Here is a 57671-nt window from a genome sequence, read left to right as displayed (position 1 = left end):
AAAATATCGGCTACATTGGCAACGCCGCCCGAACCCGGATTATCGCCCGCGTCACCAATAACCACACGCCCTGTGGAGGCACGCGCATAGATTTCCGACGCGATGGCATTGAATGGAGGTGCGGGGCGGGTGATTGCTTCGCGTTGTTGCCAGATTACCTCCGCCATGTCGCGATAGGCCTGTTTCATGGCTTCTTCGTCGATGCCGGTTACGAGAACCGAGCTTCCAACATCATCGGAATCCACATAGGGAAAGCCACCCATAACAACCACATCGGAAAGCCCTTCGCGGCGCTCGACTTCGTTGGAAAGTGCAACCAGACTTTTGAATGGCTCTGCATCGCTGGTCTGGGCGCTCATGGGCGCTGCTACCGGCAAGCGGAAGCGCCGTGTACACCAGCTTACAGGATCGAGTGTGAGCTGCATCAGCTTTTTGCCGCGTGCATGTGTGTCGGCATGTGGGTACAATTTGCCACCTATCACCACATCGACAATGTGCGGCAACATCGGCTCGACATTGGCGTGAAAGTCGAGCGGGATGGCGATGCGGACATGAGGGCCAACAATTGCGCGTACTTTTCGGGCAAGATCGGTCTCAGGTGTGGCGACGCCATCAACCACCAACGCTCCGTGCAATAAAAGCGCTACAACGTTTACGGGGCCTGTAGCTGCAATGTCTTCAAGTGATCTAAGAATTTCTGCCACGAGACGGTGATAGCTTTCTGCCTCGAGCGTACCTCCCGGAAGACATCCGGTACAGACGCCGTAAGCAATCTCATAACCCGCTTCATCAAGAGCTTCCGTTACTCCACCAAGCCAGTTGCTGGTTGAGCCGAATTCGCGACGGACGTCTTCGCCCTGAAAATATTGAGCTGAGAGAAATCCATCGTAATCCGCCTTGACGGGCGTGAAGGCATTGGCTTCGTGAAAGAGCTGAATAACGGCGGCGCGGGGCATCGGCTTTCCTTGGGCTTATAATCAAACTTCGTTTCTGTCCTGCCAACGAAGGTAGGGCAGGATGAAGCGCGCCGTTCGGCTAACAATGGGGTGAAAGGCAATCTGTGGCACAGGTGTTGGACGCAATGCCAGTTGGTCGTCCGCTACGCCGCACACAGCATCGGCGACTACATCCGCCATAGCGCATGAGAGGGCGAGACCGCGCCCATTACAGCCAATCCAGCTGTAAAGACCGCCGTCGCGTTTATGCAGATGCGGTAAACGATCAACCGTCATGGCGATGCGCCCGCCCCAGAAAGTCTTTGTGGTGCCGCGCGGCAGATCAGGAAAGAGCTGACGCAATCGACCCTCAACCATTGCAGGCAAACGATACGCCGCACCGGCCTGAATGGCGAGTGCCCCGCCCGAAACCAGTCGCCCCTCGCGATCCTTGCGGAAATAACGAAGGTCAAATCGGGTGTCTGACGATGCTTCATTGCCAGGTAGAATTGTATCCGCCAGATCGCCCAGCGGCTCGGTTGCCGCTTGATAGGATGTCACCGGCACAATTGAGCGTCGAAGTTCAGGCCAAAGATTGCCGGTGTGGGCTGCGGTAGCAAGCACGACTTTTTCCGTGTGAAGTTCACCGTTGGGGGTTTTAATCCGCCAGCCTGTTGGCGTTCGCGTGAGATTGAGCGCAGGACTTTGCTCGAAGATTACAGCGCCTTCTGACACTGCTCCGCGTGCAAGACCCACCGTGAAAGCATAAGGATTTATGTGTCCACCGCCGCTATGCTCCCATCCACCATGATAAGCATTTGTGCCTAAACGAACGGCCATCTCGCTCGAAGAAATGACGGCAGTTGGCGCACCAACTTCCACCCATTGTGCGGCGAGAGCGGAAACACGCTTGAAACGACCTGTGCTATGCGCTGGTTGCAGCCAGCCAGAGCGGTTTAAATCGCAGTCAATCTGGTAACGTTCGGCTAACGCATAAAGTTTGTCGGCAGCGCCCTTTACAAGCTCGATGAAACGTTCAGCCTGGTCTCCGGGCCAAATGATCCGCAACGTCTTTGGATCATGACGTGTCAGCGCAGAGATGACTTGCCCATTGGCACGGCCGGAAGCTCCATAGCCGACCTTGGCTGCTTCAAGCACAGTGACTTTGAGCCCACGCCTCGCAAGCTCGATTGCTGAGGCAAGACCGGCAATGCCACCGCCGATGATTACAATCTCGGTCTGCGCAACACCTTCGAGAACTTCGCCTTCAAACCTCTCGCGCGAAAGCGACATCCATAAAGACGAAGGTTTATTCGATGGCCAGGATTTCATGGGCGAACCATCGTGATTTCCAATCCGCAACTCTCGCGCAAATCGAAAACAGCTTCACTGATTCCGCTGATCGTCAGACGATTTCTTCCAGTCGATATCGATATGTCCGCAACGCAGTCGCTAGATAGCACTTCAAGTTCCGAGGCGTTCGGTGTGGCAACAGATATCAGACGCTGCGCGCCGTTGGGGTGTTCTATTACGTCAGATGTCCAGAGAAGTTCAGGTGTGTGGTGCTGACAGAGCAAACATTGATAGGCTGGAGTAACGCTATCTTTGAAACGGCTTATCGAAAACCGTAACCCGCCAGTTTCGGTTTGTCGTGAAAAGTGCCTTATCGCTTCAGTCTCGATGTTCTTATCATTATAGGCTCTAACATCGGCCTCGACATCTTTGCTGCGCAGCGCAATCCCGCGCAATCCAGATCCATTTTCGAGAAGCTTGCGCCAATTAGCGTTGGCTTCTGTTTTCTCAATGATTGCAAGGATCTCGATATAGGTGTCATTGAGCATGACACATCGATTGGCCGTGCCCATGGCAGCGCTGTGTTTTGCGATCGGTGTGACATGGAAACCGACATTTTCAAATGCCGTGCCCGCATTATCGAGATCGTTTGTTAGAACAACGACATGGTCGATGGGTAAGTGAAACGTCATGCGGCCACCGTCATTTTTCTAATGCCATAGATGCGGTCGACAATGATGAGCGTCGCAACTGCCATAAGAAGTTGCAAAGTGCTGAGAGCTGCGATTGTCGGGTCGAACTGGTGTTCAAGATAGCTCAGCATTACGACCGGCAAGGTGTTCGTGCTTGCGCTCGCGAAAAAATAACTCACCGGCAAATTGTCGAACGACGTAAGAAATGAAAACAGCGACCCCGCCATGATGCCGGGGCGGATGAGGGGTAATGTGACATGCCAGAAGACCTGCAATGGATTGGCTCCCAGAATGGCGGCGGCTTCTTCATAGCTTTTGGACATGCTGCCATAAACACCTGCAACCGTGCGAACAACATAGGGAAGACAGACGATAGTATGGGTGATCAACAGGGCGCTGAATGAAATTCCCAGTCCAAGCCTGCTCATGAAGAACAGCGACGCGAAACCAATCACAATCATCGGCATCGACAAGGGCGACAGTAGAAACGCCATAACCGCGCTTGCCCAGCCTGTGCGTGAGCGCGCCAGATAAAGGCAGGCGGGGATGCCGATCAGACAGGAGAGAATGGTGGCGCCGATCCCGATCTTAAAGCTGACGATGAGGGCATCCACAAATGGTTGATAAACGAAAATATTCACAAACCATTTGAGCGACCAGCCGGGGATGGGAAAGGCCACATAGCCCGCAGACGTGAAGGACACGAGTACAACAACTAGAATGGGAGCCAGCATAAAAATAAAGAACACGACCACAAACACGGTCAATGCGATGTCTGCCCAGTCTTTTCCAAAGAGTTTCATCGATTAAACTCCCCGACGGCGCACGAGACGCAATTGCAGGAAGAGACATGCAACCGCAATCACCAGAAGGATCGAACTCATCGCACTCGCCATGCCAAAATCGCGTGTGGTGTTGAATTGCTGGTAGATCAGTAATGGGAGAGTCTGAAGACCACCGCCCAGCATAACCAGCGTAACGAAGCTTCCGTTGGCAATCATGAACACCAAAATTGCGCCGGTTCCGATGCCGTCGAGGGAGAGCGGCAAAGTCACCTCCCAGAAGGTGCGAAAACGACCGGCTCCCAGAATTTTCGCGGATTCCTCCAGCCTGCGATCTATACCCTGCAACACGGTGCCGATCGAAAGAACCATGAAGGGTACGAGTACATGCACGAGAGCGGCTACGGTGATTTCCGGCGAGTTGGTGAAGCGCAATGGCGTTGCAATGATCCCGAGTTGATCGACAAGCAGATTGTTGATCAGGCCGCGGCGGGCAAAAAGAACTTGCCAGCCGAAGGTACGCATGATGATTGACGTCAAAAGTGGGGCGATAAGCAAAAAGACGATCAAGCCAGCCCATCGGCCTGCTTTACGCACCAGAAAATAGGCGACTGGATATCCGATGATTACGCAAATCAGCGTCACACCACCTGAAAGCAGTATCGTCTCGCCGATGACACGCAGATAGAAGGGGTCGGTCAGCAGCGTGACGTAACGTGTGAAAGTCAAACGGCCGTCCGTGCCGACAAAGCTGCGTACGCTGTTGTCAAAGAGAGGCAGGACGAAAAAAGCCAGAAGGAACACCAGAGCAGGCAAGATGAGCAGCCAGCCCGGTAGAGCCAGCCCTGTTCTTGCTGTAGTGTTTGATGTTTCTGTCTGGCTCATAGTGTGCTCCGCGATCTTACTGGCCGATTTCCCGGTTCCAGCGATCCACCCATTGATTTCGGACTTGAGCAATTTGCTCATATGGCGGGAAGGCCGTTTTCTGCCACGGCGTGATGCGCGGCTTGAGCTTTTCGCTGTAAACCACGTCCTCATTGGTGACGCCGTAGTTCATAATCTCGGCAAATTGTGTCTGGTTGGCTGCGTCGAGCACTTCGTTAATATAGTTCCAGGCGAGCGGATTGGCATTTTTTGCCTTCTGGACTGCCAAACCATTGAGTGAACCGCCTTCTTCCGGGTTGATGAAGTCGATCCAGGTTGCGCCGGCATCGTAATGGTTCCAAGTGCGACCATCGAAATAAATGCCGATATCGGCTTCGCCAGAAGAAAGATGATTGAAAAAATCATTCGGTCCGGCCCAATAGATGAGATTATCCTTCATTCGTTCAACTGCCTTGAAGAACGGATCGACGTTGTCGGCACCGCCGCCAAATGCCTTGGCCATGGCCCAGATCAGCATGATTGGTGTGACGGCGTAACTGATGGAGGGGATCGAGGCGACGAACTCACCAGCGGCAACTCTGTCGACAAACTCGGCGAAAGACTTTGGAGGGTTTTTCACCCGGTCTTTATTGTAGGTTATACCCGCAACACCATAGTCGAACAGCGTACCTTTGCCTTCAACTGAATCCGTCAGTTGCTGCGGGATTTTTGCGAGGTTCGGCAGCTTTTCGACTGTAAAGTCGTCAACCAGACCTGATTTGGTTGCGGACAAAGCAAGGTCTGGCGTCATAATGAGCACATCGACTGGCGGCTTGGTGGGTGACGCTTCGACTTGCGCCAGCCATTGAGGCGGGCCACCGAGCGAGACATTGGCCTTTGCACCGGTCTTGGCTTCAAATGGTGCAACAAAGCATTTGCGAACCGCTTCTTCCCATATGCCACCAAAGGCCGTCACGGTGATTTCTTTTGCGGCCTGCGCATTGGCGATGCGTGGGAACCCGCCTACGGTAAGACCAAGACCAAGCATCGCGCCCGAGCCGAGGAGATTTCGTCTGGTAATTAGTGTCATTGCGTTACTCCGTATCTGGAACAATCAGGCGTTTTCGGAATTGGAAATTGCGACGAGTTTTTCGACAGCTGTCCGGAATGCTATACGCGCTGTATGTGCGTTCTCGGCTTCGGCCCTCGTTTTTGGAAAACCTTCGGGAAGGGTAGGCAAAACGGCGTCGAATACAGCTTTGCGCTGGCGCTGCCGTACCGATCCAGGAAGCTGCACAAGTGCACGGTTCAGGCTGTCCATCAAAGCCGGTTCAAACACTTCGTCCCAGTGCTTTCGCTCAGGACCAAATCCATCAGCGGCCTTGTTTTCTGACAGCGTTAGACGACGGGCGGCGGTGGCGTCATTAGTGATCATGCCATCATGTATTACCACGCCATAATCGGCATGAGCGGCGTCGGGTGTAATGAAGCCATCCAGAACGTCACGCAGCACCGCGTCAGGATCTCGTTCAAGTGGATTTCCCCACCCACCTGCGCCGGGGGTCAGAAAGGTCACCGTATCGCCTGCGTTGACGTTGAGTACGTCAATTTTACCAAGCTTGCGTTCATCAAGGCGTCCGCGATTGACTATCAACGCGCCGGGCAGACCTGCTTGGCCACCGTAGGAACCCCATGGGCGGAACAGCAGACGCTCCATGCCTCGACCGAGCACGTTGGTGTCATCGGTCAATGCGCGAAAGGTCAGTTCCATGCCGCACCCGCCGCGCCACTGGCCGGGACCACCGGAATCGGGACGTAGACTGTAATGCAGGATTTCAACGCCCAACTCGGCTTCGACCGTTTCGACGGGGTTGTTGGCGAGATTGGAGATGCCGCTGTCTCGACCATCAACGCCATCGCGACCAAAACGTGCGCCCGTGCCGCCGATCATCGGTTCGATGACCTGTACACGTCGGCCGCCTTTGCCATCTGGTTCCGCCATCACAACGGGTATGACCGTGCCGGATGATGCAGCAGGCATGACATCTGGCAAAGCTTTTCCGAAGGCACCATTCAACACGTCGTTCACGCGAATGGCGGCGGCATGACGGACACCCGTTGCGGCAGGTTCCTGCGGATTGACCAGACTTCCCTCAGGTGCGGTTATCCGAACCGTATCGAGAAGGCCAACATTTAGGGGTGCAGTTGGGTCAAGTGTGTTGACCAATGCGAGCACCCGGAGTGTCAGCCATGCATGGGGACGTCCGCGCGAAGGAATGTTCATGGCGGTGGCCACTTGCGGATCAGTTCCGGTGAAATCCAGATGCACTTCTCCGTCTTCGAATGTCACGGTCAGGGCGATGCGAACAGGCAGATTACCGGCTGCGTCATCATCAAGATAATCTGAAAACGTATAGGAGCCAGAGGGAACCTTTCGCAGAACGGATCGCGCCTTTTCGGCTGCATATGAAACAAGATCAGTACTGGCTACCGAAACCTCATCTGCTCCGTGCTGGGCAATCGCCTGTTCGACGCGACGACGACCGGCCGCAAGAGCTGCCAGCATGGCGCGAATATCGCCCATATTGGCTTCAGGTGTACGGCTGTTTGCCTCCAGAAACAGGCATACTTCAGGAGACATTTCTCCGCGCTTCATCAGTTTGACTGGCGGAATACGCAAACCTTCCTGAAAGATTTCGGTATTCATTGGGGAGATGCTGGATGGCACACGTCCGCCGACATCCGAGCAGTGTACGAAACACCAGCCATAAGCAACTACGCGACCCTCATGGAAATAGGGCTCGATCATATGAAGGTCGGGCAGATGTGTGGCGAGACCTTCTGAACGATAGGGATCGTTGGTCAGGATGACGTCGCCAGGTTCAAGCGCCCCCACTGCTTCAATCGTTGGCCCGCATTCAAGGCCCACAAATCCTGAAACACCAATAGAACGTGGATAGGCGAAAAAGCGTCCGTCCAGCCCGGCAAGCGCACAAGCAAAATCAGCAGTTTCCTTGACATAAAGTGTGCGGCCCGTGCGCTGCAGCGTCAGGCACATTTCTTCGCTGATAGCTGCAAGCTTGTTGCCGAGAATGGCAAGCGTGACTGGGTTGAGTTTCATTGTGCCAGCCTTTCAAGATGCAGATTTCCTGCTTTGTCGCAGTTGGCTATCCAGCCCGGTAGCAGAATAGTGGTGGTATCATCCTGCTCGATAATTGCAGGACCGCAGACCTGATCATTTGCCCGGAAACTGAGGCGGTCATAAATATCTGCATCAAGCCATGCGCCTTTGTGGAACAAGCGGCGACTGCCTTTGATCTCCGGCTTGCCGTCGCCTGTTGGAAATTCCTGCGCGGCGAGATCGGGCGTGACGCCGATAACGGCGAGACGGGCCGTTCCCAGTTCGACTTCGGCTGTGCTGTCGCGGAAACCATAGATGCGCTCATGTTCGTGGTGAAAAGCCTCAGAAATGGCATGAACGTCTGTGTCTACATCGTTCAATGCCACCCGCAGTTCATAAGCCTGTCCGACATAACGCATGTCGGCAGCCTTTTCGAAAAGGCGTCCACTGCTTTGTTCACCTTCCTGATCCAGCCAGTCATTTCCTTCGGCAGCAAGGGTTTCGAATGTTTCGGCAAGGGTCGCGGCACTCGCTTCATCAAGCTCTCTGCGCAGGCTGCGAACGAAATCGCGCCGTAAATCTGCTGCCACTGCACCCAATGCACAGAATGTTCCTGCTGCTGGAGGAACGACGATGCGGGCGATGCCCACTTCTTCGGCCAAAATGTTGGCATGTGTTGGGCCTGCGCCACCAAATGGAACGAGTGCAAACGTTGCCGGATCAAGGCCTCGAGCTGCGAGTGTTTTATAGAGTTCGGTTGCCATGCCAGCCGTGGTGACTGCAAGCGCCCCCTGGGCTGCTTCTGCAGCAGCATTCTCACCGTGAAATCCGATCCGATTGCCTATCTGGGCAAGAGCTGCAGCTGCAGGCTCGCTCTCAAGCTGCATACGTCCACCAAGGAAACCGGCTGGATCGATATAACCAAGCGTCAGATAACAATCGGTTACGGTTGGCTCTGTGCCGCCGCGACCGTAAGAGATGGGGCCGGGCATTGCGCCAGCACTGCGAGGGCCGACTTTTAGCACACCATGATCGTCGACCCATACGATTGAGCCGCCACCTGCACCGATGGCCGAGACATCCACAACCGGCAAAACCAGGGGCAAGCCGCCAATATCGGTTTTGGTGGCGAGCGCAGCAGAACCATCTTGTGCGACGGCGATGTCTGACGACGTGCCACCCATATCAAATGTGATGATTGCGCGCACGCCTGATGTTGCAGCCAAGCGCGCGGCCGCCATGACACCGGAGGCTGGTCCTGAGAGGATGGTTTCGACCGGACGCTCCTGCGCGGAGCCTATGCTCAGGGAACCGCCATTGGAGGCTGTGACGAGGATTGGAGCATAAACGCCATCGCGAGCAAGGCCAGTCGACAGCCCTTCAAAATAGCGCTGCATTAATGGCTGGATATAGGCATTCAGACAGGCGATCAGTGTGCGTTCATATTCGCGGATTTCTGGCCAGATTGCTGCGGCAGATGTAATGGAAAGCCCATTCGTCTTTTCGGATATTTTCTGCGCCAGCTCTTTTTCAATTGAAGGGTTGGTGTAGCCATTGATCAATACAAGTGCTGCCGCATCGACGTCGAGCGCGTTGAGTTGTGCCGCAATTTGTTCAAGAGCCGCATCGTCGGGGATTTGGGTTGTTGCGCCGTTTGCCGAAAGTCTTGCACCGATTTCGATGATGCGATGGCGCGGCACCAGGGGTTCTTCCTTGGTTGCATGAAAATCAAAGGAAGAGGGCATGCGGCTGCGTGCGATTTCCAGAATATCGCGATAACCTTCGCTGACGATGAGTGCGATCTTTGCACCGCGCCTCTGGATAATGGCATTGAGACCGATTGTTGTGCCATGCATAATCGTGTCGATCTGGTCTGCGCCAAGATCAGCTTTACTGAGCAGTGACTGCAAGCCCAAGATCAGCGCCTGAGACGGATCTTCCGGCGTCGATGGCTCCTTGTAATGGATCAGGCTTTTGCGGTCGGGGTCGAACAGAACAAAGTCGGTAAATGTTCCGCCCACGTCGATGCCGATACGTGCGCCATTCTTCTGCATAATCTGAGCTTTCAGTTCATTCTGATGTTACGACGACCGCATCCTGCAGGTTCCAGCCGAGCGTGATTTCCTGATTGAGATGATAGGCGAGTTCGCCAAGGCGGCTTTCCGCTTGCCGGTAGATGAATATATCCCGGCCAAGCGCCGGAATGTCGATCTGATAAGCCGCGTAGTTTCCACGGAACACCGCACCAACGACCCGGCCATCCAATAGGCCATTGCCATCTGCGACCGGCGCGATGCGCTCTGGCCTCACCGAAAGCGTAAGGGGCTGTGATGAGGGCTGGCGAGTGGCTAGGGGAAGAGCCAAGCTTCCCTGCCTTCCACCGACCAAGAGGGATGCGCCGTCTGGCGATGTCTGGCCCTCGAAAATGTTCGAGGCCCCAAGAAATTCGGCAACAAAACGGCTCTGCGGTTTGTCGTAAATCTCGCCTGGCGTTCCAAGCTGGAGAATACGCCCCTTATTCATGACAGCGACTTCGTCGGCCATGGAAAGCGCTTCTTCCTGATCGTGTGTCACAAGAAGAGTGGTAATGCCAAGGCGAGCCTGCATGGCGCGGATTTCAAACTGCATGCTTTCGCGCAAGGATTTATCGAGCGCGCTTAAAGGCTCATCAAGCAGCAAAACTTTTGGGTTCACCACCAACGAACGCGCAAGCGCCACGCGCTGCTGCTGACCGCCCGAAAGTTGGGAGGGAAAAGCATCGCCACGACCAGACAACTGGATGAGATCGAGCATCGACTTGATGCGTTCATCGCGCTCTGTTTTAGCGGTGCCCTGCATCTTTAAGCCAAAGCCGATATTTTCCGCGACTGTTCTGTGCGGAAACAAACTGTAATTCTGAAACACCATGCCAAGACGGCGCCGATGAGGCGGAAGATTGGTTACATTCGTTCCGCCGATTTGGATCGAGCCTGAATCCGCACTTTCAAATCCTGCAACCATACGCAAGGTTGTCGTCTTGCCGCATCCAGATGGACCGAGCAGTGAAACGAGTTTTCCTGCATCGATGGTTAGATCAAGACTGTCGACAGCAATATTGGAGCCGAAACGCTTCGTGACGGCTTTCAGTACGAGTGCGCTCGCTCCGTCTTGCGAATGCAAACTCATGAGCGCATCTCGCGATTTGCCCTGATGTCTGTATGAAAGATCATGTGCATTTCCAGCATTACAATATATTGTAGCGCTACAATCAACCTTGAAACCGATTTCGTCAAGGATAGGTTTTCTGCGCTTTGTTTGTTTATGAGTATATAAAACCTTGTGAAGTAACATTTATGAGAATATTTGGTGCGGTAGACCATGAATAACCTTGTTCGCAGCAAAAATGTCATAACGATGCAGTCGGTCGCACAAGCCGCTGGCGTATCGCCTATGACCGTATCCAATGCGTTCCGTTATCCCGAGCGAGTGCTAGAGGAAACGCGCTCGCGCGTGTTTCAGGTTGCGGCGGAACTTGGTTATGTTCCGAACCATTCCGCAGGCATTCTTTCCTCCGGGCAAAGTCGGGTTATTGGCGCAGTCATTCCGTCGATGAAGAACTCGAGCTTTTATAAGTATGTGCGCGGGATGCAGGATCGCGCCAGCGAGAGCGGCTATGAGTTAATACTCAAACTTGCGGAAACCAGACAGGACGAAACCGCTGCAATTCAGACATTCATCGGTCTGCGTGTCGCTGGCATTTCACTGGTCGGCAACCAGCATTCAGAGGAAGCCATTGATCTGATCAGGAAGACCGAGACACCTGTCGTCGAGGGTTGGGTCACTGACAATGTCCTCGATATGGCGGTAGGCTACTCCATGCCAGATGCAACACGGACAATGGCTGGTCTTCTCGTCGAACGAGGCTGCCGTCGTATCGGGTTTGTCGGATATGGCGGCGCATCCGCACGCCGATATAGTGATCGAATTCCTGCTTTTGAGGAGACTATGGCTGCAGCAGGTCTGGAACAACACCGGGTCTGCATTGTGGACGAGGCAGATGGTTTTGGCGCTGGTCCTAAGGCACTTGAAGCCCTGCGCCGTATCGATCCTGATGTCGATGGTGTGATTTGTCCTACGGATATCGTGGCAGCTGGTGTGATATTCGAATGCACGCGTCTAGGATGGAAAGTGCCGGAGCGTCTTGCTGTCACTGGATGGGGTGACTATGAAATCGCGTCGGAAATAACGCCGGGTCTATCGACGATCCAGCCGAACGCCTACGAAATGGGTGTGAAGAGCATGGCAATGATTGTTGACCGTGTCTCTGGCGTGAGCGCGGCTGATGCAATCGTCGATATCGGGTATGATGTAGTGAAGCGCGAGAGTGCATAAGCATTCGGCCTCAATGCACGTCTATGTGGTCTCTTTTTTCCGGAATGAAGAAGCATCGATGCCGAGCCGTTGTAGTCGGGCATAGAGACTGCGGCGCGGTAGCTGTAACAGTTCGGCAGCGTCCCCGACATCGCCATTCAGGCGTGCAAGCGTGTCTTGTAGGACTTTGGCTTCAAACTGATCTATCTGTTCCGTGAGCGGGAGAGAACTGGGTTTACCGGCTGGGTGGTAACTCAATCCCAGTACTACTTGCTTGGCGAAATTTCGCAACTCGCGCACATTACCCAGCCATTCATCGGCGTTGAGCCGGGCCTCTATGGTCGCATCGATATCCGGGCGCGGTTGGCCAAACTGATTTGCAGCCTCATCGAGAAAATAAGCGAATAAAAGCCCAATATCTTTACGGCGCTCACGTAAAGGCGGGATGCGGAGCCGCACGGTTTCAAGTCTGTAGAAAAGATCGGAGCGAAAACGTCCGGCATTTACGGCACCTTCGAGATCGCCCTTGGCGGCAGCGATAATGCGCAGATTGACGGCGCGAGGTTCGCCCATCATGGAGGGCAATTCACGCTCTTCAACGACGCGCAAGAGCTTGCCCTGCAAGCTTGCTGACATGCTGTCGATTTCATCTAAGAACAGGGTGCCGCGGTCAGCATCTGTTATACGCCCACGCTGAATCCTGTTGCCGAAAAGCACTTCATCGGCAATCGCGTCGGGTAGTGCTGCACAGTCGATTGCGACAAAGCCGCGAGCATGGCGGGCGCTCCAACGATGAAGCAGCCGCGCAACAAGTTCTTTTCCGGTGCCCGTTTCGCCTTCTATCAGTACATCTACGTCGACACTTGCGAGTTGGCGGATGGTTTCGCGTAATCGCACCATGACGGGCGTTTCGCCCAACAGTGGGAAATCCTGCTCAGCTTCCGCAGCAGCCTTGCGAAGGCGGCGGTTTTCCAAAACCAGACGGCGCATTTCCAATGCGCGTCGAACACTTGAAATCATATGATCGGCAGCGAAGGGTTTCGCGATGAAATCAAACGCACCTTTTTTGAGTGCCGCCACCGCCATGCTGATGTCGCCGTGTCCGGTCATCAGAATGACCGGTAACTCAGGGTCGCGTGTTAGCAACGCTTCCATCACCGCATGACCATCAATGCGTGGCATCCGGATATCTGTGACGACAATGCCGGGAAAGTCGGCATTCAGATTGGCTAGTGCTGATTGGCCATCACCATAGGTTTCTATATCCAGTCCAGCAATCTTGAAAGAATCCGCTAGCGCTGTGCGGAAGGCTGCGTCATCGTCGATCAACATGATGCGGAGTGGTTCAGTACCTGTCATGTTTGTTGTGCTCGTTTTGCAGTGGCAGCGAAGGCCGCGCCGCCCAGTGGGGAAGGCACGATACGCAATGTGCCTTCGAGTTCTGTCATGATGTCACGCGCAATACCCAGCCCAAGGCCCAAGCCGTCCTGTTTTCCGGTTACGAAGGGGCTAAACACTTCATCACCGAGTGCCGGATCAATACCGGGTCCATTATCGGCAACGATCAGGGACACCAATTGGTCCTCTTCCGATATGAATAAGGCGATGCGCCGTTCAGACTGTCCGGCAACGGCATCAATCGCGTTTTGCAGGAGGTTGACCAATACTTGTTCCAATCGCACGCGATTTGCGAGAACCCAAAAATTAGATCCATTGGGCATTTCAAGCGTCACGCCAGCATTGCGAAAGCGGTCGCCCATCAAAAGAAGCGTACCTTCTATCAGCTCATCAAGACGGACCGGAGCCAAATCACGGTGCCCGCGTCGTGCGAAGCGCCGCATTTCCTGTGTGATGGAACCGATACGGGAAGTGAGTTCAATGGATGTGGAAAGATTGGTTGCGACTTTGTCCAGCTTACCTTTCGCCAGATAGTGCTGTGCATTTTCTGTAAGTGTTTGAATGGTCGCGACCGGTTGGTTGATCTCGTGGACGAGACCCGCAGTGATTGACCCCAGTGAGGCGAGCCTGTTTGCTTGGCCCAGTTCCTCGCGTGCTTCCCGAAAGCGTTTATCGGCGCGCTCGCGCTCGGCCATTTCGGCACTCAGTTCGGCTGTGCGTTCTGTAACTGCGGATTCAAGGGCTGCTCGGTCTGCGGCCAAGCGTGCCGCGCGTGTTATTCGCCAATAAATCGCACCGGCAATCACCATGAGGATCAGTAACGCTGCCACAGTGATAAGTCGTGCCAGATCATGTGCTGCTCGAATTGACGGGCCTACGGCTTCAACGTGGAGAAGCCTCAATTCTGTTCCGGCAATTGGTTCGCTCACAGTGAGAAATTTTGCGCCTGAAGGTCCGCGCATCATGTTTTCAGTCTCAAGAGCATAGTGGCTTGGTTGTAAGTCTGCGACGCTGAACTGTCCGGTTTGGCTTATCTTGGTGCGCTCTGCTTCGGAGATGGGTTGAAACGAGCGTAGGTCTTCTGCCTTATCCGTGGATGCCAATATGATACCACGGGGATCAACGACGAATGTCTGGCCGGGATCGTTCGACCAAGTTTGCACAAGCCGGTGAAATTCAAATTTGACGACCACCGCACCTACGGGATTGGCATCATCGCCAATGCGCCTTGCTAGGAATAGACCGAAGCGCCCGCTGAGATCGCCTATCGCGTAATATTCAGCAGCTCCTGCGGCCATTGCGTCTTGAAAATAGGGGCGATAGTCGTAATTGCGCCCAACGAAACTTTCGGGCGTGTTAGCATTGGAAGAAGCAATGACGGTGCCATCGCGTTTGATGACATAAATTATCGGCGAGCCAATTTCATAGGCGAGGAATTCCAGCTTCTCGTTTAGTCGTGCTGTCGCTGCTCGCGCTTCACCGGCCAGGACGTCGTGAAGATCGCTATACTCTTTTAGAACAACCGGAAGCAGGCGGAACTTGGCAAGCTCGCTATCGATAAGGCGGGTTTGCTGACGCGCAACAAGTGTCGCGTCGTCGCTCAAACGATCGAGCGCGTTTGTCTCCGTCCATGACCGCGCAGCCGTCCAGAGGCCGACAGTCATTACGAAGACAATTGCAATCATCAGGATTCTGCGGAGTTTCTGCGGCCCTTCCATTTGTGCAGGATTATGCATTTATTCAAAGAATGTCACGCACAATTTTGCACAAAACTCATATTTCAAATGGGCCAAAACCTAGATTCTGCGAGTTAATTCAACAAGCTAAACTTTTTAATCTGCTCCTCTGGCGGCGGGCAGCTATGTCCCGCATTTTAGCACTACTTCGAAAATGGGAGTTTCGTAGGGAGGAACTGATCCGTGCAACCACAAGAATTTGTCTTTGTTCTCACCCAATTTCTTGAAAGAGACCTGGGTGTCGCGATGCAGGCGCAGGAAACTGAAAGCCAGCCTGACAAAGGGGCGCGGATCTAGAACCAATTATGCAATCCCATTTCCAACCCGGGTTCTTGCGTTTTTAAGCCCTTCTTGGGCGCTGTAGCGACGATCCCGAAGGCAATCAAAAACACCCGGAAATATGCGCAGCTACTGGCGCGCTCATGCCGGGTGAACCTCAAAAATCGTGAGATTTGAAGGAGTGGCCGCATGGTCTCAATAACGTCCGAACGGAGTGATGCGCTCAGCACCAATAGCCGACTGAAATCCATTATTGGTGGATCGACCGGTAATCTCGTCGAATGGTTCGACTGGTATGTGTACGCAGCTTTCACGCTCTATTTCGCACCGCATTTCTTTCCGTCGGAGAGCCAGACCGCGCAGCTTTTGAGCGCTGCTGCCGTTTTTGCCGTTGGTTTCATCATGCGCCCGATCGGCGCGTGGATCATGGGCATCTATGCTGATCGCAAGGGCCGCAAGGCGGGTCTGGCGTTGTCCGTGACGCTAATGTGCGCAGGCTCGCTTATTATTGCCCTTACACCTGGCTATGAAAGTATCGGTCTTGTCGCCCCGGCGCTTCTGGTTCTTGCACGCTTGATGCAGGGCTTGTCAGTTGGTGGCGAATATGGTGCGAGCGCGACCTACCTTTCTGAAATGGCAGGCAAGAGTCGTCGTGGCTTCTTCTCATCCTTCCAATATGTGACGCTGATCTCCGGTCAGCTTCTGGCAATTCTGCTGCTGATCGTGCTTCAGAGCACAATGGAAACTTCTGCCCTTGAATCCTGGGGCTGGCGTATTCCGTTCTTCATCGGCGCATTGCTTGCTGTTGTTGTCTTCTGGCTGCGTCGTGGCCTTGCTGAAACCGAGAGCTTCAAGAATGCGAAAACCAAAGACGCACCGAAGTCTGGCTTCTGGACGCTGATCAAGTATCATCCGAAGGAAACCGCACTGGTCATGCTTCTGACTGCTGGTGGTACACTCGCCTTCTACGCATACTCGATTTACATGCAGAAGTTTCTGGTCAACACATCTGGCTTCAGCCGCGAAGTGGCCAGTCAGATCAACGCGGTCACGCTGTTCATCTTCATGTGCCTTCAGCCTATTGCGGGTGCTCTATCTGATAAGATTGGCCGCAAACCACTGATGATTGCCTTCGGTGCGGCGGGCGTACTGTTTACCTATCCGATCTTTGCGACACTTGAGCAGACGCGTGATCCGTGGGTTGCAGGAATGTTGGTTATGGGTGCTCTGATCATTGTAACGGGTTATACCTCGATCAACGCGGTTGTGAAGGCGGAACTCTTCCCGGCTCATATCCGTGCCCTTGGTGTGGCATTGCCTTACGCTCTCGCAAATACCCTGTTTGGCGGGACAGCAGAATATGTAGCGTTGAGTTTCAAGAACGGTGGCTGGGAGCGTGGCTTCTACTGGTACGTAACCGTTATGATCGGCATTTCGCTGATCGTCTATCTGCGGATGCGCGATACCAGCAAAGACAGCATGATCAAGGAAGACTAATCGACACAAATACCGGGCTATTAGCCCGGTATTTTTTATTCCGCTTCCGCTCTTCTATTGTCAAAAGGAGAGGATTTTTCTGAAATTGTTTGGGCTGCATTTTGAATAAGCGGCCCAAAACTCTCGCTGAAACCTTCGGCTGTCCATTCCTGCAGGCTGCCTGCCACATGGATTGCGCCAACAGGAGCACCTTTCCAATCCAGTATCGGCGCGCCAATGACAACTTCATGATTGAGAAGCTGCTTGCATAACAGGGAATGTCCGCGTTCACGCGTGGCGCGAACATGTTCCATCACGCCTTCAAGATCGCGGACAGTATGCTGCGTGAAAGGTGTCATATCCGACCGATTGACGATGTCGGCAATTGTCGTGTCTGGCAGCCGCGAGAGAATGGCCACACCACCCGCCGTGCAATAGGTGGGAACGGCATTTCCGACTATGGTTGCACTGAAGACTTCGTGTTTTGAAGGCATACGCAGGGCGTAGATAACGCGAACGTCGTCAAAAAGAGACAGATCAACACGCTCGCTGACCCGGCGTCGCAGTTCCAGCATAACTGGATTTGCGCGCTGCAACATGGGGTTGAGCCGCAACAAATCATGGGTCATGTCGAGAATGCGCAAGCCGGGCAGATAACCACGATCGTCTGGGTCGCGAGCCAGCATATTCAACTTCAGAAGCGAGTGAACAATGCGCTGGGCAGCACTGCGATCAATGCCTGCTGCGGTTGCAACCTGACTGAGCGACAAAGGATGTCGTGCGCTTTGAAATGCAGACATGACTGCAACTGTTCGTGCGACAGAGCGCAGAAACAACGGGTCATCCTTGAAAGCTTCTGCTTCATCCGGATCGAAAGTGGATATGCCGCGCAGGTCTCGAAATGTGTTCATGGGAAAAGCTTTAATCCAGATTCAAGGATTGACAAGGATCAAAATTGATCCTTATCATGAAAAATCAATATAGATGTATCGCTGACAGATACACACCGCAGCCCGAGGGGGCAAATCAGGAAAATGGGAGTACGCTCGTGTCAAAACGCGTGGCAGTAGCTGGCTTTTTGCATGAAACGAACACTTTCGCTGCCGCTCCGGCAACCATGGAAGCGTTCGTTCAGGGTGGTGGATATATCCCGCTTTCGCGCGGTGACGCGATTATCGGGAATGCTCAAAACGTCAATCTCGGCATTGCTGGCGCACTCAAATTCGCACAGGAAGCGGGCTGGGAAGTCGTGCCGATCCTGTGGGCTGGCGCTATCCCATCTGCACCGGTCACCAAAGATGCTTACGAAACAATCGTTTCCGAGATTATTACGGGATTGAAGGATTGCGGCTCGCTCGATGGCATTTTCATCGACTTACATGGCGCGATGGTTGCCGAACATGTGGACGACGGCGAGGGCGAACTTCTTGAGCGCGTGCGTGCGGTTCGTGCAAATGAACCACTGTCGGTAGCGCTTGACCTGCACGGCAACATCACCCGGCGTATGTTCGAACATGCCGACGTCATGGTCGGATTCCGCACTTATCCGCATGTCGATATGGCCGAGACCGGCTATCGGTCAGCTAAAGCGTTACAGGCATTGATGGACAAGTCCGATGGTTGGCACAAGGCGATGCGGCAGGGTGATTACCTCATTCCTATCGCATGGCAATGCACGGACGAGCAGCCAGCGAAAGGCTTATACGGCATGACGGTCGATGTACCGGAAAAAGTTCTGACAGCGTCTCTTTTCATGGGCTTTCCCGCCGCCGATTTCGCGGAATGCGGTCCTTCTGTCTTTGCTTACGGATGGGATAAGCAGGCGGTTGAGAACTGTGCAGATGACATTATGGCCGCACTTTCCGCAGCTGAGTCGTCTTTCGCAGGTACCTCTTATCAGCCGGAAGAGGGAGTTGAGAGAGCAATCGAGCTGGCGCGAGATGCATCTCGTCCTATCATCATTGCTGATACCCAGGACAATCCCGGTGCTGGCGGTAGCTCTGATACGACAGGGATGCTTCGCGCGCTTATAGCCTGCGATGCAAAACGAGCCGCCATTGGTTGTATCCACGATCCCGAAGCGGCAAACATCGCGCATCAGGCAGGTGAGGGCGCGGAGGTTGAAATCTCACTTGGCGGCAAGTCGGGAATTGATGGCGATGAGCCATTCGTGGCCAAGTTTACTGTAGAAAAGCTCTCCGACGGCAAGGCACATGCGACCGGGCCTTATTACGGTGGAACCTGGTTAAATATGGGGCCATCTGCCTGCCTGCGGCTTGACGGGACACGTGTCGTTGTAACAACCAATCTCGCGCAGATGGCGGATCGCGCGCTCTATCGTATGGTTGGCATTGAACCGGAACAGCAAGCCATTCTGGTCAATAAGAGCTCTGTGCATTTCCGCGCCGACTTCGCACCTATTGCTGAAAAGCTCCTTGTTTGCACAGCGCCGGGTGCAATGCCGCTCAGCCCGGCACAATTGTCATGGAAACACTTGCGCTCAGGTATCCGGCTTGAGCCGTTGGGAGAAGAATTCAAATAAAACAATAATAACTACCTTCAGAGGAACCAAGTAGATGCAGTTTTTCAAATCACCACAGCCTGGCCCCATCCTCCGCAAACTGAAATATGGGATAGCTGTTTCCCTGATTGCGCTTGGCGCTGGTAATGCATGGGCGGAAACAACGTTCACTGCAGTCATGCATTCCGATTTGCGTATTCTCGATCCTATCATCACCACCGCGCATATCACTCGGGATCATGGATATATGATCTATGATGTGCTGATTGCTGTTGATGAAAACTTCAAGCCACAGCCGCAGATGGCGGATTGGACTGTTTCGGACGACGGTAAGACTTACACATTCACGCTACGCGATGGCCTGAAATTCCATGATGGTGCGCCGGTAACGGCTGCAGATGCGGTGGCTTCACTTGAACGCTGGGCCAAGCGCGATGCCGGTGGCCAGCTTATCATGGACATTACAGATTCCCTCAAGGCCGCTGACGACCAGACCCTCGTCTGGACACTAAAAGAGCCGTTCGCTCCCTTCCTCGATACGCTTTCCAAGCAGGCGGCTTTACCTCCATTCATTATGCCAGCGCGGATTGCGGCAACGCCCGCTGACACTGCGATTACCGAACATATCGGCTCAGGTCCGTTCAAGTTCGTACCGGCAGAGTTCCAGCCCGGTGTTGGCGTCAGCTATCTCAAGAATGAAAATTATGTCCCGCGCAACGAGCCAGCCAGCTGGATGGCAGGCGGCAAGGTCGTCAATGTTGACAAGGTGCGCTGGGTTACAATGACAGACGCCCAAACTGCCGTGAATGCGCTGACGAGTGGTGAAATCGACTATGTAGAACAGATCCCGGTTGATCTCGTGCCACTGTTTGATGGCGACGATTCCGTTGTTCTTGAACAGCGTGATCCGCTCGGTTATCAGACGATGGGACGTCTCAACTTCAAGCATCCACCTTTCGACAATCCCGACATTCGCCGTGCGGCCTTCCTAGCCATGTCGCAAGAACCAGTGCTTGCGGCGCTGATGGCTGACCCGAATTACTACAAGGTTTGTGGGGCGATTTTTGGCTGCGGTACACCCAATGCCACCAATGTCGGCGCAGACAGCATCACCGCAAAGGGCAATGCTGAAGAGGCGAAGGAACTGCTCAAGAAGGCCGGTTATGATGGCAAGCCGGTTGTGTTGATGCAGCCGACTGATGTTACTAGTCTGTCGCCTCAACCCGTTGTCGCAGCACAGCAACTCCGCGCTGTTGGCTTCACCGTCGACATGCAGCCGATGGACTGGCAGACGCTCGTCGGTCGCCGCGCATCAAAAGATGAGCCATCAAAAGGCGGTTGGAACATCTTCTTCACCAACTGGCAGATTCCAGAAATTGCCACACCGCTTAACTCCGTGATGCTGAATGGCCGTGGCGATCAGGGTTGGTTCGGCTGGCCGAAGGATGACAAGATTGAAGAGCTGAAAAAGGAATATATCGCCGCCAAGACGCCTGAAGAGCAGAAGGCCGTTGTCGAAAAGATACAGGCTCATACGTTGGAGAACGTACTTTATATTCCACTTGGCGAGTATAACCCACCACAGGCACGCCGCTCCAATGTTGTTGATATGCTCGGCTCTCCCGTTCCGGTCTTCTGGAATGTGAAAAAGAACGAGGAATAATCCGCCCGCCGCTATCGCGTTTAACGCGGTAGCGCCCAGTTCAACGCGGAGCCGGGTATACACTGGTTCCGCCTCAAGCGGGACGCGCCCATGGCTGTCTATCTGATCAAACGTATCTTTGCGCTCGTGCCGGTGTTGTTGCTGGTATCGGTATTTGTATTCCTCCTCCTCAGACTGACGCCGGGTGATCCGGCAGCAATTCTGGCGGGGGATGCCGCTACCACCGAACAGCTCGAACGCATTCGCGAGGCAATGGGTCTTAATGAGCCGATCCTCACTCAGTATTTCACCTGGATGGGCAAGATTTTACAGGGTGATCTCGGTGTTTCGCTGATTTCGGGCGTTCCAGTGCTCGATATGGTTTCACAACGTATCGGCCCGACGATTTCGATCGCTATTCTCACGATCATAATTGCAGTTCTGGCTGCAATTCCGATGGGTGTGATCGCCGCGTGGCGTCATCGTTCATGGATCGATTATCTCGTCATGAGCTTTTCGGTTCTCGGGTTTTCCGTTCCAGTCTTTCTGGTTGGCTATGTTCTGTTGCTCATTTTCTCGGTCAATCTGGGCTGGCTTCCGGTTCAGGGCTTCAAGTCGATCTCATCTGGCTTTGGCGGCTTTATGGAGCGTGCAATATTGCCCGCTCTGACACTGGCTTCGATTTACATTGCACTCATTGCCCGTATGACCCGTGCGGCAATGCTGGATGTGCTGGGCGAAGACTACATTCGCACAGCTCGTGCGAAAGGTGTCAGTGATCGCCGTCTTCTGTTTGTGCATGCGCTGAAAAATGCTGCTGTGCCGGTCGTGACCATTGTTGGCACCGGCTTCGCATTACTGATTTCTGGCGTCGTTGTGACTGAGAGCATCTTCAACATTCCGGGTATAGGTCGCCTGACTGTCGACGCTGTACTGGCACGTGATTATCCTGTTATTCAGGCCATGATCCTGCTGACGAGTGCGCTTTATGTCTTCGTCAACCTTCTGATCGACCTTTCCTATACATTGTTCGACCCAAGGATACGCTATTGATGCGCTCAGAACCGACATCGGCAGGCATGCATTGGATGCTGCGCCTGTTCTCGCTGCCGCGCGTTACACGTGTTGGTATCGGTCCATTGATTGCTGCCTTTCTTCTCGCCGCAATCCTTCTTCTAACTCTTATTTCCCCCTGGATCGCTCCCCACGATCCGTTGGCAATGAATCCGTTAATGCGGCTGAAGCCGCCTTCCGATGAATACCTGCTCGGAACCGATAATTACGGGAGGGATCTCTTCTCGCGCATGATCCTTGGTGGACGCATCTCGCTGCTGATCGGATTGTTTGCTGCTGGCGCTTCAATTGGCGTTGGCGTGTTTATCGGGTTGATTGCGGGCTTCTTCCGCACGGCTGATGCAATCATTATGCGCATGATGGATGCCTTGATGGCGATGCCATCAATCCTGATCGCTATTGCGCTGGTCGCGTTGAATGGACCTTCGATAGGCTCAGTCATCGTCGCCATCACCATCCCGGAAATCCCGCGCGTGGTGCGCCTTGTGCGCTCTGTCATCCTGACTGCGCGTGAGGAGCCTTATGTGGAAGCGGCACTGGCGCTCGGTTCAAGCACGCCGAAGATTTTGTTCAGGCATCTTCTGCCCAATACGATGGCACCACTCATCGTGCAGGGTACTTATATTGTCGCTTCTGCGATCCTCACAGAAGCGATCCTGTCGTTCCTCGGTGCTGGTATCAGCACGGAAATTCCGACCTGGGGGAACATCATGGCCGAAGGTCGTCAGTTCTTCCGCATCAAGCCATCGATTGTGCTTTGGCCGGGCCTGTTGCTGACACTTTGTGTTCTTTCCATCAATCTGCTGGGCGACGCTGCACGCGACACACTCGACCCACGTCTAAAAAAGCGGGAGGGCTGATATGGAACTGCGTAATCATGATTTCACGGCAGAACCTGTCGTGCTGGAAGTTGAAAATCTCGTCGTTGCACTTCCCGGCGGCACGCCGGTGCTTCGCAGCGTGAGCTTTGATATTCGTAAGGGCGAAACAGTCTGTCTGGTGGGTGAGTCTGGGTCGGGAAAATCCGTTACATCGCTCACTGCCATGGGACTTTTACCAAAAGATGCACTGTTGGTAAAAGCGGGTGCTATCAGGCTGGATGGCAAAGATCTTCTCCAGCTCTCGCCCGCAGATATGAAAAAGATGCGTGCTACGCGTATCTCTATGATCTTTCAGGAGCCGATGACTGCGCTGAACCCGGTTATGCGGGTGGGTGAACAGATCACAGAAGTTCTGGACGTGCACACCAACCTGTCAGCGGAAGCCAAACGCACCAAAGTCATCAACATTATGGAGCAGGTTCATCTGCCCGATGTGGAGCGTATTTATCAAAGCTATCCGCATCAACTTTCGGGCGGTCAACGTCAACGTATTATGATCGCCATGGCGCTCATTCTTGAACCTGTGGTGCTGATTGCTGACGAACCAACCACCGCGCTCGACGTGACGACGCAGAAGCAGATTCTGTCGCTGATTGCGGAGTTGCAGGAGAAACATGGCACGGCTGTGTTGTTCATCACGCACGATATGGGCGTGGTGGCGGAAATCGCCGACCGGGTCTGCGTCATGCGCAATGGCGAAATTGTAGAACGTGGAACAATTCGGGAAGTTTTGTCATCGCCACAGCAGCAATATACCAAAGATTTGCTGGGTTCTGTTCCAAGCCTCATTCCGCGTCTGTCGCGCGAGCCACAGGGGCGGGAAGCAGTGATCCGCGTTCGCGATCTTGGCATGACTTATCGCAGTGGTGGGATTTTTAGCACAAAGCCAGGTGTTAATGCCTCGCGCGAAGTGAATTTCGAGCTCCAGCCGGGACGTACACTCGGTATTGTTGGCGAGTCCGGTTCAGGCAAGACGACGGTTGCGCGTTCTATAATGCGGTTGATCGAACCGACTGAAGGCGAGATCGTCGTCGATGGGCGAGACATTGCACATCTTGGAAAACGCGAGATGAAGCCGTTCCGCAAGAAGCTTCAGGTCGTGTTTCAGGACCCGTTCCGTTCTCTGAACCCACGCTGGACGATTGAACAAAGTCTCACCGAAGGGCCGCTTAATTACGGTGTGCTTTATGAGGAGGCGGTGGCCGAAGCAAAGCGTTTGTTGAAGATCGTTTCCCTGCCAGAGGATTCACTGAAGCGATACCCACATCAGTTTTCCGGGGGGCAGCGCCAACGTATCGCCATTGCACGCGCTGTTGCGCTTCGACCGGATATTCTGGTGGCCGACGAGGCTGTGTCTGCGCTTGATGTTTCGGTGCAGGCGCAGGTTCTTGAGCTTCTGGCCGAGCTGCAGCGTGATACCGGCATCGCGATCATTTTCATTACGCACGACTTACGTGTTGCAGCGCAGATTTGTGATGAAGTGCTGGTGATGAAACGCGGGCAGGTTGTTGAGCAAGGTGACGCCGCCGACGTGCTTGGTAATCCATCGCATGAATATACGCGATCATTGATTGAAGCGGCGCCTGGTCGCTTCTGGGACTTTGCGGCTGGACGTCCTGCCGCCTGATCGAAGGGCCGCACGCTGTGGCCCCGGTTATCTTCAATGTTTCAAACAGGAATGAAATCATGCCCATCATACCGTATATTGAGGAGAAAGCCGGCGAGATGCGCGCGGTTTTCGAAGACCTTCATCGTCATCCGGAAATCGGTTTCGAGGAGCAACATGCTTCCGGTGTCGTAGCTACTTTACTGGAAAAATGGGGCTTCGATGAAGTCCATACCGGCATCGCCAAGACTGGTGTTGTCGGCATATTGAGAGGGCAAAATGCTGGTAACCGCCGTGTTGGTTTGCGAGCCGATATGGATGCGCTACCGATTGATGAGATTTCCGGTGTTCCTTATACATCGCAAAATCCAGGCCGAATGCATGCCTGCGGTCATGATGGCCATACGACTATGTTGCTGGGTGCTGCGCAGTATCTTGCAGCGACACGCAACTTCGAAGGGACTGCGGTTTTCGTCTTCCAACCAGCTGAGGAAGGTCTGGGCGGCGCGCGCGGCATGATTGCGGAGGGCCTGTTCGAGCGCTTTCCTTGCGATGAAATCTACGGGATGCACAATCAACCGCTGGGCACTCTTGGCAAAGCGGTTATCCGCAAGGGTGCCGCCATGGCAGGTGCCAGCTTCTTCGATATCAAACTTACTGGCAAAGGCAGCCACGCAGCACAGCCCCACAATGCCCGTGACGTTCTGGTGATTGGTGCGGATCTGGTCGGGCAATTGCAGACCATTGTTTCGCGTAATATTCCGGCAACGGATGCTTGTGTGGTTTCCTGTACGCAATTCCATACCGGTAGTGCCTACAATATCGTGCCGGAAGTGGCTACGATCACCGGCACGATCCGCTATTTCGAGCAGCGTGTTTGCGAACTGGCAGAAACCCGTCTTCGTGAGATTTGTGCGGGTGTTGCCTCAGGTTATGGCATCAAGGTTGATGTCGATATCCGCAATGTTTTTGATGTTTTGCGCAATGATAATGAGCTGTCTGACGCCTACATCGCTGCTGCGCGCGATGTACTGGGTGAGGAAAATGTAAGCGATGACTGCCCGGCCTTTATGGGCAGTGAGGATTTTGCGGACATGCTGGCCCGGGTGCCGGGTGCTTACATCAATGTACTGCACGGCGGGAAAGCAGCCCTGCACAATCCTGCCTTTATGCTTGAACCGGAAACGCTGCCGATTGGCTCATCGATCTATGCCCGGATTGTTGAAACTCGCCTGCCAGTGAATAAGGACTTAGCTGCATGAGTGCGTATGAATTACCCTTTGATATTGATGGCATGATTGCACGTCTGCGGCCGTGGATTGAAACGGAAAGCCCGACATTTGATGCGGCTGCCGTCAATCGTATGGTTGAAACGGCTGCCTATGATTTTGCGGCTGCGGGTGCCAGCATTGAGTTTATTCCGGGGCGTATGGGCTTTGGCGGCTCGCTGCGCGCACGGTTTCCGCATGCAAACCACGGTAAGCCCGGAATTATGGTTTCCGGACATCTCGATACGGTTCATCCGCTTGGCGTGATCGACATTAATCCTTATCGCCGTGAGAGCGGCAAGATTTATGGCCCCGGTATTCAGGATATGAAGGGTGGAAATTTTGTAGCACTCGAAGCCATGCGACAGATAGCAAGAAGCGGACTTGCAACCAAGCTGCCTGTCACCTTCCTGCTGACACCTGATGAAGAGGTCGGGACGCCTTCAACGCGTGATCTGATCGAGCAGGAAGCCCTCAAGAACAAATATGTATTGGTGCCCGAACCTGCGCGGCGTGATGGCGGTGCGGTTGTCGGACGCTATGCGATAGCGCGCTACAATCTTGAGACTATAGGCAAGCCGAGTCATGCGGGTTGGCTGTTGAAGGAAGGTCGTTCGGCAATCCGGCGCATGGCGGAAAAAATAATCGAAATCGAAGCGCTCACGACTGATGACTGCACCTTCTCGGTTGGGGTTATTCAAGCGGGACAATGGGTCAATTGTGTTTCATCGAGCTGTAATGCCGAAGCGCTCAGCATGGCCAAGACCCAGAAAGATCTGGAAGACGGTGTTGCTCGCATCATGTCTCTTGCTGGTACCAAAGACGATGTCGAGTTGATCGTTAAGCGCGGTGTGACGCGACCAGTCTGGGAGCCGGGACAGCCACAGGATATGAAGCTCTTCAACTTTGCAAACGATGTTGCCAAGGAAATCGGTTTCACCATGACCGCTCAGAGTTCGGGTGGCGGTTCTGATGGTAATTTTACCGGTGCGCTTGGTGTGCCAACGCTTGATTCCATCGGTGTACGCGGTGAGGGCCTTCATACTTTGGGCGAGCATATTTTCGAGGATAGTCTGGTGGAACGTGCCCGTCTTCACGCGGGCTTATTTCTGGGACTCGAATAAATTGTAAGAGAGCGGTTTCGGATAAAACCCAATCATCGGAGCCGCTCTGCCTGTTTGTTTTACTTATTTTCAGGAAATACCTGAGGTGCGGCTATGTCCGATTCAACAAGATTAACCGCAGCCCACGTTGCGGGTCTGCAAAACGATGTCACAATCAGTGTAGATCTATGGGGCATTGCTCATATCAGGGCAGAGAACCTCCACGATCTCTTTTTTGCGCAAGGCTGGAACGCTGCGCGTGACCGTCTTTGGCAGATCGATATCGCGCGCAAGCGTGGGCTTGGTTTGTTGGCACGTGATTTTGGCCCCGGTTATCTGGAGCAGGATAAGGCCGCACGGTTGCTTCTTTACCGCGGCGACATGGCGTCGGAATGGAAGGCATATGGCCCGGATTCAGAGGAAATCTGCACCGCTTTTGCCAAAGGTATCAACGCCTATGTGGATGCTTGCAATTTAGGCGAGATACCGCTTCCTCCTGAATTTACGCTCCTTGGACACGAGCCTGATCGCTGGAAGCCGGAAGATGTGGTGCGTGTGCGTACGCACTCGCTGACACGCAATGCATCGTCCGAACTTCTGCGTTCCAAAGTCATGGCAATCGCTGGTGTGGAACTGGGAGCGGAGCTTGATATGCTTCGTAAGGAATTATCATACGGGGTGGTGCCTGAACCGGTTGACGGTTTTGATCCCAGCGTCATGACCGACAGGGTGTTGCGCGACTTTCAGCTAGCTGTAAGTCCAGCCACTTTTTCAAAGGAACGGCTTGTCGCAACCCTGGACGAGGCAGATCAATGGACGATAATCTCATCATCAGGTGAGATCGTGCGGGCTTCTTTTGAAGAAGGCTCAAACAATTGGGCCATATCGGCAGAAAAGACCACAACAGGTCGACCTATACTGGCCCTTGATCCACATCGTACGCATGTTTTGCCCTCTATCCGGTATATCGTTCACCTAACAATGCCAGGTCTGGATTTGATCGGCGCAGGTGAACCCATGGTGCCCGGAATATCCATGGGGCATAACGGCACTGCTGCTTTCGGGCTCACCATTTTTGGCGCAGATCAGGAAGACATTTATGTCTACCAGACTGATGTAAGCGATCCTGATCAATATGCTTATCATGATGGTTGGGAGAACTTCAAAACGATCACAGAGACAATTCCGGTCAAACGACATTCTGATCAGAAGGTTGAACTGAAGTTTACGCGCCACGGGCCAGTTCTCTACGAGGATAAGGAGAATAATCGGGCATTTGGTTTAAGGACTGTCTGGATGGATGCAGGTATGGCGCCATATATGGCAAGCCTGTCCGTGATGAGGGCTGCGACTTATGCCGATTATGCAAGTGCGCTGAAAGGCTGGGGGTGTCCTTCCGTCAACCACATCTATGCTGATACAACGAACACCATTGCATGGAAGCCATCGGGTGCCACACCTGTTCGGAACAATTGGGACGGCCTTTTGCCTGTGCCCGGTGACGGGCGTTACGAATGGCATGGCTACCTGTCGCCAGAAACAGGGCCGCATGAAATCAATCCATCGCGTGGTTTTGTAGCGACGGCCAACGCCATGAATGTGCCGGATGATTGGACCGCCTCAAATCCGGCTATCGGTTATGAGTGGCTGGATAGCAGTCGTCATGACACGCTTCATAGGGAATTGTCTCGCCAGGAACTCATTTCTCTCGAAGATTGTGCACGACTGCAATGCTCAACATTTTCACCAATCGCCGCCCGCGTGTTGAAATGTCTCAGCGCGTTGCTGACTTCCGATGTTGAAGCCGCGCCTTGGAGGCTTCTTCAGAACTGGGATGGTAATCTCTCTTCAAATTCTGCAGCCGCCGTACTTTTCGAAATATGGTTGAGCAAACATCTCGGTGCGCTTGCTGCTCGAACAATGGGGGCTACTCCGGAGGTCATTCCACTGCTCATGCCGTTTGATGCGCCTAGCATTGCCTCATGGCTGGAAACTGCGGCCTCGACTGGCGAACATATTAACGCCATTCGCCAAAGCCTTGCGGATGCTTGGGCGGAATGTATTTCATTGATGGGTGAGGATATGGCGACATGGGCGTGGGGACGCATTCACACGCTCCAACTTTGCCACCCTCTTCAGTCACTGACGGACAATAACTGGTCGCTGGGCCCTATCGCGTTGGGGGGCAGTAGCTCCACACTCAACTATGCTAATTATAGGTTGAGTGATTTTTCGGTGGTCGTGGGGCCGTCAGTGCGAATGATTATCGATGTTGGGGCTTGGGACAACAGTCTGTTTGTCAATAATCCGGGCCAATCCGGATCACCAGCGTCGCCGCATTATTCCGATCTTCTCAGGAACTGGCACGAAGGAAAGCCTGTTCCACTGCTCTATTCGCAAGAGAGCATTGATGCGGCGACCGTCACGAAAATAATGTTGAGCGCGGGTTGATGATACCCGCGCCTCAACAGGATTACTTCAGTGTAATGATGACATAGGTCGGATAGACCTCGACGAAAATCAACGGCGTAGCGTTGATGATCGTTGCCTGATCGATTGGTGAAATGCGGAGATTGACGAGCATGTTCTCGAGCTTGGCGCGGTTGTCTTTGCTGCTGAAGAATTTGTCTTTTTCGTCTTCCGCATCGACTTTGCCAAACTGATGAACATTGGCGCGGTCCTGTCTGACAATGCCTGCCACTTTGGTGAGACGCTGACCGGATGAACTATAATGATCGCGCTCGCTTAAACGGGCGGAATAAGTGTCGATTGGTTTTTCAGCGGCTGTCGCCGTTCCCGTAACCGCCAGCATGATAGCTGCCATGATCGTCGAGCGCATGATATCTCCTTGTATCCACCCAACGACTAGCAGTTTCAGGCGTGTTCTTCAGTCTGTTCTTACTGTTTTACCCGCATTTTTACAGCAACGCAGCAACAACTGAGCAATCGGCAGTGGAACGGGCGGATTCGGGTCAACGTATTCCGCCCGTACTGTTCCGAATGATCAATGGGGAAGCGATTACTGATTGCTGATTTAAATCTGAAAGCTTTCCTGGCTCACTCTCTGAGAGAATCTCTATCGCCTTCTCGACCATCTGTGGGCCATCATGGACCAGTGTGGTCAGATTATAGGAGGCCCAACCAGCTTCGGCGATATTGTCATACCCGCCAACGAGAATGTCGTTGGGGACATTGATCTGAAACTCCTGACGAAGGGCATCCATCGCGCCGAGTGCGATGAGATCGTTAGCGCAGAAGATTGCGTCTGGAAGGTCTTTGGACGAGCCGATGATATCGCGAAGGTTTTTTATCGCCTGATAGCCGGATTCATAGCGAAAATTCCCTTCAAGAATAAGCGGTTGATCCAAACCAGCTTCTTCGATTGCTGAGAAAAAACCGAGCTTGCGATCGATGTTCGCTTGACTGTCCGTCGGTCCGGTGATGTAGCCAAATTTCTTTGCGCCGCGTTGGATGAAATGCTGCGCCATTGTGCGAGAGCCGCCAATATTGTCGCAGCTGATAGAATGAACCCAACCATCGGAAAACGGCGTGTTGAATGAGATCACAGGCACACGCAACTGCGATAATTGTTCGGCGGCTTCTTGCGACAGCACCGCCAACGCACTGACGATTGCATCAACACGATAACCGGCAAGCATTGGAACAATGTCATCGAATGTGTGGCCACTATTGGCGTGGACCAAAAGAACGCGCCAACCTTCATCCTGAAGCCTTTGGGAAAAAGTCTCAAGAACAGTCGAATAAAATGGATTATACAGCCCGCCAATCACCACCGCCACCAGACGCGAGCGATGGCTGAGCATGATGCCGGGAATAAAACTTGGGCGATAGCCAAGTTCTTCCGCTGCGGCCATCACCTTCTTGCGTGTCTCTGGCGACACACTGGCGCCGGGCTTGTATGTTCTGGAAACAGCGGATTGGGAAACGCCTGCCAGTCTTGCCACATCTGTGGAGGATGCGTAGGGCTTGTCACGCTTCATTCCATATCCTTCGCGTTTTTTTGTCCTGTTTTTGAACAATCATCAGTTTTTGTTTTGCCATTATGTTCAAAGGCTTTCAAGGACTTGGGAAGTCTTCCCTGGTGTCAGATCTCGTTTTCTGAAAATTTCCTATTGACGACTAAGCTTCACTTTGCATAGCTATGCAACGCAAATGACTAGCTAGTCAATGCGTGTTTTGGGAGGAAACACATGACCCTTATTCGTACAAAGCCATTCAGCAGACGCGCATTCATGAAGGGTGCAGCCGGTCTTGGCGCTCTTTCAGCTTTCAGTGGCATGTCTTCACTGCGCGCACTCGCTGAAGAGAAGCCGACGCTGGTCAACGCGATCCGTTCGCTGTCCAATCCATATCACGCAGCCTGGAACAAGGGCGGCGAAGCTTTCGCTAAGTCGCTTGGCCTTGACTATGTGACGCTTGTTACCGAAGGCGACAGCGAGAAGGGCATTGCCGATATCCGTGCAATCCTCGCACGCACTGGCGGTAATGCTATCATCAATGTTGATCCAAATGATGCAGCCGATGCGCGCCCAATCGTGGAAGCTTGCGTCGCTGCCAAGGCTCATGTGCTGACGCAGTGGAACAAGCCTGCTGATCTGCATCCATGGGATCATGATCCATATTACGTTGCTCATGTGAGCTTTGACGGTGAGCGTTATGGTGCTGAAACTGCGGAAATCCTCATCAAGTCCATTGGCGGCAAGGGCGGTATTCTGGGTCTTGGTGGCACGCTGTCCAATACCGTTGCTATCGATCGCCGCTCCGGTCTTGAGAAAGCGCTGGCTGCGCATCCTGATGTTCAGCTTCTTGATTTTCAGGTTGCTGATTGGCAATCGAGCAAGGCGTTCGATGTTGTCAGTGCATGGCTCACGCGTTTTGGCGATGACATTAAGGGCATCTGGTGCGCCAATGACGATATGGGTATTGGCGCATTGGAAGCCTTGCGCGCGGAAGGTCTTGCTGGCCAGATACCGATCACCGGCGTCGATGGTATTGGAACGGCAGTTGAAGCCGTGAAGAATGGCGAATTTGCAGCGACCGTTTCTTCCGACCCGTTCTGGCAGGGCGCGATGGGGCTTGCAATTCCTTACAGCGCACGCGCCGGGGTCTTTGATCCATCGAAAGAACCGAAAGATCACCGCGAGTTTTACGGAACGGCTGTGGTCGTGACGAAAGACAACGTCGATGATTTCTACGAAAACAACATCAAGAACACACCAAATCTTGATTTCAAGGACCTTTGGGGACGTGCAAGCGGACAGATCCGCGAGGGCTGATAAGCCCGTCGCGGTCTGAAACCTCCCGCCATACGTGGCGGAATATTGCCTGACAGGAAAGCATATGAGAGTTGCGAGCCAGGATTTCACTCCGGCTGACGCTAAGGGCGTAGCCATGTCTAAAAACGGCCTCCAAAGCAGATTACCGGAGCTTATGCGCCGGCTCGCACCGCTTATCGTGTTGCTTGTGCTCTGTGTGGGGCTGGGGTTAATCAGTCCAAACTTCTTCTCGGTCAACAACTTCATACGCATTGCATCAGCTTCCGCAATTCCGGTCGTTCTGACACTCGGGGCGACTTTCGTGATCCTGCTTGGCAGTATCGATCTTTCGATTGAAGGCGTCATGGCACTGGCGGGGGTGGTGCTGGCTTCGCTGGTGGCAGCAGACAGTTCCTGGTTTGGCAGTATTGTCGGCGTAATAGCGGCGGTTGCGGTCGGAGCTGCAATGGGAGCCTTTTCCGGGCTGCTGCATGTCATCCTGCGGATACCGTCTTTCATGGTCACGCTTGGTATGTGGTTCATCGGGCTTGGCATCGCTACCTTAATAGTCGGGGGCGGAACGATTGCCATTCGAGAAGCAGCAGTGCGGAGTTTCGCATTGGAGCGTTTCGCAGGTCTTCCTTTCACCGTGTGGATTGCACTTGCGGCGCTGTTTGTCGCCTGGGTCGTGCAAAATCACACGCGTCTTGGTCGCCACATCTATGCCCTTGGCGGCGGCGAGGACATTGCGGTTCTATCCGGCGTGTCGGTGCTGCGTACCAAGCTCTTCGTCTTTGCAATGGCTGGCGCGTTCTACGGGCTTGGTGCCGCGCTTGCAGCGGCGCAACTGGGGCAGAGCAATGCCGATATTGGCACCGGGCGTCTCTTCACCACCATTACGGCTGTTGTGGTTGGCGGAACCTCGCTTTTGGGTGGGCAAGGTGGTGTTCTGCAATCGCTGCTTGGTGTTCTCATCGTTTCTGTTTTGGCTAACGGCATGGTTTTGCTCGGTATTCCGCCTTACCTGCAACAAGCAGTTCTCGGTCTGATGATTATCGGAGCGGTCGCCTATGCCACTCGCCGCACACGCTTCAAGATTGTGAAATAAGCCATGTTAACGATCAGTGGACTGACAAAATCATTTGGCAGTGTTCATGCTCTTAAGGGCGTGGATCTGGAAATTCATCCGGGCGAAGTTGTCGGCCTTGTTGGCGAAAATGGTGCAGGTAAATCAACCCTGATGCGCATTCTCGCAGGAACTCAGCGTCCAAGTGCGGGAACGATTACCCGCAATGGCAAGCCCTTCGCCGTGAACTCGCCCCAACAGGCGAACGAGCAAGGCGTTGCTATGGTGTTTCAGGAGCAGTCGCTGTTGCTGAACCTTTCGATTGCCCAGAATATATTTCTTGGTCAGGAACAGCGTTTCATCCGCTTTGGACTTGTGAACTGGCGCAAGATGAACGAGGCCGCTGTCAGGCATTTGAAACAGGTCGGTATTCGTGCCGATCCGGCAAGTCTTGCCGGGGATCTCTCCTTTGCAGAACGTCAAATGGTAGAACTTGCCAAGGCACTGTCGCTTGCCGATCGTGTCGATGGCGATCTGATCATTCTGCTCGATGAGCCGACATCGGTTCTGGAGCAGTCGGAAATCGATATCCTCTTTGAGCGTGTTCGTTCGCTTAAATCCCGTGCGAGCTTTGTCTTTGTTTCCCATCGTCTCGATGAAGTGCTGGAAATCAGCGACCGCATTTACGTGATGAAGGACGGGCAGGGCGTTGCCACGATGGATGCGCAGGGCGTCAACGGTGCCGATCTTCACCGCATTATGGTGGGCCGCGAGATGCACACCGAATATTATCTGGAGTCGGAGCAAACCGAACCGAGCACGCAGATTGCACTGGAAGCACGTAACCTGTCTTGCGCTGGCAAGTACAACAACATCGATCTGGCACTGCGCGAAGGCGAGATACTCGGCATTGCTGGTGTTATCGGCTCTGGGCGTGAAGAGTTGATCCGCAGTTTCTTCGGTTTTGAGACACCGACATCCGGCGAGATGTTCTTGAACGGCAAGGCGGTTAAACTCGCAAATCCGACTGAGGCCGTGGCACGAGGCATTGGCTATATTCCCAGCGAGCGCAGGCTCGAAGGCCTCGTCATGATGATGCCGATTTCTTCCAACATCACGCTGGCGCGTCTTGATGTTGTGGAAGGCCCGGTCGGTATTCAGCATCATCGTGAGACGGCTCTGGCCGAAGATTGGATCAAGAAACTCTCGATCCGCACACCTGGTCCTCATGCACTTTGTCAGGCGCTGAGCGGCGGCAACCAGCAGAAGGTGGTTCTGGCCAAGTGGCTGACGGCTGGTTCGCGAATTTTGATCCTCGATCATCCAACGCGCGGTGTCGATGTGGGTGCGAAAGAGGAAATTTTCCGTCTGATGCGTCAGTTAAGCCGCGAGGGCTATGCGATCATTCTCATCGCCGACACTCTTGAAGAGACTATCGGCCTGTCGCACAACATTCTTGTCATGCGCGATGGTGAAGTCACCGCCCGCATTCCTGCTCCGACTGGCGCAAAGCCGTCGCAGGTGCAACTCGTCGAGCACATGGTGTAATCATGAACGAGAAACCCACTCTCCCCCACGTTTCCAGCGCATCGACGGCCCTATCGGCCGCACGCTTGCGCCAATATGCGCCGCTCGCCTTTCTCCTTGTCATGGTCGTGCTTATCTCAGCTTATTCACCTGGCTTCGCCAGCGTAAATACCGGGCTGATCCTGCTTGCTGACACAATAGCGTTGTTCACGCTTGCTGCTGGTTTGTCTTTTGTCATCGTTATTGGTGGTATTGATCTGAGCCTGCCTGCTGTGGCTTCGCTGGCAAGTGTTGTGACGGCGCTGCTTTTGCCCGAAGCTGGACTGCTGGCCTTTCCGCTGGCGCTCCTGTGCGGGGTTGCTGCTGGTCTTTTCAGTGGCCTGGTTCATGTGCGCCTGAAAATCCCGTCCTTCATTGCAACACTTGCAACCGGCGGTGTGGTCTCAGGCATAGCGCTTTATATTTCCAAGGCGCGTAGCATTAGTATCAGCGCGGATGATCGCCCGATGCTCAACTGGATCGCTGGCGCAACACTTGGTGTTCCAAACATCATTCTGGTCGGGCTGCTGATGTGCCTCATTGGCATATATATCCAGCGCTATACCCGGTTTGGTCGCTATTGCTATGCCATTGGTGCAGGCGAACCCGCTGCAATCGCCGCCGGCATCCATGTTGATCGCCAGAAAGTTTTAGCCTTCGCCTTGTCGGGACTTTTTGCGGCTGTTGCAGGCATTATGCTGGCTGCCCGCATGACGAGTGGCTCACCAACAGGTGCCAGCCAGTTGCTGCTACCAGCCATTGCAGCCGTTCTTGTGGGCGGGACACCAATCACTGGCGGGCTTGGCGGAGTTGGGCGCACGCTGGTTGGGGCGCTTATCGTCTCTGTTGTGCGCATTGGCATGACATTTGTTGGCATCGACATCTTCGCTCAACAGATCGTCTTTGGTGCTGTTCTCATTCTCACCGTCGCCGTCACCATGGATCGCGACAATATCCTCATCGCAAAATAGGCAGCCTTGCGGCTGTATCGCAGGAGTTTATATGGATCTGGAACTGAAGGGAAAGACGGCCGTCATCACCGGTGCGTCGGTCGGGATTGGTTTGGCTATTGCTGAGGGATTGGCTGCAGAAGGCGCGAACCTTGTGCTGGTTGCTCGCGGCAAAGAACGTGTGGAAGCAGAAGCGCTGCGCATTACCAAAAAATATGGCGTCAATGCTGTGGGCGTTGCAGCCGATGTGGCGACCGTGGAAGGTACAGATGCCATAATTTCTGCTGCGGCTAAGGCTGGTGGTGCCGATATTCTCATCAATAATGCTGGCACCGGTTCGAATGAAACCATCATGGATGCTCCGGATGAAAAATGGCAGTTTTATTGGGATCTCCATGTCATGGCCGCCGTGCGGCTTGCGCGCGGTCTGGTTCCGCAGATGAAAGCCAAGGGTGGTGGCGTTGTGCTGCACAATGCTTCAATCTGTGCAGTCCAGCCACTCTGGTATGAGCCGATCTACAATGTCACCAAGTCGGCCTTGATGATGTTCTCCAAGACGCTGTCGACTGAAGTTATTGGCGATAATATCCGTGTTAATTGCGTTAATCCCGGTCTTATCCTGACGCCAGACTGGGTGAAAACAGCCAAGCAGCTTACTGCCGACAAGGGCGGAAACTGGGAAGCCTATCTTCAGGATGTGGCGAACGAACATGCCGCTGCCAAACGTTTCGGCACACCGGAAGAATTGGCACATTTCTTTGTGTTCCTGTGCTCGTCTCGTGCAAGCTACAGCGTTGGTTCGACCTATTTTGTTGACGGCGGAATGCTGAAGTCCCTGTGACGGTTCTAGGAGGAATTTATCGTGACTGATCATCAGGGCTTTAGCGGTGCTGTCGGTCGTTCCTATGGTGGGCCAGGACGTTATGTTCAGCGTGCAGGCGAGATTGATCGCCTGCACGAGCAGATGCAGGATATTGGTAGCAATGCATTCATTCTGATCGACGGCTTTCTTTTCGATAGTTTCAGTGACCGTGTTTTGAAATCTGTGACGGCTGGCGGCATTGCAGGTCGGACTGAAAAGTTCGGTGGCGAATGCTGTACGGCGGAAATTGACCGGGTTACTGAACTGGCGCGGGCAGCCGGTGCCAATGTTGTCGTCGCTGTCGGTGGTGGTAAAACCATCGACACTGCCAAGCTTGCGGCAATTGCGAACAATGCCCGTATCGTTGTGGTGCCGACTATCGCATCAACAGATGCGCCATGTAGCGCTATTGCCGTTCGGTATAACGAGCATGGCGTCTATCAGGAATCACACCATTTGCCGCGTAATCCTGATCTCGTGATTGTTGATAGTGCGGTGGTTGTTGCGGCACCGGCGCGCTTTCTGGTGGCGGGCATGGGGGACGCGCTTTCAACCTGGTTTGAAGCCCGGTCAAATCTCGATTCCCGAAGCAGTAATTTTGTGCGCCCCGAGCTTCCTGCCCCGCTGGCCGGTATTGCTATTGCCAAGGCATGTCATGAAGTTCTCATGCGTGATGGTCTGGCTGCAAAGCTGGCGGCGGAGCGAGGTGCACTGACACAAGCCGTCGAGAATATCATTGAAGCCAATACGCTATTGAGTGGTCTGGGTTTTGAAAACTGCGCAGTTTCAGCAGCTCATGGCATTCACGATGGTCTGACGGTTCTGGATAACGTGCATGGCTTTTACCATGGCGAGAAAGTCGCCTTTGGCGTGCTTTGCCTGCTCATGCTTGAAGGTCGGCCCTTGGCTGAGATTGAGACAATTGTACGCTTTTGTCGCTCTGTCGGGCTTCCAACCCGCCTTGCGGATCTAAATCTCGCAGACGCTACGAAAGAAGACATTGCGCGGGTTGCTGAAGCGGCATTGAAGCCCGGCTCCGTCACCTATCGCGTGGCTGTGCCTGTAACGGTCGAGATCGTGCGGGATGCGATTTTGGCGCTCGACGCATTCACGTCCAGCTTGAACTAAGGATTCTCTGTCTGGAGAACAACTCGCCGGAATTGCTCCTACAATTCCGGCATTTTTTATCAGATAGGTTGCATTTTTCGCATGTCGCTCAAAAGGCGTTTCATGCGATGAATGCGATCATGTTGATCTGTCGGACGACGCATCGCAACGCTGGTGGAGAGAATATCGATGACGACCAATGCGGCGATGCGTGAAATGGTCGGCGTGTACATATTTGTATTCTCAAGCGTTTCGACGATAAGCGAAACATCGCAATAGTTGGTGAGTGGCGAATCCGAGCCGGTCATTCCAATAACGGATGCGCCGTTTTCGCGGGCAATGCGGGCGATTTCGATAATGGACCGCGTTGTGCCGGTATTGGAAATGACGAAAGCCACTGCACCAGGTTTCATCATGGAAGCGACCATGAGTTGCTGGTGCGAGTCCAGTTCTGCGCCACAAGGCACCCCGAACAGCGGGAATTTCTGCTGGGCATCACGAGCGACAATTCCGGATGCGCCGAAACCGAAAAACACAATTGAATTGCATTTTGTCAGGATATCGATCGCCTTGTGAAGAGCGTCTTTATCCAGACGCGAGCGCGCCCAGTCGAGGCTTGTCATCGTATAGTCGAAAATCTTCTCTGCAACCACTTCAGGTTCGTCGGTTTCAACCAGAACAGAGTGTGTTGCAGGCGTGCCAAGCGCAAGACTTTGAGCGAGTCTGATTTTCAGATCCTGAAAGCCCGAACAGCCGATGGCCGTCGCAAAACGTAAAACAGTTGGCTGGCTGACCTCTGCAAGCGTTGCGGTTTCGCTCACGGTTGCGTTCATGATGCGATGGGGATCGTCAAGTACGACGTCGGCTACTTTGCGATCTGACTTGCGTAGCTCGGGTCGCATATTGCGGATGACTTCAATAATATTGCGACCATTCAGGCCACGCGTCTCAACGCGCCCATCAGTATCCATTCAAGCAATCCTTCTCGCGGCTCGTGGTCCGGGTCGCATTTTCAGTATGTTATAGCATCGATCTCAAAACCGGAATCGATTTTTGGCAAACACAATGCGTAAATTCAATAGGTTAGCGCGCGGCTCACCAAAGCAATTTCATGATGTGCCCGGTGAATGCAAAGGTCGACGGTTGATTGCGCTGCGGCATCGATGGTTTCCGGTGCTTCGGTGTTGAAGTCAAATAGGCCATAATGATGGGCGACCAGATCGGTGGCGCCTATATGCTTTGTAAGTGCAATTGCTTCTGCAAGTGTGAAGTTTCCGGGTACACCATTGTCGGAAAGTTCAGGGCGGCGGCCATTCACGGGTAAAAGTGCGATATTGGGCTTGAGTGTCGCAACTTCTGCTTCCAGCCCTTCATAAGGAATACAGTCGCCTGAATGCCATATGCGCAAGGCACCGCAATTGAAAACGTAGCCGAGGAATTTGTGATTTCCCTCAGCGTCCTGTTCCAGTGTTTCATGCGCGGCGCGGGTGGCAACTATTGTGATCGGACCAATTGAATAAGTTTCTCCGGCCTCGATAAGCGCGATGCGCTCCGCTTTCACCTCTGAACGCAATAAGGCTTGTTCTTTCATTGCACGGGGCACAAGCAGCATTGCGTTTGGATTTTGCGTGAGAAGTGCGGGCAAAGTGCCCGGGTCCATGTGATCGGTATGCGCATGCGTACACGCCACCAGATCAACGAAAAGAATACCATCGGGTGAAACCGGTGGCGGCATCATGCGTGTGTGCGGACGCGCAGTAGCTTTATATTTTTTGGCTAGACTGTCGGAGAGGTAGGGATCGATAACGATCCTCTTCTCGCTTGCTTCGAGCACGAAACCTGCTTGTCCCAACCAGAAAAGACGAATACCGGGTTGCGGCGGTTCACGCAGATATTCCTTCAAGGGAAGTGTTACGGCATTTTCCTGCAAACATCCCAGCATATCATGGCCCTTAGTTTTTAAGTGCAGCAATCAGATTATCCGCAGCGATTCTGGTTGCTCTGTCCACGCTTTCCGCAGTGAAGCCACCAATGTGGCTGGTCGCAATCACGGCAGGGTGCGCAGCGAGTTCGAGTGAAAGCGGGGGCTCCTGCTCGAACACGTCTGTTGCATAATTCGACAACCGGCCACTGTTCAGTGCCTCAATAATGGCTTTGTCATCGACCAGCTTTGCGCGTGCCGTATTAACCAGAATAAGTCCCCGTTTTGCTGCTGCCAGTCGCTCTCGCGAGATCAATGTCGAGCCATCGCGCGGGGCTGGACAATGCAGCGTCAGGATATCGGCCTGAGCGATGATATCGTCTACTTCTGCAAAGCTGAACTTATCATCCGGCAGACCGAGATCAGGCTTGAGTGGGTCAAAGCCAAGCACCCTTGCGCCGACGGCTACCAGCATACGTGCAACTTCGCGACCAATGGCACCGCAACCAATAACACCCACAGTACGACCCCGAATTTCGATGCCACGCTGACGTGGCCAACCGCCAGCTTTGATGCCTGTGTCAGCTTGCGGGATCGAGCGCAGGGCACTGAAGATCAGACCGATAGCAAGTTCTGCAACGCCCAGCGAATTTGCACCCTCCGCAATCAGTACCTTGATGCCGCGCTCATTGAGCAGTTCCACTGGTAGATTGTCGGTGCCGACACCATTGCGACTGATGGCTTTCAATGAATGTGCAGCTTCAATGACGCGAGGCGATACCGGTTCGACACCGGCGAGCCAACCAGAAACATCTCCGATAAGGCGTACGAGTTCTTCTTCGTCGGGTGTTTTACCCGGCGAGGAATAGACAATTTCAAAGCCTGAATTGCGCAGGCTTTCAATATGCGGATGCGGTTCGGCTGTGAGCGAACGTGGTGTCACCAGAATACGCTGTCCCATCATCACCGTCCCGCTGCCTCGATAGCAATTTCGGAAATGCGGTCAAAAGCGCGGCCGCTCGTCGGAATATCGATATGGAAAACTTCCGCGATAACCTGCGTCCAGCCGTGAATGAAGTAGGTCCAGCCATCGACAACCTGTAGCGATTTTTCCTGTTCCTGCGCGCGCGCCTGATCAAGGAAAACCAGATTTCCACGATAATTCAGATCCCAGACGACCGATTTTTCCGGGAAGATAGCTGCGTTGGACAAAGGCGAACCGGGAGCATCCTTGCCAAGTCCGGTGGCGTTGATGATGAACGAGCCGGGCTTGAGGTTGCTCAAGACCGCGTCATTGTCTTTGGCTGTGGGAGCCAGAATATATTCCACAGGAACATCGCTTGCGACTTCCGCGTGAATGCGCTTGATTTCATCAAGACGATGCTGGCTGCGGTTGGAAACAATGATACGGCCCGGAACATTTTTACCCCGCGACTGGCGCATCAGGTGCCATGTTATGGCAATCGTCGAGCCGCCTGCACCCATCGAGAAGAGATCGGCACCGGTGAGTTCGAAATAATCGGCACCAAGGAAACCATCAATCGCGAGCCCCGATGAAATGGGGTCTTTCGCATGACAGATGAGTTTGCCGTCTTTTTTGGAGATGCAGCTTGTTTCATCCATAAGCAGCGCATGCGGATCGATCACGTCGAACATATCACGGCAGGCGTGAAAGAGGTCGATCTTGTGCGTGGTGACGAGTGCACCCATGGAGAGCGGATCGTTGCGGATAAATTCAACCGCTTCCCGATAGGCTTCCGGCTCATCATGCAGCTTGAAATCGATGCCCTTGATGACGGCGTCCTTCAGGCCAAGATATTCTGCCCATGCCGGAAAAACCTTCATGATCGAGCTCTTGCCGGTGGTCACGCCGATAAAATAAAGTGTCGGCTGGGTTGCAGGCTGATACTTGCTCATGCGCGCTTCTCCAGAGCTTCTCGGGCCACTTTCACGGCGCTGGCGGCATTTTTCCTTATGTCGTCAAAACGACCTTCACGAATGTCTTCGGTCTTGGCGATCCATGTGCCGCCAACCGCCACGACCTGTTTGATTGCAAGCCAGTCGCCGATTGTACCTTCGGTGACGCCACCTGTCGGAATGAAACGAACGCCGAGATGGGCAAACGGCGCGGCGATTCCGGACAAGGCCTTCGGGCCACCGGCAATCCCTGCCGGGAAAAATTTAGCCAGTCGCACACCCTGAGCGGTGGCAAGCGTCAGATCGGTCGGAGTCATAATACCGGGGCAGAAAGGCAGTTTGGCTTTGGATGCAGCGTCCACGATACGCGGATCATAGCCGGGTGCCAGTCCAAAACGGGCACCACTTTGAATGGCTTTATCAAGATTGGCAGTGTCGAGGATTGTTCCTGCGCCGATGCACAGTTCCGGGCGTGCATCGCGGATTGCTGCGAGAACATCGGCAGCAGCTTCGGTGCGAAATGTGATTTCAGCAACCGGCAATCCGCCTTCGAGAAGTGCGTCCGCGAGAGGTACGGCATCTTCGACGCGCTCGATAGCGATAACAGGCACGACACCAAGGCTGGCGATAAGGTCAATAGGATTGCTCATGGCAACATCCTTCAGTTTGAATTGTCAGGCGTTTGGTTTTCGTGTGCTCAGGCATATTCGCGCATGAGTGCATCAACGGTCGCGGCGTCTCGCGGCTTGTAATTGGGGTTTTCGATCAGCTCCCAGCCGCCTTCGGCTTTGGCGATCACACGATGGCGCATGCCGTTCGACTGCTCGATGATTCCATAGTCCTGTCCGCTGTCGGACGGATAAGCGAAGACCATCACGAGGTCTGTGTTGCTAACATTGATGGAGCGGTGGATCCAGAATGGTGGCACATAACAGATGGTCTGCGCGGTAATTTCCACAATGCGGGTTTCACCGGCAGGCGATTCGAGCTGCATGAGGCCTGAGCCGCTTTGACCGTAGTAAATCTCCGGGCGGTCAGCCTTGGCATGAATATGACCGCGCGTGAGGAAGAATTCATTTCCAATGCGGCCGGGATTCATGCGGGTGATGCCGTAAATCAGATCTCCGCTCCGGTTGCCGGGTTTGAAGTCTTCAACGTCGTAAACGACTGTTTCCCCATGCGTTGCGCGAAGGGCTTCAAAAGCCTTTTCATCACCATAAAGCCCGACGAGATCATTCAGGCGTTTTTCATAGCGGCCAGTATTACCGCTCATACCGCCATTTTTCGGGTCAACGACACTCGCTATAGGTTCGCGTAACATTCATTCCTCCATTTCGTAGTGAAATTACATAAAATATGATAAGAACACAATCAAGTGGATAGTATCACATAAAAATCGTTATGAATATGTCGTCAAATTTGTTGACGTGGAAATATTGTGTAATTATGCTACCTAAATACGAGATAAAATCGGTAGGAGCCGATTATTCACCAGGAGGAGAAACCCGCATGCATTCCTTGAAATCCGCCACGCTGAAATTGTCGTTGGCTATTGCCACGTCTTTTGTCGCGCTTGCTGCTGCGCAGGCCACTGATTGTAAAATCGGCATTTCCATGAAGACACTTGATGCGCCTTACTTTGCAGCACAGGAAGTTTCGGCGAAGAAGCGCGCTCAGGAGCTGGGTTGTGAAGTATTGACCGCCGATGGCCAGAACGATCTCAACAAGCAGGTCTCGGACGTTGAAGATATGGTTGCGCAGGGCATCAATGCTCTGATCATCAATCCACGTGACAGCAAGGGCCTTGTCCCTGCGGTTAACGCTGCGTCTGCCGCTGGCGTAAAGGTGTTTGTGGTTGATTCCACGCTTGATCCATCTGCAAATTTCGTAACCTTGGTCCAGTCTTCCAATGCAAATAACGGTCAGCTCGTTGGCCAGTGGCTTGCCAATCAGACCAAGGGCAAGGACCTCAAGATTGCTCTGATTTCCGGTGATAAAGGCAATGAAGTTGGCCAGGAGCGCCGCCTTGGTGTGCTTGCTGGACTGGTCGAAGGCCAGTTGCGCAATGAAGGTCGTGTGCGCTTTGAGGTGGTCGGTCAGGGCTGGGGCATGTGGAATAATGAAGGTGGCCTGAAAGCCATGGAAGATCTTCTGACTGCAAACCCGGATATCAATGTTGTTCTGGGTGAAAACGACTCGATGGTTCTTGGTGCCCGTAAGGCTCTGGAGCAGTCCAATCAGCTGGATGGGGTCATTCTTCTTGCTGCAGCAGACGGTCAGAAGGAAGCCATGGCGATGATCAAGGAAGGTCAGTACGGCGCAACCGGCCTGAATGATCCAGCACTTGTTGCGGCCACGGCTGTCGATCTCGCAAAAAAGGCGATTGATGGCACACTGCCTGCTGATACATCGAAGACGACGTATACGACCCCGGTCGCAATCACCAAAGACAATGTAGACAAGTATTACAAGCCGGACGCTGTGTTCTAAGAATATTCGCGTTCATGATGCGGCCAGTCTGGAAGTGAAGGGCTGGCTGCATTATGGGAATGTCCGAGGAGGCCGGAACAAACTGACGCCAGACGTCGGTGATGTTCACGAAGCTGGTTGTCATGCGACCATTTCGTTGGGGCTGAAATGCAATGCGGTGGAGCGTCCTGGATCGCTATGATCTGGAATGATTGAAATGGAAAATCTTGTAGAACTGACCGGCATAGCGAAGTCATTTGGCGGCGTTCATGCACTTCGTGGCGTAAATTTTGCGCTTCGTTCTGGTGAGGTTCATGCCTTGCTTGGTGAAAACGGTGCCGGCAAGTCCACACTGATGCGCGTGCTCGGTGGTGAGTTTTCGCCTACTCGCGGCGAAGTCAAAGTCACAGATGAACTACAGCATTTTCGCGGTCCCATGGATGCCATGTCCAAAGGCATCGCCGTTATCCATCAGGAAATGGCGCTGGCAACAGATTTGACCGTTGCTGAAAACATCTTCATGTGGATGCTGCCTTCAGTCATTTCCTGGCCGGAGCTTAACAAGCGCGCCAAAGAACTGATCACAAGCCTTGGTTTCTCCATTGCGCCAAACGCGATTGTCGGCGATCTACCGATCGCGCATCAGCAGGTTGTCGAGATTGCCAAGGCATTGTCGCGCAATGCGCAGGTCATGGTGTTTGACGAGCCGACCGCTGTGCTTTCCGCGCGCGATGCAAACCGTCTTCTTGATATTATTCGCAAGCTGCGCGAACGTGGCGTTGGCATTATCTATATCTCCCACAGACTTGACGAAGTATTCAGTATTGCTGATCGCATCACCATTATGAAGGATGGCGCTTCCGTCACGACGACAGAATGTGCATCCGTCACCATTGATGATGTTATCCGTCTGATGGTTGGACGCCCATTGAAAGCGCTTTTCGGTGAAGATGTGGAGCGCAAGGTTGGCGATGAAGTGCTGCGCCTTGAAGAACTCTCCGACGGTTCGCGCATCAAGGGCGTATCGCTGACAGTCAGAGCCGGTGAGATTATTGGTCTTGGCGGGCTCGTCGGGGCAGGGCGTACGGAACTGATGCGGCTGGTTTTCGGTGCAGAATGCGCGAAATCAGGGCGCATTTTCATTCATGGCAAGGAAAAGACAATCCGCAACCCGCGTGATGGCGTTAAAGCGGGCATTGGTCTTGTGCCTGAAAGCCGCAAGGATCAGGGTTTGATCCTTGACTTGCCGATCCGTGTGAATTCCACCATGGCAAAGCTTGCACCACTGGTGAATATGTTTGGTTTCGTGAAAGCACGTGATGAGCGTGCTGCCGTTGAAACGCTGTCAAAACGCCTGCGCCTCAAAGCCGGCAGCATTGAAGACCCGGCATCGAGCCTTTCTGGCGGCAATCAGCAGAAAGTCGTTCTTGCCAAGTGGTTCCATGCCGATGGAGATGTGCTGATTTTCGACGAGCCGACACGCGGTGTTGATGTGGGCGCAAAAACAGAAATCTACTCACTGATCAAATCGCTTGCGGCTGAAGGCCGGGCGGTTGTGGTGATCTCCTCCGAGCATCTTGAGCTTTTCGGTCTGTGCGACCGCATTCTGGTCATGCGCGAAGGTGCTGTGACCGGCTCATTGCAGCCCGAGGAATATTCCGAAGAAAATTTGCTGAAGCTTGCCATGGTCAATACGGCCAGCACCGAGCCTTCTGCATTAGCTAATTGATTGGGTAAAACCGTGACCGAAGTTGTTGAAACACCGAAGAAGACTTTCAATGCCGGAGCTCTCCTCAATCGTTACGGCACTGTTGCCATTCTGATTGCAGTTCTGATTGTGGCTACTTCACTGTCGAATGTGTTCCTCACAGAACGCAACATCATGAACGTGCTGCGTCAGGTAGCAGGCCCAAGCCTTATGGCTGTCGGTATGCTGTTCGTTATTCTGACACGAGGTATTGACCTCTCGGTCGGCTCTGTTGCGGCACTCGGCAGTGTTCTGTCAGCAATCCTCATTCAGCAATACGGAACCGGGATGGCCATCGGCGGTGTATTGCTGGCCGGTGCGGCTTGTGGTCTGGTTTCGGGTGTTCTGGTTGCCTATCTCAAGCTGCCGCCTTTTGTGACCACACTTGCGGTTATGACTATTGCACGTGGCCTTTCCTTCATCTTCTCATCGGGTCAGCCGATCATGATGGGGGACGCTGGTGCATCGGTTTCAGCATTTGGTTCCGGCACGCTTGGCAATATTCCCTATCCGGTTGTCCTGATGATCGGTGTCTTTCTGATCGCCGGTGCTGTACTGACCTTCACGCGCTTTGGTCGTCTGGTGAAGGCTATCGGCTCCAATTCGGTAGCAGTACGCCTGTCGGGTATTTCGGTCTCTTATTATACACTCTCAGTTTACGTCATCTCCGGCGTATTGGCTGCTGCTGCCGGTATCATCTCGACGAGCCGTACCGGTATCGGCTCAGCCAATATCAGCGTTGGTGCCGAACTTGATGCAATCGCTGCCGTTGTTATCGGCGGCGCAAGCCTCATGGGTGGTCGTGGCGGTGCATTCAACACCTTTATCGGCGTGATCATTCTTGGCATTATCGCTAATATGATGAACCTCGCCCGCGTTCCGGGCTATCATCAGCAGGTCTTCATGGGCTGCATCATCATCGGCGCGATGCTCTTGCAATATGCATCAACCTGGCTGCGCAAGAACTGAACCAAGATAAATCCTCTCCAAACTCGATGACGTGTTCCATGCCAAATGAACTCTCACTTGCAATCGACGTCGGAACGGGCAGCGTACGCGCTGCCCTTATGGACTGTCGTGGCAATGTAGTCGCTGTTGCTGCGCGTGAACACGAGCAGATTGTGCCGCAATTTGGCTGGTCGGAACAGCGTCCGGCAGACTGGTGGCAGGGTGTTGCAGCATCGATCCGCGATGTGCTCGACAAGGTTCCAGATGCTCGCGACAGGATCGTAGCCGTTGCCACATGTGGGCAGATGCATGGCACCGTTCTGGTTGGCGATAAGGGTGAGTTGGTACGCGACACTGCACCTTTGTGGAATGATAAGCGCACTGTTGATTATGTGACAGCCTTTGAAGCCAAGCACTGCCCGGCGGAATATCTGGAACACAGCGCCAATCCGGCAGCGCCGTCCTGGCCGGGTTTCAAGTTGCAATGGCTGCGCGATCATGATGCGCAGGCTTTTGCGCGCACTGCCGCCGTGCTGATGCCGAAGGATTACATCAATCTCAAGCTCACTGGCGAAATCGCGATGGACCGTAATGATGGTGGCGCAAGCTTCCTCATGGACCCGCGCACTGGCGACTGGTCGCAGCATATGGTCGATCTGCTTGGGCTGGATCGCAAGCAACTGGCACCGCTGCGCAATCCGACAGAAATCCTCGGCAACATAACGGCAGAAGCTGCTCGCGAAACTGGCCTTCGTGAAGGAACACCAGTTCTGGTTGGCGGTGCGGATTATCCTGTTGCGTTGCTTGGCTCTGGCGTTTGCCGTCCGGGTGTCGGTTCGGAAGTGATGGGAACGTCAGCAATCATCACCGCAATCACTGATAAACCGCTGCTTAATGCCTCTGTCTGTAATGTCGGGACCGTGGAAGGCAACTGGGGCGCGTTCATGCTGCTTGAATCTGGCGGCGATGCGATGCGTTGGGCGCGCCGTGCTTTCCATGACAAGCAGGTTTCCTATGAGGAAATCGTGGCGAAAGCTGCGGAAGCGCCAGCCGGTTCAGAGCGTCTGTTCTTCATGCCTTATCTGGCAGGTGAACGTCTTGGCGAGCACCGCAACGCGCGTGCGCAATATTTCGGTATCGGTGCGGCGCATGGCATTTCGCATCTGCACCGTTCGGTGCTGGAAGGCGTGGCTTTCGCCGTCAAACGGCATATCAATATTCTCGATAGCATTTCCGGCTCCAAGCTTGAGCGCGTAATCGCTTCCGGCGGTGGTGCGAAGACGGAACTGTGGCTGAAAATCAAGGCCAGCGTCTATGGCATTCCGATCCTTGTGCCGAAGGAAGCGGAATGTGGTCTGGTGGGCTGTGCGATCATGACGGCAGCAGCAACGGGGCGTTATTCGACTGTCGAAGATGCTGCGGACGCGCTTGTGCATTATTCGGCGGAAATTGAGCCAGATCCACGCTGGGCAGAAATCTATGCGCCGATGCAGGCCTTCTTTGAGAAGCTGTATACGCATAGCCAGTCACTCTATGATGATCTCGACAGGTTGCCGCAATGAGTTCGCATGCAGTTCTTTTTGATATGGATGGAACGCTCGTTGACAGCGAGCCATTGCATTATGAAACGCTTCTTGAGGCTATCGCAGCTTTTTCGGGCACGGTGCCAGATGATTTCGAAAACCGTGTAACCGGCACAACTATTGCTGATTGTCATGCCATGCTGCGCAATGAGACTGGCTTTACTGCTAATCTTGATGCCTTCGTCAAAGCGAAATATGCGTCCTATGTAGACGGAGCTATCCGACTGAAACTGCGCCCGGGCGCAGCGGAAGTGTTGGCCTATCTCGAAAAGGCGGGCGTTCCTTACGCTATTGTTTCCAATTCAGATCGTATGCTTGTGGATGCAAATCTGTGTGCTGTTGGCCTTCAGCGGCCTGATTTTATCAGTGTGTCGCGTAATGATGTGCGCGAAGGCAAGCCAGCGGCAGAACCGTATCTGCGCGGCGCTTATCTGCTTGGTGTTGAGCCATCACAGTGCATTGTTGTCGAAGACAGCGTGCCGGGTGCACGCGCCGGCCTTGCGGCAGACATGACCGTTATCGGCTGGCCAGAGCCGCACCGCACCGATCTCACTTTCCCGGATGGCGTTGTGATCGCCGATCCCGAAGACCTTCTTTCCAGTTTGCAGTCGCTCTTAAGCGCGGCTGCCCAATAGCAAGTCAGACAAGGATAGCATTTCCATGTTTCTCGAAAAGTTCAGAATTGACGGCAAGATTGCAGTCGTCACGGGTGCCGCACGCGGTATCGGTCTTTCTGCCTCTGAGGCACTGGCCGAGGCTGGCGCTAAGGTGATCCTCACCGATATGAGCCAGGAACTGCTGGACAAAGCCCTGGCTGAACTGTCTGCCAAGGGCTACAGCGTCGAAGGCGAATTGCTGGACGTCACCGATGTTGAAGGTGTTCAGCGTGTGCATGATGCGGTTGTCGCACGCCATGGCCGCGTTGATATTCTCGTCAACAATGCCGGGATCGCGATCAGCAATCATCCAGCCGAAACCATGGCAGACAACATCTGGAACAAGGTTATTGACGTTAATCTCAATGGCGTATTCTGGTGCTGTCGCGCTTTTGGTAAAACGATGCTTGAAAATGGTTCAGGCAACATCGTCAATGTTGGATCCATGTCCGGTTTCATTGTGAACCGTCCGCAGGAACAGGCCAACTACAATGCATCCAAGGCCGCAGTGCATCATCTGACGCGCTCTCTGGCCGCGGAATGGGGTGCACGTGGCGTTCGCGTAAATTCGGTCGCGCCGACCTATATCGACACAGAAATGAACAAATACGTTTATGACGATCCGGAAATGTATCGTCATTGGGTTGGCGGCACTCCAATGAACCGGCTCGGACGCACGGATGAAGTCGCATCCGTCATTCTGTTCCTTGCGAGCGATGCATCAAGCCTCATGACCGGCTCCATCGTACTGGCCGATGGAGGCTATGTATGCTGGTAAGTGCTGCTTCAACCATGCGCGGCGCACGTTTTCCGGGCCGTTACATTCAAGGCGCAGGCGTCATTGCCCGCTTGGGCGAAGAAGCTTCGGGCTTTGGCGACAAGGCTGTGGTGCTTTTAGACAATGGTATTTTCGATATATTGAAGCCAAAGGTTGATGCCGCTTTTACATCTGGCCCGGAAGTACGCATCGTGCGCCATGGCGGCGAATGCTCGGAAAGTCAGATTGCGGCTCTGGTTGCCCACGCCCGTGAAGCAGGCGCGAAAGTCGTCATCGGTGTTGGTGGTGGCAAGGCGCTTGATACGGCAAAAGCTGCCGCACGCGACCTTGGGCTTCCGTCGATCATTTTCCCGACAATTGCCGCATCTGATGCTCCGTGCAGTGCTTTGGCTGTTGTCTATAACGATGATGGCTCCGTGGCTTATGACACGTTCCTGCCAAGCAACCCCAATCTGGTTCTGGTGGATACGGCGCTGATTGCACAAGCGCCGGCGCGGTTCCTTGCAGCCGGTATTGGTGATGCACTTGCAACTTTTTATGAGGCTGAATCCTGTCGTCAGTCGGGTGCATTCAACTGCATGAAAATGCAGGGTGTAAGCCTTGCCTATGAAGTCGCGCGCTTCTGCCGCGATACCATCTTCGAGTTTGGTGCAGCCTCACTTGCGGAATGCGATGCCAAACAGGCTGGCCCTGCGATGGAGCGTGTGATCGAAGCAAACATTCTGCTTTCCGGTATTGGTTTCGAGTCCGGTGGCGTTGCAGCGGCACATGCTATCCATCATGGGTTGTGCGAACTCGACGATGTTCATCATCATCTGCATGGTGAAAAAGTTGCCATCGGAGTTCTGGCGGGCCTAAAGCTGCATGGCGCTGAAGAAGAGTTTCAAAAAGTGCGCGAATTTTGTCTTTCCGTGCGTCTGCCGACCAGCCTTGCCGATATCGGCATTGAAAAAGCGACCGACGAAAAGCTCGAAATCGTTGCAAAGCGCGCCTGCCGGGCAGGTGAAATCATTCACAATGAGCCGATCAAGGTCACGCCGGACATTGTTGTCGCTGCATTGAAGCAGCTGATCTGAGTTTTATAGTATTTACTGGGAGGATATTATGCAGAACGTCATTTCGTCTTTCGCCAAGGACTTGTTTGCGGGAAAGCGCGTGCTGGTTTCGGGTGCTACGAGCGGTATAGGCCTTGAAATGGCGCGTGGTTTCGCGGCACTTGGTGCGTCAGTTGCTGCAAGTGGCAGCTCCGTCATCAAGATCGAAAAGGCTGTGAAGGACGAGGCCAATAAGGGCATCGAATTCTATGAACTTGACGTTCGCAGCAATGACGATGCCATTGCATTCATGGCCAAACAGCCGCGCATCGATGTGCTGATCAATGCACAAGGTGTTGCGCGGGATCAGACGGAGTGGGAAAATGACGTGTTCAACGATGTCATGGATATCAATCTGAACAGCGTGTTCCGTCTGACAATGGCCGCATACCCAAAGCTGAAGGAAAGCAAGGGTTCGGTAATAGCGGTGGCATCTATGCTCAGCTATCTTGCGGATGCCGGGGTTCCTGCTTACACGGCCAGCAAGACTGGCATTCTCGGCCTGACGCGTGTCCTGGCGCATAAGTTCGGCCCGGATGGCGTGCGTGTCAACGCAATCGGGCCGGGCTATCACCGCACCGACATGACGCGCGCTTTGTGGGAAAATCCGGCGACAGAACAACCCATTGCGCAGCGTTCAGCGCTGAAGCGCTGGGGAGAGGCTGAAGATCTTGTAGGCGCTGCATTGTTCCTTGCTTCGCCTGCAGCCAGCTTCATCACCGGTGTTACCCTGCCAGTCGATGGTGGTTTCCACAGCGGTTGATCGTTGCTGACTGAGTAACAAAATACGCGGTTGGATTTTCGCTATGCGGGAACCCAATCGCGTATTTTTATAATGCGGTCGCCTCAGTTTATGAACTGCGGCAAGATGCGGTCTGACGTTCAATGAGCTTGAAGCCCACATCCACCAGCGAGGGTGCAAGAGATTGGGTGTCTGCATCGCCTTTATCAAAAACATTGAGTAACAATTCGCCTGTTTTGACACCGATTCCGACGGCATCGACGCGTATGGTCGTGATTGCCGGAACCGATTGGCGTGCGATATCGAAGTCGCCAAAACCCATCAACGACAATTGCTCGGGCACTTTAATGCCACGGCGATGGCACTCCATCAGTGCGCCGAAAGCAGAAATATCCGACACTGCAAAAACGGCTTCAACATCAGGTGCGCGTTCAAGCAGGGTTGAAAGAGTTCGCGCGCCGTGATCATGCGAAACGGGTGCCGTTCCTTCGCGCACGATCAGTTCATCACTCACCCCCGCTTCGCGCAAAACAGAGGCAAAGCCCATCAGTCTGCTTTCACCACGTAAATCGATAGCATCGGCGTCAGTGCGTGAACCGAGCGCGCCGATGCGTCGATGTCCGAGCGATAAGAGATATCGTGCGGCAGCGCGCCCTACTTCGTAGTTGGAAAAGCCGACTGAATGGTCAATAGGCTTGTCAGGCTTGCCCCATATTTCAACGATAGGAATATCGGCGCGCAGCAGCATTTCTGTGGCGGCCTTTGTGTGAACCGTGCCCGCCACGACAATCGCGTCGGGGCGTCGCTCAAGCATGGCGCGAATAATGCGTTCTTCTTCCTCCAGCTTGTACATCGTGAAACCGATCAGCAGCTGATAGCCTTTCGGCCGCAGGGATTCTGCAAGTCCCTGAGCAGTATCGGCAAAGTTGGAATTCGTCAGCGTTGGCAAGATTGCCGTGATGAAGTTGGTGCGTCGTGAAGAGAGGCTGCCAGCAACCCGATCCGGAACGTAACTCAGCTGTTCGATGGCTTCCATCACCCGCTTGCGGGTGGCTTCAGATACCAGTTCCGGGTCTGCGAGAACACGCGATACAGTCATTTGCGATACGCCCGCGAGGCGGGAAACGTCTCGCATGGTTGCTTTTCTTGCGGGCGAGGTGATCATGCAAAGTCCTGTCTGATCGGTTGGTTCATCACACGGTCAGCGTCGCTTCGGCCGTTGGGATTTGCTCATAGACAACATGGTAGAAACGGCCGTCAAACATTTCCATCATTTTGTCCGTGATGACACGTCCTTCCAGCCGCACGGGAGAAGCCAAAGCTTCTTCGACCGCCGCCAACGACGGATAATCTATTTCCTGCACCATAGCGATAGACGGTGAGCCGGGGTCCACATTCAACATGCGCATGACCCGCACGGCTTGCGCATTTGGCATGCGCTTCCAAACCGGAAGCAGCTGTTCCTTCACGATGTGAAAGAACTCTTCCTCGCGTCCGGGATGAATTGTGCCTTCAAAAATTGCTGAACGTGTATGCATGGAGAGTTCCCCGTGTGCCAGTTTTTGGTATTGCAATGATATCGATAACATGCACTATTGCAAGCAGCAAGAATGGGAATGAATAACTTACGATAGGTCTTTGCGTTTCGACGATAAGGTCGTGCTGATATTCAGCGCAGCCTCAATGTCACAAGCGATTTTCCCGGGGCTTGCGCGGGAGGGGAGCGTAAAATCGAATACTATTTAAGAGCTGGAAATTCATGAACTTGCGATGTTATCGAAAACATCGAGCGACAACATAAAAGCGAATGTCAACGTATAACGATGATGTCTTGCTGTCATTCAAGGAGGGTTGAGTGAGGGCGGGAACTGGAGGAGAAATCATGCGTATTCTGAAAACAATTCGTAACTTGGCCATGGGTTTAACGATGGCTGGCATGTTTGGTATGGCTGATGCCCATGCCGTGACTATGAGTGAGATTACTGCTCGCGGCACCGTTAAAATTGGCGTGCTGACAGGCGCCCCACCGATGGGGATGGTTGATGAAAAGGGCAATCCAGCGGGCTATGACGTTGATGTCGCCAATCTACTTGGCACCTATCTCAATCTGCCTGTTGAACTTGTTCCGCTGACGCCGCCTGCACGTATTCCTGCGCTTCAAACAGGCAAGGTTGATTTCCTCGTTGCCACGCTTTCACCAACGGGTGAGCGCGCCAAAACAGTGATGTTTACTCAGCCATACAGCGCCTTCAACATGGATATTATTTCTGGTCCGGATCAGAACTTTGCCAAGCTTGAAGACCTGGCTGGCAAGCGCGTGTCGGTGAACCGCGGTTCTACTCAGGAAACAGCACTCCGGAAAGCTGCGATTCAGGGGCTCGAAATCGTTGTCTACGAAGATGACTCGACAAGCGCGCAGGCATTGATTGCCGGGCAGGTAGATGCTGTGGCGCTGCCTTCCACTGTGGGCGAAGCAATCATCAAACAGCGCCCGGAATCGGGACTCAAGGTTGGGTTCACTTTCTTCCAGCAAGGCAATTCGATGGCCACAAAGCTTGAAGATTTTGAGGTCCGTCAATGGCTGAACACGGCCATCTATCTGATGAAGATCTCAGGCGATCTGGACAAGATTGCAGTGAAGTGGACAGGCCGTCCGATGCCTGACCTGCCATCGTTCTGATTGGTTTTCCGTCGGTGCCTCGCTGCACCGACGGATTTCTTCACATCTTTACATAGAAGAATCCGCACAAGCGCTGTTATTCAGCGGGAGGCCGGACCATGTCCTACACTTTTCAGTTCGGAGTCATCGCCCAATATCAGGATGCTCTGCTGGCAGGCATATGGCTGACAATCAAACTGTCCGTCATGTCCATCGTTTTGGGTTGCGCGGGCGGCGTTTTGTTCGCCTCGCTGCGGTCGATGAATAGCGGCATAATTCGCTTTTTTATTGATGCCTATGTCGAGATCATACGCAATACGCCATTTCTGGTGCAGTTGTTCATCATCTATTTCGGTCTGCCTGCGGCAGGCTTCCGTGTGGGTGCCGAAGTCGCAGCCCTGATTGGTATGACGATCAACCTCACAGCCTATTCCACGGAAATCATCCGCTCAGGCATTGAGGCCGTTCATAAATCGCAGATTGAGGCGGGTGAGGCGCTGGGTTTCACACGGCTACAAATTTATCGGCATGTGATCATTCTGCCTGCCTTGGCAAAGGTCTATCCAGCCTTGTGTAGCCAGTTCGTATTGATGATGCTCGCATCCAGCGTCTGTTCGGTGATTTCAACTCAGGAACTCGCCGCATCTGCTGCCTTCGTTGAATCACAAACCTACCGCTCATTCGAGGTCTATATCGTCGTGACCCTGATTTATCTGGGGCTGGCATTGTGCTTGCGCGCAGTCCTTGCGCTGGTCGGGCTCTGGCTGTTTGGTCGTCGTGTTGCCCGCCGCACAGTTGCAGCAATTCCGGAGGCGTCAGCATGACTTTTCGAACCTTTGGCCCCGACGAATTTCTGTTTCTGCTTACGGGTTTGCAGTGGACGATATTGCTGACTGCTATCGCATTGATTGGCGGTGGCATTGCTGGTTTCCTGATCGCGCTGGCCCGTGTTTCGACAATGAAATGGCTGCGCGTGGCTGCTGGCACTTATATCCAGATCATTCAGGGCATTCCGGTGCTGATGATCCTGTTTCTCTCTTACTACGGTTTGAGCCTTGCAGGGTTTGACCTGCACCCTCTGCTGGCTGCCGGGGCATCAATGTCCGTATATGCATCGGGCTATCTGGCAGAGATTTGGCGCGGCTGCATTCAGTCGGTTCCAAAACAGCAATGGGAAGCATCGGAGTCTCTCGCTCTGACGCGCGTTCAGCAATATCGCTATGTGATCCTGCCGCAGGCCGTTCGCATATCCTTGCCGTCAACTGTCGGTTTTGCCGTGCAGGTGGTCAAGAATACCTCGATCGCGTCGATTATCGGCTTTGTCGAATTGGCCCGCGCAGGCACGCTTATCAACAATGCAACGTTCCAGCCATTCCGCGTTTTTGTGGTGGTAGCAGCGCTTTATTTCGCGGTTTGCTACCCACTGTCATTGCTATCACGCTGGCTGGAAAGGAGGCTCAATGTCTGAAGTCATCATCAAGAATGTGCACAAGAGCTTCGGCAATGTCGAAGTGCTCAAGGGCGTTTCCCTGACGGTCGAACGTGGCGAAGTTTTTGCCCTGATCGGTCGCTCAGGATCGGGAAAAAGCACGCTGCTGCGCTGCATCAACGGGCTTGAGAAGATCAACTCCGGAGAGATCGAAATCGCCGGTCATAAAGTGACTAGTGACGCGTCCCAGCTACGCAAACTGCGCAAAGATGTTGGCATTGTTTTCCAGAGCTACAATCTGTTTCCGCATCTGACGGTTGGCGAAAACATCATGCTCGCTCCGAAGATCGTAAAGGCTGTTTCAAAAGCCGATGCCCGTAAAAAGGCCGAAGAGGTTTTGAAGCTCGTCGGGCTTTCGGAAAAATTCGATGCCTATCCTGATCAGTTGTCGGGTGGTCAGCAGCAACGTGTTGCAATTGCACGTTCCTTGGCAATGCAGCCAAAAGTGATGCTGTTCGACGAAGTGACGTCGGCACTCGATCCGGAATTGACGGAAGAAGTGCTCAATGTGATGGAGGAGCTGGCGCGGGGCGGTATGACGATGATCCTTGTGACCCATGAAATGGCGTTTGCCAGGCGCGTGGCGACAAAGACGATTTTCATGCATCAGGGTAAAATCTGGGAGGAGGGGGCTTCAGCCGAACTCTTTGCCAATCCCCAAACCGCCGAGCTTCGCCAGTTCGTCAAATCGGACGTCAAATAATCCCCGAAATAGCCAATAAAGAGAAACAGTATGTCCGTTGAAATAATCCAGCTCTGCCCATTGACCCCCGCAATGGAGCAAAGCCTGAACGAGCAGTATAAAGTCCATCGCTGGTTCGAGATCAAAGATCAGGATGCTTTCCTGAATACGCATGGCGACAAGATCAAGGGCGTTGTCACTGGCGGTCATATCGGCATTCCAAATGAACTGGCAGACCGCTTGCCCGCGCTTGAAATCGTTGCCATCAATGGCGTTGGATTTGACAAGGTGGATCTGCCGAAGGCGCGCCAGAGAGGATATCGCGTTTCAAACACGCCGGATGTTTTGACAACCGATGTGGCCGATACGGCGATTGGTCTCATCATTGCGCAGGCGCGCCACATTGCGACAGCGGATGCACATGTGCGTAAGGGAAATTGGCCAAAAGCCGAAATCGGGCTTGGTACGCGCGTCAGCGGGCGGCGCTATGGGATATTTGGGCTCGGTCGTATCGGCAAGGCAATTGCCCGGCGGCTGGAAGGCTTTGACGCCCAGATCAGCTACACCGGCAGGGCAAAGCAGGATGTGCCTTACGGCTATTACCCAAGCCTTCTGGAACTTGCGCAGAATTGCGACGTTCTGGTGATTGCAGCCGCTGCAAGCGCCGAAACACGCCATGCGATCAATGCCGACGTGCTTGCGGCGCTTGGATCAAATGGCGTGCTGATCAATATAGCACGCGGATCTCTGGTGGATGAAGTGGCGCTGGTTAAGGCGTTGCAGTCCGGGCAACTTGGCGGTGCCGGGTTGGATGTATTTGAGAACGAGCCAACGGTTCCGGCGGAACTCTATGACATGCCAAATGTAGTGCTGACGCCGCATATCGGCAGTGGAACACATCAGACCCGAAAGGCGATGGCTGATCTTGTTCTGGCAAATCTGGGTGCGCATTTTGGCGGCAAGGAACTTGTGACCGCGGTTGTGTAGTCAGTGACGACTGACAGAACCTGAAACGATAAAGGCGGCCAATGGCCGCCTTTCTTATGATAACCTGCCGTCAAGCAGGCGCATCATCTCGGCAGAATCTTTAGCGCCTAATCCAGCTGCGCAGAGCAGACGATGAATTTCAACAACCTGA

The 57671-nt window shown here is 53.7% G+C and carries 52 protein-coding genes (2 of these 52 cut by a window edge); 29 read left to right on the top strand and 23 right to left on the bottom strand.

The genetic code is table 11. From position 1 onward, the window contains the following. The 9 genes in view from CES85_RS04365 to CES85_RS04325 are tightly spaced (at most 24 nt apart) and all read right to left on the bottom strand, a layout consistent with a single transcriptional unit that may run on beyond the window. Positions 1–956, bottom strand: partial view of a M81 family metallopeptidase gene (locus CES85_RS04365; protein ID WP_095444800.1) — the 5' portion only. Its footprint begins 565 nt before the window's first position; 956 of the gene's 1521 nt are visible here — the first part of the coding sequence; it begins with the start codon at positions 954–956; its stop codon lies off the left edge, out of view. Positions 957–977: 21 nt separating this feature from the next. After that, the gene (locus CES85_RS04360; protein ID WP_095444799.1) at positions 978–2267 is read right to left on the bottom strand and encodes an NAD(P)/FAD-dependent oxidoreductase; all 1290 of its coding nucleotides are present in this window, start codon (positions 2265–2267) and stop codon (positions 978–980) included. Continuing rightward, positions 2264–2920, bottom strand: coding sequence for a VOC family protein (locus tag CES85_RS04355; protein ID WP_095444798.1), 657 nt, complete (start codon positions 2918–2920; stop codon positions 2264–2266). The genes CES85_RS04360 and CES85_RS04355 overlap by 4 nt, the downstream gene beginning before the upstream one ends. Continuing rightward, positions 2917–3723 carry an ABC transporter permease gene (locus tag CES85_RS04350; RefSeq protein ID WP_095444797.1) on the bottom strand — a complete coding sequence of 269 codons (807 nt, stop codon included), beginning with the start codon at positions 3721–3723 and terminating at the stop codon, positions 2917–2919. The genes CES85_RS04355 and CES85_RS04350 overlap by 4 nt, the downstream gene beginning before the upstream one ends. Positions 3724–3726: 3 nt before the next feature. Next, positions 3727–4587 (bottom strand): ABC transporter permease, encoded by an 861-nt coding sequence (locus tag CES85_RS04345; RefSeq protein ID WP_095444796.1) that lies wholly within the window; start codon positions 4585–4587, stop codon positions 3727–3729. Between the two features lie 16 nt (positions 4588–4603). Further along, complete coding sequence (locus tag CES85_RS04340) at positions 4604–5656, bottom strand: extracellular solute-binding protein (RefSeq protein WP_095444795.1); 1053 nt, start codon at positions 5654–5656, stop codon at positions 4604–4606. A gap of 24 nt (positions 5657–5680) precedes the next feature. Then, positions 5681–7687: a hydantoinase B/oxoprolinase family protein gene (locus CES85_RS04335; RefSeq protein ID WP_095444794.1), complete on the bottom strand. Its 2007-nt coding sequence runs from the start codon at positions 7685–7687 to the stop codon at positions 5681–5683. Next, a complete protein-coding gene (locus CES85_RS04330) occupies positions 7684–9741 on the bottom strand; it encodes a hydantoinase/oxoprolinase family protein (RefSeq protein WP_095444793.1) in 2058 nt (685 codons plus the stop codon). Before CES85_RS04330 ends, CES85_RS04335 begins: the two co-directional genes overlap by 4 nt. Before the next feature lie 16 nt (positions 9742–9757). Beyond that, complete coding sequence (locus tag CES85_RS04325) at positions 9758–10852, bottom strand: ABC transporter ATP-binding protein (protein ID WP_095444792.1); 1095 nt, start codon at positions 10850–10852, stop codon at positions 9758–9760. A 192-nt stretch (positions 10853–11044) separates the two neighbouring features. On the opposite strand from CES85_RS04325, the gene CES85_RS04315 reads away from it, so the two are divergent. Next, positions 11045–12058: a LacI family DNA-binding transcriptional regulator gene (locus CES85_RS04315; protein WP_244923224.1), complete on the top strand. Its 1014-nt coding sequence runs from the start codon at positions 11045–11047 to the stop codon at positions 12056–12058. A 21-nt stretch (positions 12059–12079) separates the two neighbouring features. Here the strand turns inward: CES85_RS04315 and CES85_RS04310 are convergent, their stop codons facing one another. Next, positions 12080–13396 (bottom strand): sigma-54-dependent transcriptional regulator, encoded by a 1317-nt coding sequence (locus CES85_RS04310; RefSeq protein WP_095444790.1) that lies wholly within the window; start codon positions 13394–13396, stop codon positions 12080–12082. Then, positions 13393–15120 (bottom strand): sensor histidine kinase, encoded by a 1728-nt coding sequence (locus CES85_RS04305; protein WP_434063353.1) that lies wholly within the window; start codon positions 15118–15120, stop codon positions 13393–13395. Before CES85_RS04305 ends, CES85_RS04310 begins: the two co-directional genes overlap by 4 nt. A 519-nt stretch (positions 15121–15639) precedes the next feature. On the opposite strand from CES85_RS04305, the gene CES85_RS04300 reads away from it, so the two are divergent. Continuing rightward, a complete protein-coding gene (locus CES85_RS04300) occupies positions 15640–16947 on the top strand; it encodes an MFS transporter (protein ID WP_095444789.1) in 1308 nt (435 codons plus the stop codon). Between the two features lie 35 nt (positions 16948–16982). Here the strand turns inward: CES85_RS04300 and CES85_RS04295 are convergent, their stop codons facing one another. Continuing rightward, on the bottom strand, positions 16983–17837 hold the full coding sequence (locus CES85_RS04295; protein WP_095444788.1) for an IclR family transcriptional regulator: 855 nt from the start codon (positions 17835–17837) through the stop codon (positions 16983–16985). 137 nt (positions 17838–17974) lie between these two features. Here CES85_RS04295 and CES85_RS04290 point away from each other — a divergent pair, with 137 nt between their 5' ends. The 8 genes from CES85_RS04290 to CES85_RS04255 all read left to right on the top strand — a co-directional run bounded on the left by CES85_RS04290 (position 17975) and on the right by CES85_RS04255 (position 29472). Next, on the top strand, positions 17975–19468 hold the full coding sequence (locus tag CES85_RS04290) for a M81 family metallopeptidase (RefSeq protein WP_244923223.1): 1494 nt from the start codon (positions 17975–17977) through the stop codon (positions 19466–19468). 34 nt (positions 19469–19502) lie between these two features. Further along, positions 19503–21110, top strand: coding sequence for an ABC transporter substrate-binding protein (locus CES85_RS04285; protein ID WP_095444786.1), 1608 nt, complete (start codon positions 19503–19505; stop codon positions 21108–21110). Between the two features lie 90 nt (positions 21111–21200). Beyond that, a complete protein-coding gene (locus CES85_RS04280; protein ID WP_095444785.1) occupies positions 21201–22142 on the top strand; it encodes an ABC transporter permease in 942 nt (313 codons plus the stop codon). A gap of 35 nt (positions 22143–22177) precedes the next feature. Next, positions 22178–23023, top strand: a complete 846-nt coding sequence (locus tag CES85_RS04275) for an ABC transporter permease (RefSeq protein WP_404903363.1) — start codon at positions 22178–22180, stop codon at positions 23021–23023. 1 nt (position 23024) lies between these two features. Then, positions 23025–24671 carry an ABC transporter ATP-binding protein gene (locus CES85_RS04270; RefSeq protein ID WP_095444783.1) on the top strand — a complete coding sequence of 549 codons (1647 nt, stop codon included), beginning with the start codon at positions 23025–23027 and terminating at the stop codon, positions 24669–24671. Between the two features lie 59 nt (positions 24672–24730). Further along, on the top strand, positions 24731–25912 hold the full coding sequence (locus tag CES85_RS04265; protein ID WP_095444782.1) for a M20 aminoacylase family protein: 1182 nt from the start codon (positions 24731–24733) through the stop codon (positions 25910–25912). Then, positions 25909–27042: a M20/M25/M40 family metallo-hydrolase gene (locus CES85_RS04260; RefSeq protein WP_095444781.1), complete on the top strand. Its 1134-nt coding sequence runs from the start codon at positions 25909–25911 to the stop codon at positions 27040–27042. Before CES85_RS04265 ends, CES85_RS04260 begins: the two co-directional genes overlap by 4 nt. 93 nt (positions 27043–27135) lie before the next feature. Then, entirely contained in the window at positions 27136–29472 is a 2337-nt protein-coding gene (locus CES85_RS04255) for a penicillin acylase family protein (RefSeq protein WP_095444780.1), read from the top strand. A 22-nt stretch (positions 29473–29494) separates the two neighbouring features. On the opposite strand, the gene CES85_RS04250 is transcribed toward CES85_RS04255, so the two are convergent. Continuing rightward, positions 29495–29860 carry a hypothetical protein gene (locus CES85_RS04250; protein WP_095444779.1) on the bottom strand — a complete coding sequence of 122 codons (366 nt, stop codon included), beginning with the start codon at positions 29858–29860 and terminating at the stop codon, positions 29495–29497. A 133-nt stretch (positions 29861–29993) separates the two neighbouring features. Beyond that, entirely contained in the window at positions 29994–31022 is a 1029-nt protein-coding gene (locus CES85_RS04245; protein WP_095444778.1) for a LacI family DNA-binding transcriptional regulator, read from the bottom strand. Positions 31023–31232: 210 nt separating this feature from the next. Here CES85_RS04245 and CES85_RS04240 point away from each other — a divergent pair, with 210 nt between their 5' ends. The 6 genes from CES85_RS04240 (at position 31233) to CES85_RS04215 (ending at position 37869) form a co-directional block, all read left to right on the top strand. Beyond that, positions 31233–32318, top strand: coding sequence for a sugar ABC transporter substrate-binding protein (locus CES85_RS04240; protein ID WP_095444777.1), 1086 nt, complete (start codon positions 31233–31235; stop codon positions 32316–32318). Between the two features lie 64 nt (positions 32319–32382). Then, on the top strand, positions 32383–33405 hold the full coding sequence (locus tag CES85_RS04235) for an ABC transporter permease (protein WP_244923222.1): 1023 nt from the start codon (positions 32383–32385) through the stop codon (positions 33403–33405). A 3-nt stretch (positions 33406–33408) separates the two neighbouring features. Next, complete coding sequence (locus CES85_RS04230; RefSeq protein WP_095444775.1) at positions 33409–34911, top strand: sugar ABC transporter ATP-binding protein; 1503 nt, start codon at positions 33409–33411, stop codon at positions 34909–34911. Between the two features lie 2 nt (positions 34912–34913). Then, on the top strand, positions 34914–35900 hold the full coding sequence (locus CES85_RS04225) for an ABC transporter permease (protein WP_095444774.1): 987 nt from the start codon (positions 34914–34916) through the stop codon (positions 35898–35900). A 31-nt stretch (positions 35901–35931) separates the two neighbouring features. Then, entirely contained in the window at positions 35932–36720 is a 789-nt protein-coding gene (locus tag CES85_RS04220; RefSeq protein WP_095444773.1) for an SDR family NAD(P)-dependent oxidoreductase, read from the top strand. 21 nt (positions 36721–36741) lie between these two features. Next, positions 36742–37869, top strand: coding sequence for a glycerol dehydrogenase (locus CES85_RS04215; RefSeq protein WP_095444772.1), 1128 nt, complete (start codon positions 36742–36744; stop codon positions 37867–37869). A 59-nt stretch (positions 37870–37928) separates the two neighbouring features. Here the strand turns inward: CES85_RS04215 and CES85_RS04210 are convergent, their stop codons facing one another. From CES85_RS04210 to CES85_RS04185, 6 genes are all read right to left on the bottom strand, one after another. Further along, positions 37929–38819: an SIS domain-containing protein gene (locus tag CES85_RS04210; RefSeq protein ID WP_095444771.1), complete on the bottom strand. Its 891-nt coding sequence runs from the start codon at positions 38817–38819 to the stop codon at positions 37929–37931. Positions 38820–38923: 104 nt separating this feature from the next. Next, positions 38924–39790: an MBL fold metallo-hydrolase gene (locus CES85_RS04205; RefSeq protein ID WP_095445692.1), complete on the bottom strand. Its 867-nt coding sequence runs from the start codon at positions 39788–39790 to the stop codon at positions 38924–38926. A gap of 10 nt (positions 39791–39800) precedes the next feature. Continuing rightward, a complete protein-coding gene (locus CES85_RS04200; RefSeq protein WP_095444770.1) occupies positions 39801–40733 on the bottom strand; it encodes a phosphoglycerate dehydrogenase in 933 nt (310 codons plus the stop codon). Continuing rightward, positions 40733–41686 carry a shikimate dehydrogenase family protein gene (locus CES85_RS04195; RefSeq protein ID WP_095444769.1) on the bottom strand — a complete coding sequence of 318 codons (954 nt, stop codon included), beginning with the start codon at positions 41684–41686 and terminating at the stop codon, positions 40733–40735. Before CES85_RS04195 ends, CES85_RS04200 begins: the two co-directional genes overlap by 1 nt. Further along, the gene (gene eda, locus CES85_RS04190; RefSeq protein ID WP_095444768.1) at positions 41683–42336 is read right to left on the bottom strand and encodes a bifunctional 4-hydroxy-2-oxoglutarate aldolase/2-dehydro-3-deoxy-phosphogluconate aldolase; all 654 of its coding nucleotides are present in this window, start codon (positions 42334–42336) and stop codon (positions 41683–41685) included. Before eda ends, CES85_RS04195 begins: the two co-directional genes overlap by 4 nt. A 47-nt stretch (positions 42337–42383) precedes the next feature. After that, positions 42384–43007, bottom strand: coding sequence for a glucose-6-phosphate isomerase (locus CES85_RS04185; protein ID WP_095444767.1), 624 nt, complete (start codon positions 43005–43007; stop codon positions 42384–42386). A 188-nt stretch (positions 43008–43195) separates the two neighbouring features. On the opposite strand from CES85_RS04185, the gene CES85_RS04180 reads away from it, so the two are divergent. The 8 genes from CES85_RS04180 (at position 43196) to CES85_RS04145 (ending at position 51724) form a co-directional block, all read left to right on the top strand. Further along, positions 43196–44176 carry a sugar ABC transporter substrate-binding protein gene (locus CES85_RS04180; RefSeq protein WP_095444766.1) on the top strand — a complete coding sequence of 327 codons (981 nt, stop codon included), beginning with the start codon at positions 43196–43198 and terminating at the stop codon, positions 44174–44176. A gap of 196 nt (positions 44177–44372) precedes the next feature. Beyond that, positions 44373–45884: a sugar ABC transporter ATP-binding protein gene (locus CES85_RS04175; RefSeq protein ID WP_167388244.1), complete on the top strand. Its 1512-nt coding sequence runs from the start codon at positions 44373–44375 to the stop codon at positions 45882–45884. Positions 45885–45896: 12 nt separating this feature from the next. Continuing rightward, entirely contained in the window at positions 45897–46871 is a 975-nt protein-coding gene (locus CES85_RS04170; protein ID WP_244923221.1) for an ABC transporter permease, read from the top strand. A gap of 38 nt (positions 46872–46909) precedes the next feature. Beyond that, on the top strand, positions 46910–48412 hold the full coding sequence (locus CES85_RS04165; RefSeq protein WP_095445691.1) for a xylulokinase: 1503 nt from the start codon (positions 46910–46912) through the stop codon (positions 48410–48412). Continuing rightward, positions 48409–49068 (top strand): HAD family hydrolase, encoded by a 660-nt coding sequence (locus CES85_RS04160; RefSeq protein WP_095444763.1) that lies wholly within the window; start codon positions 48409–48411, stop codon positions 49066–49068. The genes CES85_RS04165 and CES85_RS04160 overlap by 4 nt, the downstream gene beginning before the upstream one ends. 25 nt (positions 49069–49093) lie before the next feature. After that, positions 49094–49867: an SDR family NAD(P)-dependent oxidoreductase gene (locus CES85_RS04155; RefSeq protein ID WP_095444762.1), complete on the top strand. Its 774-nt coding sequence runs from the start codon at positions 49094–49096 to the stop codon at positions 49865–49867. Further along, positions 49858–50943, top strand: a complete 1086-nt coding sequence (locus CES85_RS04150; RefSeq protein WP_095444761.1) for a glycerol dehydrogenase — start codon at positions 49858–49860, stop codon at positions 50941–50943. Before CES85_RS04155 ends, CES85_RS04150 begins: the two co-directional genes overlap by 10 nt. Before the next feature lie 28 nt (positions 50944–50971). Next, positions 50972–51724, top strand: a complete 753-nt coding sequence (locus CES85_RS04145; protein ID WP_095444760.1) for an SDR family NAD(P)-dependent oxidoreductase — start codon at positions 50972–50974, stop codon at positions 51722–51724. An 88-nt stretch (positions 51725–51812) separates the two neighbouring features. On the opposite strand, the gene CES85_RS04140 is transcribed toward CES85_RS04145, so the two are convergent. Together CES85_RS04140 and CES85_RS04135 are read right to left on the bottom strand one after the other, a co-directional pair. Then, a complete protein-coding gene (locus tag CES85_RS04140; RefSeq protein WP_095445690.1) occupies positions 51813–52838 on the bottom strand; it encodes a LacI family DNA-binding transcriptional regulator in 1026 nt (341 codons plus the stop codon). A 58-nt stretch (positions 52839–52896) separates the two neighbouring features. Beyond that, positions 52897–53241: an EthD domain-containing protein gene (locus CES85_RS04135; RefSeq protein WP_094575561.1), complete on the bottom strand. Its 345-nt coding sequence runs from the start codon at positions 53239–53241 to the stop codon at positions 52897–52899. 377 nt (positions 53242–53618) lie between these two features. Between CES85_RS04135 and CES85_RS04130 the strand changes: the two genes are divergently transcribed. The 5 genes from CES85_RS04130 to CES85_RS04110 all read left to right on the top strand — a co-directional run bounded on the left by CES85_RS04130 (position 53619) and on the right by CES85_RS04110 (position 57520). Continuing rightward, a complete protein-coding gene (locus CES85_RS04130; RefSeq protein ID WP_374882749.1) occupies positions 53619–54383 on the top strand; it encodes a transporter substrate-binding domain-containing protein in 765 nt (254 codons plus the stop codon). Between the two features lie 98 nt (positions 54384–54481). Continuing rightward, the gene (locus CES85_RS04125; protein WP_095444759.1) at positions 54482–55186 is read left to right on the top strand and encodes an amino acid ABC transporter permease; all 705 of its coding nucleotides are present in this window, start codon (positions 54482–54484) and stop codon (positions 55184–55186) included. Continuing rightward, positions 55183–55830, top strand: coding sequence for an amino acid ABC transporter permease (locus CES85_RS04120; protein WP_094575555.1), 648 nt, complete (start codon positions 55183–55185; stop codon positions 55828–55830). Before CES85_RS04125 ends, CES85_RS04120 begins: the two co-directional genes overlap by 4 nt. Then, positions 55823–56554, top strand: a complete 732-nt coding sequence (locus CES85_RS04115) for an amino acid ABC transporter ATP-binding protein (protein WP_094575553.1) — start codon at positions 55823–55825, stop codon at positions 56552–56554. The genes CES85_RS04120 and CES85_RS04115 overlap by 8 nt, the downstream gene beginning before the upstream one ends. A gap of 30 nt (positions 56555–56584) precedes the next feature. Next, complete coding sequence (locus CES85_RS04110) at positions 56585–57520, top strand: 2-hydroxyacid dehydrogenase (protein WP_095444758.1); 936 nt, start codon at positions 56585–56587, stop codon at positions 57518–57520. Positions 57521–57574: 54 nt separating this feature from the next. Here CES85_RS04110 and CES85_RS04105 read toward each other — a convergent pair whose 3' ends face one another. Continuing rightward, positions 57575–57671: the 3' end of an NAD(P)-dependent oxidoreductase gene (locus CES85_RS04105; RefSeq protein WP_095444757.1), read on the bottom strand. It continues 788 nt past the right edge of the window; the window shows 97 of its 885 coding nt (coding positions 789–885); its start codon lies beyond the right edge, outside the window; the stop codon is at positions 57575–57577.

Origin of the sequence: Ochrobactrum quorumnocens (genome assembly GCF_002278035.1) — a bacterium.
GTDB lineage: Bacteria > Pseudomonadota > Alphaproteobacteria > Rhizobiales > Rhizobiaceae > Brucella > Brucella quorumnocens.
The sequence above is the reverse complement of the archived record's forward strand: the minus strand, read 5'-3'. Positions and strand labels throughout refer to the sequence as shown.

Bases quoted from the DNA above. Each gene is read 5' to 3' on its own strand.
- CES85_RS04360 (WP_095444799.1), bottom strand. From the start codon at position 2,267: ATGAAATCCTGGCCATCGAATAAACCTTCGTCTTTATGGATGTCGCTT.
- CES85_RS04355 (WP_095444798.1), bottom strand. From the start codon at position 2,920: ATGACGTTTCACTTACCCATCGACCATGTCGTTGTTCTAACAAACGAT.
- CES85_RS04350 (WP_095444797.1), bottom strand. From the start codon at position 3,723: ATGAAACTCTTTGGAAAAGACTGGGCAGACATCGCATTGACCGTGTTT.
- CES85_RS04345 (WP_095444796.1), bottom strand. From the start codon at position 4,587: ATGAGCCAGACAGAAACATCAAACACTACAGCAAGAACAGGGCTGGCT.
- CES85_RS04340 (WP_095444795.1), bottom strand. From the start codon at position 5,656: ATGACACTAATTACCAGACGAAATCTCCTCGGCTCGGGCGCGATGCTT.
- CES85_RS04335 (WP_095444794.1), bottom strand. From the start codon at position 7,687: ATGAAACTCAACCCAGTCACGCTTGCCATTCTCGGCAACAAGCTTGCA.
- CES85_RS04330 (WP_095444793.1), bottom strand. From the start codon at position 9,741: ATGCAGAAGAATGGCGCACGTATCGGCATCGACGTGGGCGGAACATTT.
- CES85_RS04325 (WP_095444792.1), bottom strand. From the start codon at position 10,852: ATGAGTTTGCATTCGCAAGACGGAGCGAGCGCACTCGTACTGAAAGCC.
- CES85_RS04315 (WP_244923224.1), top strand. From the start codon at position 11,045: ATGAATAACCTTGTTCGCAGCAAAAATGTCATAACGATGCAGTCGGTC.
- CES85_RS04310 (WP_095444790.1), bottom strand. From the start codon at position 13,396: ATGACAGGTACTGAACCACTCCGCATCATGTTGATCGACGATGACGCA.
- CES85_RS04305 (WP_434063353.1), bottom strand. From the start codon at position 15,120: ATGATTGCAATTGTCTTCGTAATGACTGTCGGCCTCTGGACGGCTGCG.
- CES85_RS04300 (WP_095444789.1), top strand. From the start codon at position 15,640: ATGGTCTCAATAACGTCCGAACGGAGTGATGCGCTCAGCACCAATAGC.
- CES85_RS04295 (WP_095444788.1), bottom strand. From the start codon at position 17,837: ATGAACACATTTCGAGACCTGCGCGGCATATCCACTTTCGATCCGGAT.
- CES85_RS04285 (WP_095444786.1), top strand. From the start codon at position 19,503: ATGCAGTTTTTCAAATCACCACAGCCTGGCCCCATCCTCCGCAAACTG.
- CES85_RS04280 (WP_095444785.1), top strand. From the start codon at position 21,201: ATGGCTGTCTATCTGATCAAACGTATCTTTGCGCTCGTGCCGGTGTTG.
- CES85_RS04275 (WP_404903363.1), top strand. From the start codon at position 22,178: ATGCTGCGCCTGTTCTCGCTGCCGCGCGTTACACGTGTTGGTATCGGT.
- CES85_RS04270 (WP_095444783.1), top strand. From the start codon at position 23,025: ATGGAACTGCGTAATCATGATTTCACGGCAGAACCTGTCGTGCTGGAA.
- CES85_RS04265 (WP_095444782.1), top strand. From the start codon at position 24,731: ATGCCCATCATACCGTATATTGAGGAGAAAGCCGGCGAGATGCGCGCG.
- CES85_RS04260 (WP_095444781.1), top strand. From the start codon at position 25,909: ATGAGTGCGTATGAATTACCCTTTGATATTGATGGCATGATTGCACGT.
- CES85_RS04255 (WP_095444780.1), top strand. From the start codon at position 27,136: ATGTCCGATTCAACAAGATTAACCGCAGCCCACGTTGCGGGTCTGCAA.
- CES85_RS04250 (WP_095444779.1), bottom strand. From the start codon at position 29,860: ATGCGCTCGACGATCATGGCAGCTATCATGCTGGCGGTTACGGGAACG.
- CES85_RS04245 (WP_095444778.1), bottom strand. From the start codon at position 31,022: ATGAAGCGTGACAAGCCCTACGCATCCTCCACAGATGTGGCAAGACTG.
- CES85_RS04240 (WP_095444777.1), top strand. From the start codon at position 31,233: ATGACCCTTATTCGTACAAAGCCATTCAGCAGACGCGCATTCATGAAG.
- CES85_RS04235 (WP_244923222.1), top strand. From the start codon at position 32,383: ATGAGAGTTGCGAGCCAGGATTTCACTCCGGCTGACGCTAAGGGCGTA.
- CES85_RS04230 (WP_095444775.1), top strand. From the start codon at position 33,409: ATGTTAACGATCAGTGGACTGACAAAATCATTTGGCAGTGTTCATGCT.
- CES85_RS04225 (WP_095444774.1), top strand. From the start codon at position 34,914: ATGAACGAGAAACCCACTCTCCCCCACGTTTCCAGCGCATCGACGGCC.
- CES85_RS04220 (WP_095444773.1), top strand. From the start codon at position 35,932: ATGGATCTGGAACTGAAGGGAAAGACGGCCGTCATCACCGGTGCGTCG.
- CES85_RS04210 (WP_095444771.1), bottom strand. From the start codon at position 38,819: ATGGATACTGATGGGCGCGTTGAGACGCGTGGCCTGAATGGTCGCAAT.
- CES85_RS04205 (WP_095445692.1), bottom strand. From the start codon at position 39,790: ATGCTGGGATGTTTGCAGGAAAATGCCGTAACACTTCCCTTGAAGGAA.
- CES85_RS04200 (WP_095444770.1), bottom strand. From the start codon at position 40,733: ATGATGGGACAGCGTATTCTGGTGACACCACGTTCGCTCACAGCCGAA.
- CES85_RS04195 (WP_095444769.1), bottom strand. From the start codon at position 41,686: ATGAGCAAGTATCAGCCTGCAACCCAGCCGACACTTTATTTTATCGGC.
- eda (WP_095444768.1), bottom strand. From the start codon at position 42,336: ATGAGCAATCCTATTGACCTTATCGCCAGCCTTGGTGTCGTGCCTGTT.
- CES85_RS04185 (WP_095444767.1), bottom strand. From the start codon at position 43,007: ATGTTACGCGAACCTATAGCGAGTGTCGTTGACCCGAAAAATGGCGGT.
- CES85_RS04180 (WP_095444766.1), top strand. From the start codon at position 43,196: ATGCATTCCTTGAAATCCGCCACGCTGAAATTGTCGTTGGCTATTGCC.
- CES85_RS04175 (WP_167388244.1), top strand. From the start codon at position 44,373: ATGGAAAATCTTGTAGAACTGACCGGCATAGCGAAGTCATTTGGCGGC.
- CES85_RS04165 (WP_095445691.1), top strand. From the start codon at position 46,910: ATGCCAAATGAACTCTCACTTGCAATCGACGTCGGAACGGGCAGCGTA.
- CES85_RS04160 (WP_095444763.1), top strand. From the start codon at position 48,409: ATGAGTTCGCATGCAGTTCTTTTTGATATGGATGGAACGCTCGTTGAC.
- CES85_RS04155 (WP_095444762.1), top strand. From the start codon at position 49,094: ATGTTTCTCGAAAAGTTCAGAATTGACGGCAAGATTGCAGTCGTCACG.
- CES85_RS04150 (WP_095444761.1), top strand. From the start codon at position 49,858: ATGCTGGTAAGTGCTGCTTCAACCATGCGCGGCGCACGTTTTCCGGGC.
- CES85_RS04145 (WP_095444760.1), top strand. From the start codon at position 50,972: ATGCAGAACGTCATTTCGTCTTTCGCCAAGGACTTGTTTGCGGGAAAG.
- CES85_RS04140 (WP_095445690.1), bottom strand. From the start codon at position 52,838: ATGCGAGACGTTTCCCGCCTCGCGGGCGTATCGCAAATGACTGTATCG.
- CES85_RS04135 (WP_094575561.1), bottom strand. From the start codon at position 53,241: ATGCATACACGTTCAGCAATTTTTGAAGGCACAATTCATCCCGGACGC.
- CES85_RS04130 (WP_374882749.1), top strand. From the start codon at position 53,619: ATGGGTTTAACGATGGCTGGCATGTTTGGTATGGCTGATGCCCATGCC.
- CES85_RS04125 (WP_095444759.1), top strand. From the start codon at position 54,482: ATGTCCTACACTTTTCAGTTCGGAGTCATCGCCCAATATCAGGATGCT.
- CES85_RS04120 (WP_094575555.1), top strand. From the start codon at position 55,183: ATGACTTTTCGAACCTTTGGCCCCGACGAATTTCTGTTTCTGCTTACG.
- CES85_RS04115 (WP_094575553.1), top strand. From the start codon at position 55,823: ATGTCTGAAGTCATCATCAAGAATGTGCACAAGAGCTTCGGCAATGTC.
- CES85_RS04110 (WP_095444758.1), top strand. From the start codon at position 56,585: ATGTCCGTTGAAATAATCCAGCTCTGCCCATTGACCCCCGCAATGGAG.